This window comes from Sorangium sp. So ce406, assembly GCF_051474675.1.
GTDB classification, from domain to species: domain Bacteria; phylum Myxococcota_A; class Polyangia; order Polyangiales; family Polyangiaceae; genus Sorangium; species Sorangium cellulosum_G.
The window spans coordinates 1557130-1614800 of the sequence record NZ_CP150340.1 but is presented as its reverse complement, the minus strand read 5'-3'; the positions used below and the strand labels follow the sequence as shown (position 1 = coordinate 1614800).

At 72.2% G+C, this 57671-nt stretch carries 44 protein-coding genes (1 of these 44 running past the window's edge); 18 read left to right on the top strand and 26 right to left on the bottom strand.

What is annotated here, in order from left to right; genetic code table 11:
* Positions 1 to 1095: the 5' portion of a DUF4215 domain-containing protein gene (locus tag WME96_RS05905; RefSeq protein WP_437289191.1), read on the bottom strand. Its footprint begins 1011 nt before the window's first position; 1095 of the gene's 2106 nt are visible here — the first part of the coding sequence; it begins with the start codon at positions 1093 to 1095; the stop codon falls past the left edge of the window.
* Between the two features lie 535 nt (positions 1096 to 1630).
* Here WME96_RS05905 and WME96_RS05900 point away from each other — a divergent pair.
* Positions 1631 to 2293 carry a hypothetical protein gene (locus WME96_RS05900; protein ID WP_437289190.1) on the top strand — a complete coding sequence of 221 codons (663 nt, stop codon included), beginning with the start codon at positions 1631 to 1633 and terminating at the stop codon, positions 2291 to 2293.
* Between the two features lie 119 nt (positions 2294 to 2412).
* Here WME96_RS05900 and WME96_RS05895 read toward each other — a convergent pair whose 3' ends face one another.
* The 3 genes from WME96_RS05895 to WME96_RS05885 all read right to left on the bottom strand — a co-directional run bounded on the left by WME96_RS05895 (position 2413) and on the right by WME96_RS05885 (position 6771).
* The gene (locus WME96_RS05895) at positions 2413 to 4311 is read right to left on the bottom strand and encodes a hypothetical protein (RefSeq protein ID WP_437289189.1); all 1899 of its coding nucleotides are present in this window, start codon (positions 4309 to 4311) and stop codon (positions 2413 to 2415) included.
* A 92-nt stretch (positions 4312 to 4403) separates the two neighbouring features.
* Positions 4404 to 4562: a hypothetical protein gene (locus WME96_RS05890; RefSeq protein ID WP_437289188.1), complete on the bottom strand. Its 159-nt coding sequence runs from the start codon at positions 4560 to 4562 to the stop codon at positions 4404 to 4406.
* A gap of 403 nt (positions 4563 to 4965) precedes the next feature.
* On the bottom strand, positions 4966 to 6771 hold the full coding sequence (locus WME96_RS05885; RefSeq protein WP_437289187.1) for a carbohydrate binding domain-containing protein: 1806 nt from the start codon (positions 6769 to 6771) through the stop codon (positions 4966 to 4968).
* Positions 6772 to 7536: 765 nt separating this feature from the next.
* On the opposite strand from WME96_RS05885, the gene WME96_RS05880 reads away from it, so the two are divergent.
* Positions 7537 to 8133: a hypothetical protein gene (locus tag WME96_RS05880; protein ID WP_437289186.1), complete on the top strand. Its 597-nt coding sequence runs from the start codon at positions 7537 to 7539 to the stop codon at positions 8131 to 8133.
* A 347-nt stretch (positions 8134 to 8480) separates the two neighbouring features.
* Here WME96_RS05880 and WME96_RS05875 read toward each other — a convergent pair whose 3' ends face one another.
* Positions 8481 to 8915, bottom strand: a complete 435-nt coding sequence (locus tag WME96_RS05875) for a hypothetical protein (protein ID WP_437289185.1) — start codon at positions 8913 to 8915, stop codon at positions 8481 to 8483.
* A 400-nt stretch (positions 8916 to 9315) separates the two neighbouring features.
* Here WME96_RS05875 and WME96_RS05870 point away from each other — a divergent pair, with 400 nt between their 5' ends.
* Positions 9316 to 9783 (top strand): hypothetical protein, encoded by a 468-nt coding sequence (locus WME96_RS05870; RefSeq protein WP_437289184.1) that lies wholly within the window; start codon positions 9316 to 9318, stop codon positions 9781 to 9783.
* Between the two features lie 126 nt (positions 9784 to 9909).
* On the opposite strand, the gene WME96_RS05865 is transcribed toward WME96_RS05870, so the two are convergent.
* From WME96_RS05865 to WME96_RS05835, 7 genes are all read right to left on the bottom strand, one after another.
* Positions 9910 to 10548 carry a lysophospholipid acyltransferase family protein gene (locus tag WME96_RS05865; RefSeq protein WP_061618836.1) on the bottom strand — a complete coding sequence of 213 codons (639 nt, stop codon included), beginning with the start codon at positions 10546 to 10548 and terminating at the stop codon, positions 9910 to 9912.
* A 122-nt stretch (positions 10549 to 10670) separates the two neighbouring features.
* A complete protein-coding gene (locus WME96_RS05860; protein WP_437289183.1) occupies positions 10671 to 12119 on the bottom strand; it encodes a GuaB1 family IMP dehydrogenase-related protein in 1449 nt (482 codons plus the stop codon).
* Positions 12120 to 12131: 12 nt separating this feature from the next.
* Entirely contained in the window at positions 12132 to 13343 is a 1212-nt protein-coding gene (locus WME96_RS05855; protein ID WP_437289182.1) for a glycosyltransferase, read from the bottom strand.
* Positions 13340 to 15964 carry an efflux RND transporter permease subunit gene (locus tag WME96_RS05850; protein WP_437289181.1) on the bottom strand — a complete coding sequence of 875 codons (2625 nt, stop codon included), beginning with the start codon at positions 15962 to 15964 and terminating at the stop codon, positions 13340 to 13342. Before WME96_RS05850 ends, WME96_RS05855 begins: the two co-directional genes overlap by 4 nt.
* 152 nt (positions 15965 to 16116) lie before the next feature.
* Positions 16117 to 17700: a glycosyltransferase gene (locus WME96_RS05845; protein ID WP_437289180.1), complete on the bottom strand. Its 1584-nt coding sequence runs from the start codon at positions 17698 to 17700 to the stop codon at positions 16117 to 16119.
* 294 nt (positions 17701 to 17994) lie between these two features.
* Positions 17995 to 18996: a glycosyltransferase family protein gene (locus tag WME96_RS05840; RefSeq protein ID WP_437289179.1), complete on the bottom strand. Its 1002-nt coding sequence runs from the start codon at positions 18994 to 18996 to the stop codon at positions 17995 to 17997.
* A 4-nt stretch (positions 18997 to 19000) separates the two neighbouring features.
* Positions 19001 to 19597 (bottom strand): DNA-3-methyladenine glycosylase I, encoded by a 597-nt coding sequence (locus tag WME96_RS05835; RefSeq protein WP_437289178.1) that lies wholly within the window; start codon positions 19595 to 19597, stop codon positions 19001 to 19003.
* 156 nt (positions 19598 to 19753) lie between these two features.
* On the opposite strand from WME96_RS05835, the gene WME96_RS05830 reads away from it, so the two are divergent.
* Positions 19754 to 21340 (top strand): serine/threonine-protein kinase, encoded by a 1587-nt coding sequence (locus WME96_RS05830; RefSeq protein WP_437289177.1) that lies wholly within the window; start codon positions 19754 to 19756, stop codon positions 21338 to 21340.
* Between the two features lie 59 nt (positions 21341 to 21399).
* Here the strand turns inward: WME96_RS05830 and WME96_RS05825 are convergent, their stop codons facing one another.
* The 3 genes from WME96_RS05825 to WME96_RS05815 all read right to left on the bottom strand — a co-directional run bounded on the left by WME96_RS05825 (position 21400) and on the right by WME96_RS05815 (position 25880).
* Entirely contained in the window at positions 21400 to 22701 is a 1302-nt protein-coding gene (locus WME96_RS05825; protein ID WP_437289176.1) for a glycosyltransferase family 4 protein, read from the bottom strand.
* Between the two features lie 283 nt (positions 22702 to 22984).
* Positions 22985 to 25009: a nucleotide-binding protein gene (locus tag WME96_RS05820; protein ID WP_437289175.1), complete on the bottom strand. Its 2025-nt coding sequence runs from the start codon at positions 25007 to 25009 to the stop codon at positions 22985 to 22987.
* Positions 24999 to 25880 (bottom strand): hypothetical protein, encoded by an 882-nt coding sequence (locus WME96_RS05815; RefSeq protein ID WP_437289174.1) that lies wholly within the window; start codon positions 25878 to 25880, stop codon positions 24999 to 25001. Before WME96_RS05815 ends, WME96_RS05820 begins: the two co-directional genes overlap by 11 nt.
* A 322-nt stretch (positions 25881 to 26202) precedes the next feature.
* On the opposite strand from WME96_RS05815, the gene WME96_RS05810 reads away from it, so the two are divergent.
* The 3 genes from WME96_RS05810 (at position 26203) to WME96_RS05800 (ending at position 31995) form a co-directional block, all read left to right on the top strand.
* Positions 26203 to 27909 (top strand): DUF1592 domain-containing protein, encoded by a 1707-nt coding sequence (locus WME96_RS05810; RefSeq protein ID WP_437289173.1) that lies wholly within the window; start codon positions 26203 to 26205, stop codon positions 27907 to 27909.
* Entirely contained in the window at positions 27909 to 29291 is a 1383-nt protein-coding gene (locus tag WME96_RS05805) for a DUF1552 domain-containing protein (RefSeq protein WP_437289172.1), read from the top strand. Before WME96_RS05810 ends, WME96_RS05805 begins: the two co-directional genes overlap by 1 nt.
* Positions 29292 to 29502: 211 nt before the next feature.
* Positions 29503 to 31995 carry a kelch repeat-containing protein gene (locus WME96_RS05800; protein ID WP_437289171.1) on the top strand — a complete coding sequence of 831 codons (2493 nt, stop codon included), beginning with the start codon at positions 29503 to 29505 and terminating at the stop codon, positions 31993 to 31995.
* Here the strand turns inward: WME96_RS05800 and WME96_RS05795 are convergent.
* From WME96_RS05795 to WME96_RS05785, 3 genes are read right to left on the bottom strand one after another with little or no spacing between them, the layout of a single operon-like run.
* On the bottom strand, positions 31946 to 33814 hold the full coding sequence (locus WME96_RS05795) for a hypothetical protein (protein ID WP_437289170.1): 1869 nt from the start codon (positions 33812 to 33814) through the stop codon (positions 31946 to 31948). The genes WME96_RS05800 and WME96_RS05795 overlap by 50 nt on opposite strands.
* Positions 33811 to 34968, bottom strand: coding sequence for a PEGA domain-containing protein (locus WME96_RS05790; RefSeq protein WP_437289169.1), 1158 nt, complete (start codon positions 34966 to 34968; stop codon positions 33811 to 33813). The genes WME96_RS05795 and WME96_RS05790 overlap by 4 nt, the downstream gene beginning before the upstream one ends.
* Before the next feature lie 55 nt (positions 34969 to 35023).
* The gene (locus tag WME96_RS05785; protein ID WP_437289168.1) at positions 35024 to 36520 is read right to left on the bottom strand and encodes a protein kinase domain-containing protein; all 1497 of its coding nucleotides are present in this window, start codon (positions 36518 to 36520) and stop codon (positions 35024 to 35026) included.
* Between the two features lie 197 nt (positions 36521 to 36717).
* Between WME96_RS05785 and WME96_RS05780 the strand changes: the two genes are divergently transcribed.
* Positions 36718 to 37365: a hypothetical protein gene (locus WME96_RS05780; protein ID WP_437289167.1), complete on the top strand. Its 648-nt coding sequence runs from the start codon at positions 36718 to 36720 to the stop codon at positions 37363 to 37365.
* Between the two features lie 138 nt (positions 37366 to 37503).
* Here WME96_RS05780 and WME96_RS05775 read toward each other — a convergent pair whose 3' ends face one another.
* On the bottom strand, positions 37504 to 38235 hold the full coding sequence (locus WME96_RS05775; RefSeq protein ID WP_437289166.1) for an alpha/beta fold hydrolase: 732 nt from the start codon (positions 38233 to 38235) through the stop codon (positions 37504 to 37506).
* A gap of 318 nt (positions 38236 to 38553) precedes the next feature.
* Positions 38554 to 39237, bottom strand: coding sequence for a YqiA/YcfP family alpha/beta fold hydrolase (locus tag WME96_RS05770; RefSeq protein WP_437289165.1), 684 nt, complete (start codon positions 39235 to 39237; stop codon positions 38554 to 38556).
* A gap of 89 nt (positions 39238 to 39326) precedes the next feature.
* Between WME96_RS05770 and WME96_RS05765 the strand changes: the two genes are divergently transcribed.
* The 3 genes from WME96_RS05765 (at position 39327) to WME96_RS05755 (ending at position 41847) form a co-directional block, all read left to right on the top strand.
* Entirely contained in the window at positions 39327 to 39797 is a 471-nt protein-coding gene (locus tag WME96_RS05765; RefSeq protein WP_433933933.1) for an N-acetyltransferase family protein, read from the top strand.
* Between the two features lie 122 nt (positions 39798 to 39919).
* Positions 39920 to 40315: a PAS domain-containing protein gene (locus WME96_RS05760; RefSeq protein ID WP_437289164.1), complete on the top strand. Its 396-nt coding sequence runs from the start codon at positions 39920 to 39922 to the stop codon at positions 40313 to 40315.
* Between the two features lie 245 nt (positions 40316 to 40560).
* Positions 40561 to 41847 carry an MFS transporter gene (locus WME96_RS05755; RefSeq protein ID WP_437289163.1) on the top strand — a complete coding sequence of 429 codons (1287 nt, stop codon included), beginning with the start codon at positions 40561 to 40563 and terminating at the stop codon, positions 41845 to 41847.
* A 40-nt stretch (positions 41848 to 41887) separates the two neighbouring features.
* Here the strand turns inward: WME96_RS05755 and WME96_RS05750 are convergent, their stop codons facing one another.
* From WME96_RS05750 to WME96_RS05725, 6 genes are all read right to left on the bottom strand, one after another.
* The gene (locus tag WME96_RS05750; RefSeq protein WP_437289162.1) at positions 41888 to 43135 is read right to left on the bottom strand and encodes an ABC transporter permease; all 1248 of its coding nucleotides are present in this window, start codon (positions 43133 to 43135) and stop codon (positions 41888 to 41890) included.
* On the bottom strand, positions 43132 to 44358 hold the full coding sequence (locus WME96_RS05745; protein WP_437289161.1) for an ABC transporter permease: 1227 nt from the start codon (positions 44356 to 44358) through the stop codon (positions 43132 to 43134). Before WME96_RS05745 ends, WME96_RS05750 begins: the two co-directional genes overlap by 4 nt.
* Positions 44355 to 45479, bottom strand: a complete 1125-nt coding sequence (locus WME96_RS05740) for an efflux RND transporter periplasmic adaptor subunit (RefSeq protein WP_437289160.1) — start codon at positions 45477 to 45479, stop codon at positions 44355 to 44357. Before WME96_RS05740 ends, WME96_RS05745 begins: the two co-directional genes overlap by 4 nt.
* Positions 45476 to 46261, bottom strand: coding sequence for an ABC transporter ATP-binding protein (locus WME96_RS05735; RefSeq protein ID WP_437289159.1), 786 nt, complete (start codon positions 46259 to 46261; stop codon positions 45476 to 45478). Before WME96_RS05735 ends, WME96_RS05740 begins: the two co-directional genes overlap by 4 nt.
* A gap of 245 nt (positions 46262 to 46506) precedes the next feature.
* Entirely contained in the window at positions 46507 to 47718 is a 1212-nt protein-coding gene (locus WME96_RS05730) for a glycoside hydrolase family 88/105 protein (protein WP_437289158.1), read from the bottom strand.
* Position 47719: 1 nt separating this feature from the next.
* Positions 47720 to 50002 carry a heparinase II/III domain-containing protein gene (locus tag WME96_RS05725; protein WP_437289157.1) on the bottom strand — a complete coding sequence of 761 codons (2283 nt, stop codon included), beginning with the start codon at positions 50000 to 50002 and terminating at the stop codon, positions 47720 to 47722.
* Positions 50003 to 50418: 416 nt separating this feature from the next.
* On the opposite strand from WME96_RS05725, the gene WME96_RS05720 reads away from it, so the two are divergent.
* The 7 genes from WME96_RS05720 (at position 50419) to WME96_RS05690 (ending at position 57552) form a co-directional block, all read left to right on the top strand.
* Positions 50419 to 50715: a hypothetical protein gene (locus WME96_RS05720; RefSeq protein ID WP_437289156.1), complete on the top strand. Its 297-nt coding sequence runs from the start codon at positions 50419 to 50421 to the stop codon at positions 50713 to 50715.
* A gap of 133 nt (positions 50716 to 50848) precedes the next feature.
* Positions 50849 to 51655 (top strand): SDR family NAD(P)-dependent oxidoreductase, encoded by an 807-nt coding sequence (locus tag WME96_RS05715; RefSeq protein WP_433933921.1) that lies wholly within the window; start codon positions 50849 to 50851, stop codon positions 51653 to 51655.
* A 114-nt stretch (positions 51656 to 51769) separates the two neighbouring features.
* Positions 51770 to 52618, top strand: a complete 849-nt coding sequence (locus tag WME96_RS05710; RefSeq protein WP_437289155.1) for an SDR family oxidoreductase — start codon at positions 51770 to 51772, stop codon at positions 52616 to 52618.
* 11 nt (positions 52619 to 52629) lie between these two features.
* Complete coding sequence (locus WME96_RS05705) at positions 52630 to 54963, top strand: tetratricopeptide repeat protein (RefSeq protein WP_437289154.1); 2334 nt, start codon at positions 52630 to 52632, stop codon at positions 54961 to 54963.
* A 5-nt stretch (positions 54964 to 54968) separates the two neighbouring features.
* Positions 54969 to 55331, top strand: a complete 363-nt coding sequence (locus tag WME96_RS05700; RefSeq protein ID WP_437289153.1) for a GIY-YIG nuclease family protein — start codon at positions 54969 to 54971, stop codon at positions 55329 to 55331.
* Between the two features lie 740 nt (positions 55332 to 56071).
* The gene (locus WME96_RS05695; protein WP_437292279.1) at positions 56072 to 56146 is read left to right on the top strand and encodes a hypothetical protein; all 75 of its coding nucleotides are present in this window, start codon (positions 56072 to 56074) and stop codon (positions 56144 to 56146) included.
* A gap of 134 nt (positions 56147 to 56280) precedes the next feature.
* Positions 56281 to 57552: a pectate lyase family protein gene (locus tag WME96_RS05690; protein ID WP_437289152.1), complete on the top strand. Its 1272-nt coding sequence runs from the start codon at positions 56281 to 56283 to the stop codon at positions 57550 to 57552.
* The last annotated feature ends 119 nt before the right edge of the window (positions 57553 to 57671 follow it).

The following is a 57671-nucleotide window of genomic DNA, read 5'->3' as shown; positions in this document are numbered from 1 at the left end:
CGCGTTGCCGTCGTCGCACGCCTCGGCGGCGGCGTTGACGACGCCGTCGCCGCACGCGGGCGCCGCGCACGTCCCCGCCGCGCTGCACACGCCGCTCAGGCAGTCGCGCCTGGCCGCGCAGCGCATGCCGGCGGCGCAGCCGACGCACGCCGGGCCGCCGCAGTCGACGTCCGTCTCGGCCCCGTTCCGGGCGACGTCGGTGCACGACGGGAGGCACGTCGTCCCCGAGCACCGCTCGCCCAGGCAATCGCCGTCCACGGCGCACCCCTCGCCGGTGGCGCACGGCGAGCACGCCGGCCCGCCGCAGTCGACGTCCGTCTCGGCGCCGTTCTTCGCGCCGTCGCTGCACGAGGACGCCGCGCACCGTCCGTCCCTGCATATCCCGCTCTGGCAGTCCGTATCGGCGAGACAGGCCGAGAGATCCGCGCACGGCACGCAGGCGGAGCCTCCGCAGTCGACGTCCGTCTCGGCCCCGTTCATCACGCCGTCGCCGCAGCCGGGCGCCACGCACCGGTTCGCGACACAGACGTTGCTCAGGCAATCGCCCGCGGCGAGACACTCGACGCAGGCGCCGCTGCCGTCGCAATAGCGCCCTCCAGGCGCGTCGGCCCCTCCGCACACCGTGGTCGCCGGCGCCGGCGGGTTCTCCGGCGCGCCGGCGACGCAGACGTCGGCGGAGCACGGGTCCCCGTCGGAGAAGGCGTCTCGCTCGTCCTCGAGCTCGATCACGGCGCCTTGCCCGTCACAGACGCGCTGCTTGCAGTCGCCCGGGACCTGCTCGGCCGCGGACCTCCCCCGCGGCGCGGGGTCGAGCCCACACAGGCCGCCCTCGCAGGTGCGCCGCTGACACTCGCTGTCGGCCCCGGGACAGTCCGCCGCCACGCCGCAAGGCACGCCGCCTCCGCCGCTGCCCCCGCCGCCGCCGCTGGCGACGTCCCCGCCGCCACCGCCGCTGGCGACGTCCCCGCCGCCGACGGCCTCCGGGCTCGACGATCTACCGGGGCGGCCGCAGCCGTGCGCCGTCACGACAGCGGCGATGACGAGCGGCGACAGGCCCCTCGTGAACGGAGCGCTTCTCAGGAGGTCCGCTGGCACTGGCACCTCATCTCTCCGCGTTTCGCGGGAACGGCGATGTCCCTCCAAGGCGCGTTTCGAGCCTGACGGACACGCAGGCGGTCGATGTTCAGCGCACTAGACTGATATGGAATCGAGAGGACGCCAGCCGCCAGCGGCTCAGGAGAGTCCTTATCGTCGCCAGCGCCCCGGACGGCGCTTCGACAGGCTCGCACGGCGCCCACGCAGGACGGACGGACGGTGGGTGCTCGCATCTGCGGGCCCCTGGCGCCGGCACATCGGACCGCCCCCTGCGAAGCCGCAACAGCCCGCGGAGGCGGACGACGCGCCCGCTCCCGAACGCGAGCGGGGCGGCCTTGTTTGACGGGGTTTCGCCAGAACGAGCGGTCGTGATGGTCTTCGCCACGCCGACGCTGGTCTCCGTGGTCACGAGTCCGCTGGCTTCCGCGAACGACGGCAGCCTGTCCCGTCGAGCTCCGGTGTCGCCTGGAGCTCGGCGTCCCGCGAACAGGCGGTATCCTCGCCGTCGCCCCGAGGAATCGTATACGCTGCACGCATGAGTCAGGTCGTGATGCAGGCAGCGGAGTTCTCGACGATCGCCGCGGCGGAGCAGGCTGCCGCGGAGCTGCGGCGGCTCGTCGCGGACTACGTCACCTACGAGAAGACCGCCGACGCGCCGTGGAGCGAGGGCGCGGTGCCCGCGCCGCTGGTCGAGTTCGGGCGGCGGCACGGCGTGCCGTGGCCGGGCGACGCAGCGTCGCGGTTCCTGCTCAAGGGCCTGTTCAACGACGAGGCGAACGTGCTCACCGTCGATCGCCTGGTGTTCTTCTGGGGCGGCGGCTTCGATCTCGGCGGCGCGTGGCTGCGTGCGGTGCTGCTGCGCGGGCTCGGCGCGGTGCACTGCACCGACGTGCCCCGGCTGGTGGTGCGCGTGGACGATCCGCAGGCTCGCGCGGCGGCGTCGGCCGAGTTCCTCGTCGAGGAGGACCACGAGGAGCCGTTCACGACGTCGGACGACGCCGTGCTCGACCGGGCGCTGTTCACCATCACGTTCGAGCGCGACGGCGACCGCGTTCACCTGACGTTCGAGGACTCGGGCGGGCAGGACTGGGCGTTCGTCGCGATGCTGCCCCAGCTCTCGGGCGATGATCCCACGCTGCGCGCCCCCGCGAGGGGCCCGCACGCGAGCGTGGTCGATGGCGGAGGGGCGGTCGGCTGAGGGCTTGAGCTCGGCGAAGGAGCGAGCGCACCACGAGGTCGGCTGTGTCCCCACCGTCGCTTCGCTCGCCGCCCCGCTGCTGGGCCCTTGGATGCGCGGCCGCCTGTTTCAGGATCGCGCTATTGCAGCGTCACGGTGTAGGAACCGTTGGCTCGGAGGCCGAGCAACTGGATGACCCGGACGACGTACTCGCCAGGTTGGTCGAAGAGCGCCGACACGTCATTGTCACCTTCCATGAGATATTCCTCGAGGGGGAGCTCTTCGGCCGGCGCGTCGCGCCGGCTCACTTCGACGAGGCCAGTGTCCGTATCCCGCAGCACGATGTGGAGGTTGGTCGATGCGCCTGCGCTCAGCAAGAACCAATCCTCGTCTTCTCCCTTGGCCAGCTCCCACTTGCCCTCCATGTCCTTGCCGGCCTCCAGCGTGGTCGCCGTCTCCAGGGACGCACCGTGATCGTCCGTGTAGAAGGAGATGTAACGATCGATATCGTCGGGGCTCGGGAACAGCGGCGACGAGATCATCTTTTCCCCCAGCGAGGCCCGGAGGTAGTATGTGCCCGTCTGGCTCGGCTTGAACGAGACGGTCCGCTCCGAGGCCGACGCCACGAGGTTCTGCTGGGCATCGAAGAGCTCGAGGGGCACGCGGCCACCGAAGGAGTAAAGCGTGTTCGCCTGCAGATCCACGGCGAACATGTCCGCGTCACCGGGCGGCTCGATGCGCGCGCTCCACTCGCCGGGCTCGACCGCGCTGGCCGAATCGGGGCGATCGCCGTGGTCGTCTTCCACGTGACACAGGGGCCGCGACGGGTCGTCCGTGTGCCCCTCGCACGCGCGAAAATCCTGGAGGAGGCCCAGGTAAAGCGAGAGCCAGCGGGAGAAGACCTCACGGTTCTCCTCGTTCAGGGTCGACTGATCGACGGCGCGTTGCATCTGGTCGGCTCGAGCCAGCATCAACTCGATCTGGTCGAACAGCGTGGGGCTCTGGTTGCGCCGCAGCCAGTCCGCGAACGCGTCGCGGTTCTGTTCGAGCGTGCGCCCCTTGTTGGCCACGTAATCTGGCCGGGACACGCCCACCAGGTCAAAATCGTAGGGAGCGTAACGTATCGCGTTACGCTCGACGTCGACCATGGTGACCAGGTTCTTCCCTTCGATCCCGTCGTACTGGATCACGAAATCGTGCAGCAGGTTCAGCAGCAATAGACCATTCTGGTCCACCTTGAGCTGCGAGGTATCGACCCCGGACAGCTCTTCCATTTCCACCATGCCGCAGCGCTCGGCCATCTCGTCCTCGGGCTCGCGCACGAACGCGAGGTGCGTCTCCTCCTTGCCTGTCGGCGCGTCGTGGTAGGTGAGCCGTACGAGCCGCGTCTTGAGCGAGGGCACCTGCAGCTGATCGAGCACCTGATAAACAGTGTCCTCCATCAGCAAGCGCTGCTCGTAGGTCTCGAGGGAATCCGCTTTGAGCGTGGGGGACAAGCCCTCCCTGTCTCCGCAATGCGTGACGAACTTCACCGACTTGCCGAGGTGCGCGAAGAGGTTGTCTTTCTGCTTTTCCTCGAACTTGAGCGAGAACGGGCGAAAACCGCAATTGAAGCGCGAGACTCCCCGGGCGATGATGTTCGCGGTGATCGGCGCCGCGCCGCTCTGGTCGCTCAGCTCGATCACGGCCTGTGAGCCCGATTCCTCTTTCGTGGGTGCACCGTTCAGCTTCGTGAAATCGGCAGAGATCCGCATGTTCAACACGTCGCGGCTCTGGAACATGGGCGACTTCGAAGCCTGACAGGTGAACATCTGCCAGTCCGGCGACGTGTCGGCGGGCGTCTCCCCGCCATCGTCGGCGGGCGTCTCCTCGCCATCGTCGGCGTTCGCCTCCTCGCCATCGTCGGCGGGCGCCTCCTCGCCACCGGGATCCAGAATGGATTCCTTCGGGTCATCGGACGGTTCACTGGAGCATGCCCCGCTCAACGCGAGTCCAGGCAAGAGCAGGGCCGCAAGGGTAATCAAGCGCGCTTGGTTCATAAATTGCTCAACCATTACGAAGGGGTGGTACCGCGAGAGGAAGCATCGGCGCTGCCGATGGAATATTCAAACCGCAACAAACGACGATGCGTTCACTCCTGTGCCACCACGTCGTCGATGGCCGGCCCCTGATGCCCATCCGGATCCTCTCCCAGGGCTGCCGCAGGGGGGCTCGAGCACCCCATGATCGCGCTCGTGGCCATCGCCATGGCGAGGAAGACCTCTGCACGCCGCTCGCAAATAACGACCATGACGCTCCTTTCGCCGCGCATCAGCACACGGACAGTCGCGCGCCGCCCGGATGTGGGCCGCACACAGGGGTTGATGCCGCCAGGGGGCGTGAGCCTTCAGATGATCTGTCGTGGCGTCCTCGACTCGCTCGCCCGGGCACCTGGAGGGGTGTCGTCGCGAACATTTCGATCCATCGAGGTGCGATGTTTGTTATCGCACTGAAACCCTCGGTCGCGTTCTGCTGCTGGGGGCCGCATTGCGCCGCGGGCGCGCGGCACGCTCCCGCGGACCATCCATCACCGCCTCCCCCGGCGGCGATGTCCCGCAGGTCCTGTCAGCTACAGCATGGCTGTACGAGACGCCAGGAGCACGCCCGGGGTGCGCGAGTTTCCGTGGCCCCTGCGCCGAGGCCGCGCGGCGTGGTTACTGCGTCAGACGGACGAGCTTCACGCTGTCCACGGTGACAGCCGCGGTTCCTGCGTTGCCGACGTTGAAGTCGAGCAGCGCCGCGGGATCCTGCGGGACGTTCGGAAGCTCGAACGAGTAGATGACCCACTCGGGGCCCGCCGCCGCGGTCACGCGACCGTAGCTCGCCCAGTTGTTGTCGCTGTTGCCGTTGCGCCCCAGGTTCACCACGAACGTGCGCACGTCGTCCGCCTTGGCGCGGAACGTCAGCAGATAGCGCCCCGCCTGCGGCAAGTTGACCGTGGTGCGAGCCTGGATGTGCCACATGTCGGATCCGGGCTGCTGCACGTTGATGCGCATCTGGCGGCCGCTGAAGTCCGCCCATGACGAGGCGCCGTTCCAGTTGAGGACCTGCCAGCCGCTGCTGCTCTGGTTCCCCCCGAGCGCGGTGTTGGTCACATTGTCGAAAGAGCAATTGCTCACGAGGTTGAGAGGGTCTCGGCAAGCGTCGATCAGGCTGGCCTTCTCGTGGATCACGCCGCCCAGCAGGCCCGAAAAGGCGCGCCAGCCGAGCGCCAGGTCGTCACCTACGAGGCCGATGGGATCGATCCCGCCGTACCCGAGGTTGGAGCTGTTGACGCTCTTGTAGAAGTCGCGAATCAGACCGGCCTCGTAGGCCCACTGCCCCGACGCGGCAGCGCGCTTGTAGATCGAGAGGCCCTCGGAGCCATCGCTGACCGTGCTGGCCAACGTGTCGCCGTCGAGCGCCAGGTGCACGTGAGGGTAGGCCGTCTCCAGCGTCTGGCGCGCAGAGATCGTGCCGTCGGACGCCACCCGGTAAAACGAGAGGTGCTGCTGCGGGGTAACGCCGTTGACGGGGAACGTCGCGCCGGACGTGACGGCCAGGTTCCCGGAATCCAGGGCGAGGCTCCGCCCGAAGGCGCCGGTCGAGAAATAGCCGCTCGTGATGGCCACGGAGCTCCAGGTGCTGGAGACGGCGTTCCTGCGGAAGATGCGGACCGAGCCGAGCTCGACCCCGGCGGTGCCCCCCTCGGACCACGGCGACGCGACCGCGACCAGGTCGCCGTCGATCGCGACCGCAGCGCCGGTGAAGCGCTCGTCCGGCTCGTCGAGCGAGAGCTCGAGGAGCCACGTGTCGTTCGAGCTGTTGTAGCGGTAGATCTCGAGCACGCTCTGTCGCTTGTAGCCGATCACGAGGTAGTCGTCGGACAGGGCGAGCGTGATGTCCTTGAAGCTGATGTCCGCGGGGTGCGTGAGCGGGATCCGGGTGAGCGCGCGGCTGATGTTCTGTCCGTTCTCGCGCACAGCCCCGTTGCAGTTGCGCTGACCGCTGACCAGGGGGCACTCCCCCCATGAGCCGTTGCTGTTCCGGGCGATGAACACGGAGTTCGCCAGCGGAGAGGTGGAGGAGCTCGTGCCTCGCGTCGCGAACGCGAGGAAGCGACTCGAGATGGCGAGCTGGCTCCCGGCCTGGAGGTTGAAGTGGGCGACCCCCGGGAACTGGTAGACGCGCTGGGGCGTGGCGCTCGTCCCGTTCATCAAGTAGACGGCGCCCTGCATCGTGCTGGGGAACGTGGGCTCTGCCTCGCCGCTGATCTTCACGTGCTCTTGAAGCGCGCCGACCAGCGTGAAGGTCCCTGCCCGCGCCATGGTTGTCCCGGCTTCGGGGTACGCGGTGTTGCCGTGCGGGGTGGGCTTACCCACGACCACGCCTGCCGACGCCTGAGCGGCGACCAGACCGACAGCACCAGCGAGCACGCCAGCGAGGCTTCTGAACTTCATCTTCCTGGAAACCAGCATCATGAACCAACCTTCTTCTTTGAAACGAGGAGATCGCCGGCTCAGGGCTCGCGCACGCGGGAAGCGTGCGCTCACCCCGCGGGCGGAGCCTCGGCCTCCGCCGCCGAGCGGCCGGCGCTTCTGGGGCGAAGTCGACATGTAACGCGGCTGCATCGGGCCACGAGTTGACGATCGTGGACGCGATGGACGGCTACAGCCGCAGGTACTCCTGCTCTTCCTGGCAGCGTCGAGCGAGAGCGCCTCCTGAGCGCTCTTCCCGCCAGACACGGCCCCTATCGAGCAGCGCTATCGAAGCCGGCGGCGAGCGTTCCAAGCAGCGCCAGCCTCGATGTGAGCGGAACAGTGTTCGATGCGAGCGCGACCGTCAAGCTCCGGTGAACAAAAACCCATCGACTGAATCTGGCGTTCGATTGTGGAGGGAGGCCGTCTGGGCCGAGCGTGTGACAGGCTCGCCGGGGACGCTGGGAGCACGTCGATGGGACGGCCGTCGACTCGCGTTCACGGCCCGCGCGGGGCGATGAACGGAGGCGTGCGCCGATCGAGGCGAGCTCGCCTGCCGTGGGAGCGGCGACGCGTCGGCCGAGCGCCGCACGCGCTGCGCTTGCGCTCCGCAGGCCGTGTCAGAGGGCCTCTGCTGCGAAGCGCCTTCGGGCGGCTGAGCAAATCTCCGTCGCCTGGAGCGGATTGCCTGTGACAGCGACCTCCACGTAGCTTCCTCGGATCCGCGCGCGCCGCGCTCGGCGCGCGCCCAACCAAGGAGGTCAGTTCATGCCCAAGCAACCTGCACAAGACCCCACGGACGTCGACCAGCTATCCTCTGCCCAGATCGAGCAGCGCGTCGAGAAGACGCTCGATCACATCGAGGCCATCCGCTTGCTCTGGCCTGGTCTCGAGCGGCTCGAGGAGGGCCGGCGCAAGCGCAGCGTCGGACGCAGTCTCGGCGTGCTGGGGCCTCCGCTGGCCAAGCTGTTTGCGCTCCTGCGCCCCAGGGACGGCAAGGACGGCGCGCTCGCGCGGTCGTTCCACGTGCTCGGGGACCAGGACGACGGCGATGACCCGGAGCGGTTCGAGGTGGAGCTGCTCGAGCGGCGCCTGAAGCGCGCCGTGGCCGAGCAGAAGGTCGCCGACGCGCTCGAGGATCTGGCGCGCCACCTCGACGACGACGCCCTCGCCACCGGCGAGATGGTCATCGGTCCAGGCCTCGCCGCGCTCGATCTGGCGCGTACGATCGCCCGCCAGAACGCGACATTCCGCGCCATCCTGGCGCCGGTCCTCGACGACTTCCGGGCGATGACCAAGCAAGCGCGCAAGGGGAAGAGGCCCGAGGCGCCGAAGCCTGAGCCGACGACGCCCGAGCCGATCTGACGGCGCCGCGGGCTCCGCCGGGCAACCCCACCGTCCAGGCCTGGCACCGGCGGCGGCTGGCCAGGCATCCTCCCTCCCGGCGCCGCCGTCCGATCACCCCGGACCGAGGTTCATGCACCGCCGCGCGGAGCATCCGGCGATGCCTCGCCAGGCATCCGCCGGCACCTCGCCAGGCATCCGCCGGCACCTCGGCAGGCATCTGCCGGTGCCTCGCCAGGTATCCGCCGGTGCCTCGCCAGGCATCCGCCGGTGCCTCGCCAGGTATCCGGCGATGCCTCGCCAGGCATCCGCCGGTGCCTCGCCAGGTATCCGCCGAGCCCCGCCCGTCCGGCGGATACGCAGCCTTGTCAGTACTCGACGTCCTGCTTGAAGACGAGCTCCGAGGAAGGCGACCCGGGATTGCTGGCCTTCTCGAGGCTGATGACGAGCTCGAACCGGGTGAGCGGCACGCTCACGTCCTTGAGCTTGCCGGTGCGGTCGTCGGCGTCGAAGTTGAGCGCGCCGACCCGCTGCCAGGGCGAATCGCTGTCCGGGCGCGCCCAGACGACGTAGGCGGAGCCGCTCGGATCGAGGCGATCCGGCGGCGGGAGGTTCTTCGCGGTGATGTCGAGGCGGGTCATGGCCGCGTCGAAGTTGACGTCGGCCACGATCACGGCGTCGGCGCCCGGCGCCTTCCCAATGCCCTGCGGCGTGTAGCGCAGCGGGCCGCCGCAGCCCGCCATCATCGCGCACGCGAACGCCACGACAGCGAGCCGCAGCACCTTCGATACATGTCCTCTCATCTCGGTAGATCCTCCTTCGTCGCTCTGCTGCGGGCGAGGACGCCTCGCGAGCCGCCGGCACCGGCCGGCGGCGAATCAGCGGCGGCATCATAGCCGCTTTCGGCCGCGCCGACGGCGCTCGCCGACGCGGGACCGCAACCGGGCGCGCCGGCCGCCCCGCCCCGCCCCGCGGCCCCCGCCCGCCGCCTCGCCGGCGCGCTCGCCCACCGGCGCGGCGCGCTCGCCCACCTGCGCGGCGCGCTCTCCCCCCCGGGCGTCGCCGCCGCGCGGGCGCGGCCGCCGGGCGGCGCGCCCTCGGCGAGGGCTACGCGGGCGGTCGGATCCCGGAATCGGCGGACGGCGCGGAGCCCAAGGATCGCATGGCGAAGCGCCGCCCATCGACTAAGGTCTCGAATTCGAGATGGATTTGGCACACACACGGCTCGGAGCGCGGGGCGATCGCTGGTCGACGTCGCGGGGGGTCCTGGATGTTCGCACGCCCGCGTCCGACGTCGTGACGCGGCGCTTCGAGGGGTACGCGACGCTCGAGCTCGTCGAGCCGGCGGTCAGGCACCTGGAGACGCTCATCGAGTCGGGCATGCGCCCGATCGTGTTCGACGATTTCGAGCTCGGCACCGGCTATGACAGCGACGTCCGCGCCAAGCTCACGTCGTGGCACCTGCGGAATCCCGGCAAGCTGAAGGAGGTCCATATCCTCGTCCGGCCGGGGCTCGTCGCCATGGGCGTCACGGTCGCCAACCTCGCCACGGGCGGCCGCTTCGTCGTCTACACGGATCGCTCGACGTACGAGTGGGCGCTCGCGGGCGCCCTGACGGAGCGGATCACGGCGGGGCCCGCCTCGTCGCTGCGCGCGCCCTCCCTGCGCTGACGTCGTCGCCAGGCGCTGTCCGCGCCGCGACCGGCCCGACCCGCGCCGCGAGCGGCGGGCCCGATCTCAGGGCTCGGGCCCCTCAGCAGCGCGCTCGACAGCGCCGCGGCGCCGCCGGCCCCGACCTCACGGGTGCTGCGCTACCCCGTTCGCCTGGGGGCTCCGGGCGCCGAGCGTGATCTCGCTCATCCGGCCCGGATGCTTTCCTTCGATGCCCTCGTAGAGACGGCGGATCGTCGCCATGTCGGCCTCGATATCGCCCGTCGGGTAGAAGACGTGGAGGATCCCGCCTCGCTTCCGGGGGAAATCGAGATAACCGAGGATGATCGGGACGCCGGCGCCGAGCGCCACGTAATAAAAGCCCGTCTTCCATCGCTTCGTGCGCGAGCGCGTGCCCTCGGGCGCGACGACGAGAATGAGCTCGTCGCGCTGCTTCAGGATGTCGACCACCGCCGCAACGAGGTTGTTCCGGTCGCGGCGATCGACGGGGATGCCGTCCAGCCACCGGAAGAACCAGCCGAACGGCGGCTCGAAGAGGGTGTGCTTGCCGAGCCAGGAGAACTCGAGGTCGAGCACGTAGCTCACCGCGAGCGTGAACGGGAAATCCCAGTTCGAGGTGTGAGGCGCCGCGATCAGCACCGCCTTCGGCGGGAGATCCGTCACGCCCTCGACACGCCAGCCGAACACGGAGAGCCAGGTCTGGCCGATGAACCGGCGAATCGCGCGGCGGGGGGCGGAAAAACGCGGGGCAGGATCGCTCGGCATGGATGACCTCGACGGTAAGCAGCCGGAGATTTGTCGCTGCCCGGGTGGATGTCACGTCACCTTTCCGTCATCGCCGCGCTGCCCGTCGCGTTCAACGCCGCGTCAACGGCGTCAACGCCGCGTCAACGCCGTTCCAGCCCGTGCGGCTTGCCCTCGCCGTAGCCGGCCAGCGTCTGCACCCCGATGACGGCCTTCTCGTGGAGCTCGTCGAGGTTCGCCGCGCCGGCGTAGGTGCACGCCGACTGCACCCCCGTGATCATCTCGATGAGGATGGCGCCGACGCTCTCGCGCCCCTCCTGGATGTAGATGCGCGACGTCGAGATGCCCTCGCGGAAGAAGACCTTCTTGGCGCGCTCGAACGGGTCGAGATCGGCGGTGCGCTCGCTGACGGCGCGGGCGCTCGCCATGCCGTAGTTCTCCTTGTAGAGCAGCCCCTCGCGGTCCTCCATCACGTCGCCCGGGCTCTCGTAGGTGCCGGCGAGCGTCGTCCCGACCATGACGCGCGAGGCGCCGGCGGCGAGGTAGAGCGCCACGTCGCGCGGGTGCCGGACGCCGCCGTCGGCCCAGACGCGCTTGCCGTGACGGGCGGCCTCGCGGGCGCACGCGAGCACCGACGTGAACGTCGGCCGGCCGGCGCCGGTCTGCATGCGCGTCGTGCACATCGCGCCGGGGCCGACGTTCACCTTCACGATGTCCGCGCCCGCCTCGATGAGCTCCCGCGTGCCCTCCGCCGTGCAGACGTTGCCGGCCACGAGCGGCGCGGCGCCGCCGACCGCGCCCCGCACCGCGCGGATCGCCTCGAGCATCCGGCGCTGGTGGCCGTGCGCCGTGTCGAGCACGATCGCGGAGACGCCGATCTCGAGCAGCCTGGCGGCGCTCTGGGCCGCCTGCGCCGAGATGCCGATCGCCGCGGCGACCATGAGCTCGCCGCCGTCGTCGAGCGTCGGCCTGAGGAGCTCCAGGCGCACGGCGTCGTCGCGCGTGAGCACGCCGTGGAGCCGCCCGTCGCCGTCGAGCACGGGCACCGCCTTCACGCGCGCGTCCTCCATCAGCAGGAACGCCGTCCGGTTCGGCGTGCCGGCCGGGATGGTGATGAGGCGCGACGACATGAGCGCGGACGCGGGCGTGTACTGGTCGCGGTTGCGCAGGTCGGCGTGCGTGACGATGCCGATGGGGCGGCGCTCGTCGTCGACCACGACGACCATGTCGTGCGACCGCTTCCGGATGATGCCGTGCACGTCGCGGAGCGTCGCCCGCGGGGAGACCGAGAGCGGCGTGTCGTACCGCGGATCGGCGCGCTTGATGTGCCGGACGATGCGCTCGACCGTGTCGAGATCCATGTCCTGCGGCAGCACGCCGAGCCCGCCGAACCGGGCCATCGTCTCGGCCATCCGCTTGCCGGTGACCGCGTTCATGTTCGCCGAGACGATCGGGTGCGAGCCGCCGGGGAAGTCCGTCGGGCGCAGGTCGGTGTCGAGGCGCGAGCCGCCGGCAAAGTACCCGGGGGTCAGGAACACGTCTTCGAGGGCGAGCTCCAGGCTCTCGTCACGCTCGGGGTGGAGAAAGCGCATGCGCGGCTCCGATCAGGGGTGGTGGGGCGGTCGTGAGCGTCCCGCCACGCCGCCGGCGGCCTGGCCGCGCGCGAGCAGGTCCGCGTAGAGGGCGAAGAGGGCGTCGAAGTGGTCGTCGCTGGCGGGCAGCCGCTCGCCCGCGGCGCGGGCCGCGGCGGCGCGCTCGCCCCGGGGGCGCTGCAGCACCCGCTCGATCGCGGCGGCGACCTCGGCGGCCGGGGCGCGCGCCGGGTAGGTCTCGGCGGCGCCGGGGCTCACGAAGTCCATCGCCGCGCCGGCCGCGGGGACGACGAGCGGCAGGCCCGAGCAGAGCGCCTCGCCCAGCACGAAGCCGAACGTCTCGGCGGCGCCCCCGTGGACGAAGACGTCGGCGCTGGCGAGCAGCGCCGCGTAGGTGGCGCGGTCCTTCGCGAAGCCGAGGAAGCTCACCTGCGGCAGCGCCGCGGCGCGCCGCTCGAGCCGCGCCCGCTCGGGCCCGTCGCCGAGGATCGCCAGCGCGACCGGGCGCCGCGCCGCGAGCTCCCGCGCCGCGTCGATCACGAGCGCGACCCGCTTCTCGACGGCGAGCCGGCACGCGACGAGGAGCAGCGCGGCCGACGGATCGTCCGCGAACCGGCCGAGCAGGCTCCGCCGCAGCGCCGGGTCCGCGCGGGAAGGGTCGAACGACTCGCGCCGCACGCCGAACGTGACGCGGTGGACGCGCTCGCAGCCGTGCGCTCGGAGCTGCTCCGCGATGAACGTGCCCGGGGCGATCGTCGCGTCGAACCGCCGCGACAGCGCCCGCGGCCAGGCGAACAGCGCGCCCTCCAGCGCGCGGGCGACAGCGCGCGGGCGCAGCCGGTCGAGCAGCGGCGCGGCGTACGTGCTGATCTGGTCGGAGTGGTACACGAAGGTGCGGAGCGGGACGGACCGCTCGCGCGCGACCACGAGCGCGGCCGTGTACGGCGCGCTCGCCTGCAGCACGTCGGGCGCCTCGCGGCGGATGATCGCGCGCACCGCGCCGAGCCGGAGGAGGGCGTGGTAGGTCGGGTCGTACGGCATCGGCGGGCCGGCCACCCGCACGATGCGCCCCCGCTCGAGCTCGACCTCCTCGTCGCGCGGCCCGGGCGCCACGACGACCACCTCGTGGCCGCGCCGGCTGCCCTGGCGCACGAGCTCCTCGAGGTACGACCGCACGCCGCCCCCGCGCGACGAGAAGAACTCCGCGACGTCGAGGATCTTCATGAGTGCTCGCTCCCGCGCCAGAGGAGGCCGCTCTTCCACGCGCCCCGCAGCATGCCCGAGCGGTTCATCACGTGCAGCAACGCGGGGAGGAACAGGAGGGCGCTCGCCACGCACGCGATCTCGCCGCTCACCGCGACCCAGCCGAACGAGTTCAGCGCCTGGTTGTCGGCGAACACGAGCGACCCGTAGCCCAGCACGGTCGTGTAGCTGCAGAGCGCCACCGGCCCGGCCGAGCGCTTCAGCGCGAGCGACACGTCGCCGCCGAGCAGCCGCGCGCGGTCGAAGACGTTGAACGGGTACTCGCAGCCGATGCCGAACGTGATCGGCAGCGCGATGAAGTTCAGGAAGTTGATCTTCACGTCGAGCATGGCCATCGCGACCGCCGTCGCGAGGACGCCGAGCACGAGGGACGACAGCACCGTGAACGAGCCGAGCAGGCTGCCGGTCGCGAGCACCACCACGATCGTGACGGCCAGGAAGGACGCCGCCGTCGCGAGCGGGCCGTCGCGCTCCATCGACCGGATCATCTCGGCGAACACCGTCGGCCTGCTCGCCGTGACGACGTGCGTGCCGTCGGGGAGGACGATGTTGCCGGTCGTGTTCGCCATCCGGAGGAGGTTCTTGCCGTTCGAGAACGAGACGTCGTTCTTGTACTTCACGTAGAACACCGTGCCCACGACGCCGTTGTTCTCCTCGAACCTGCGCCGGATGAGGTCCGGCAGGTCCTGGGGGGTGATCACGCGCAGGGTCTCCGGGGGCTTCATGAGCCGGACGCGCTCCTGCTCCTCCGGGGACAGCGCGCGCATCACGCGCGGGGTCAAGCGGCTCCGGATCCGCTCCAGGACCTCGATCTTCCGGCGCTGCTCCTCGGGCGTGCCGGGGAGCAGGTCGGCGATGGTCGCGACGTCGGCCACGAGCCTCCCCTGCGGGTCCGCCGCGTCGTTCGCCAGGATCTGCGCCTTGATGGCCGGCACCTGCTCGGGCGTGTCCGCGAGCATCATCGCGCCCGCGACGTTCATCTTGCCGCCGAAGACCTCGGACGCCTTGAGCGACCAGCTCCCCGCGCCCTTCTGCTGCGAGCTCTTCGAGCCGAGCCGCGCGAAGTTGTACTCCCACGGGTCCCTCAGGTACGCGGGGAGCTTCCACGCCGCGAGGATCAGGACGATCGGCGCGATGGCCAGGATCACGACCGGCCACCGCTTCGTCGCGCGCGCGAGCAGCCGCGCCGCGGGCCCGGAGGTGCCCTCCTCCGAGACGCGCGGCGGCGGATCGCGCAGCCACCGCGGGAGCCTCGCCTGGACGCGCTCGATCGCGACGAGCGTCGCGGGCACGAGCGGCACGATGGAGGCCCACACCGCGAGCATCCCGACGAAGCCGATCGTGCCGAACTGGCTGAACCCGCGGAAGTGCGTGATCGTGAGCGACCCGTAGGCGATCGCCGCCACGCAGGCGCCGACGAGCTCGGCCCGGAACGCATTGACGACCGCCTCGCGCCGCGCCTCGTCCGCCGCCATGCCGCGCGCGCGGAAGTCGCGGTACCGCGACAGGAGCACGATCGGGTAGTTGACCCCGTTGCCGACGATGATCGCGCCGAGGAACGCGCCGACCGTGTTGACGTAGCCGTACGTCGCGGTCGCGAACGCGTAGCCGGCGCTCGCGCCGAAGGCCGTGGGCAGGGCGATCACGACCAGCGACCAGGGCGAGCGGTAGTAGGCGACCACGCCCGCGAGGATCAGCACCAGCGCGATGGCGGTCGCCCACACCGCCTCGCTGACGAGCGACTTCTGCTCGGCGATCGCGTTCGGGATGTCGCCCGCGTACCCGACCTGCATGTCCGGGTGGAACTGCGCGGGCCCGAGGCGATCGACGAGCGCGGTCACGTCGTCGAGGAGCTGGGCCGCGCTGCGATCGCCCATCCCGGCGCTGCGCGAGACGATGCGGATCGCGACCATGCGCCCGTCGGGCGTCGAGAAGTAGCCGCTCGGGAACTCGTCGATCTTCTTCAGCCGCCGCTGGAGCTCCGCCCACGTGTCGTCGAGCGACAGGCCCTTCTTGGCCGGCGCGCCCGCCGCCTGGCCCCCGCTCGCGCCGCCGGCCTCGCCGGCGTCGAGGTCCTCGATGAGGCCGCTCCTCAGCGCGAGCTCGAGCTCGATCGCCTCGTCCGCCTGCTCGAGCTCGCGGACGCTCGCGTAGAGCCACTTGTTCTCGTCGAAGAAGCGGCGCGCCTCCTTCGTGCCGGACTCCACGTAGCGGATGAGCGACTCCGGCCCGCACGCGGCGCGGCACGCGTCGTCGGCGCACGCGGCGAGGCACGCCGCGCGGCGCCGGAGCGGCTCCTCGAGCTGCTCGGAGAGCGCGTCGATGAACCGCTCGTTCGCGCCGCGATCGGGCGACTCCGCGATCACGATGAGCTGCGCGCCGCCGTCGACGCGCCTCGCCTGGCGCTCGTAGGCCATGAACGCCGGGCTGTCGCTCGGCAGGAGCTCCCGGAGCTCCGTGCGCAGCTCGAGCCGCGACGCGTAGGTCCACAGCCCTGCCATGGCGGCGATCGCCAGGCCGATCACGAGCCAGGGACGCCGCCCGCTGAAGTCGACGAGCGTCCCGATCATCCTGAGGAGCATGCGAAGAACACCTCGAGCCGGCGCCGGGAATTGGCCCGGCGCGGGGCAGGTCTTACCACGCGCGCGGCGCGCGGAACGACGGCGAGCAGCCTCTCACGCGCGAATCACGCGAGCGCGCGCGAGCGCGCGCAATCACGGCAAATCATGCGAATTCAAGCGCAGAACGACGGCTGGATCCCCTTCGGCCGCGGCGCCGCGGCCGGGCGCAGGTGGCCGAAGGCGAACAGGCCGCCGGTGAAGCCCACCCAGGAGCGGAAGTGCCGGAAAGTCTCCAGCCACTGGAGCGCCTTCGGCCCCTCGACGAGCGGGCGGATGCCGGACTGCGCCGCGTGCTCGCGCGCGTTCACGAAGGCGTTCGCGAGCATCCGCTGCACGACGATCGGCGAGGAGCGCTCGCGCGCGCGCTGCGCGGCCGCGGCCCCGAGGCGCGCGGCCGCCGCCGGGTCCCGCGCGAGCGCGAGCGCGGCGTTGGCGAACGCGGCGTTCGCCTTGTCCTCCGCGAGGGCGCCGCGGCCCGGCTCGAGCAGCAGGCCGTTGTGGCCGCTCTGGATCTGCGAGCTCACGCCCATGCCGTCCGCGAACGCGACCGTCGGGGAGCCGCACCAGAGCGCCTCGCTGAGGACGTTGCCGAACGTCTCGCTCAGCGACACGTGCAGGAAGGCGGTCGCGTGGCGGTAGTAGTCCGAGATGCGGCTGTACGGCACCTCGCCCGTGAAGATCACCCGCCGGGCGACGCCGAGCTCCCGCGCCAGCGCCGCGTACGCCGCGCTGTCCGGCCCGTCGCCGACGAGCGTGAGCGTCGCCTGCGGGTGGTTCGGCGCGATGTGCTCGGCGAAGATGCGGATGAGGCGGTGCTGCGACTTCTCGCGGGTGTGCCGCCCGGCGCAGACGAAGCGCGGGCCGCGCACGTCGAGCCCGCGCTCCTCGAGCAGCGGCGCGTACGGGTCGGGGCCGAGCGAGCGATCGAACACGTCCTCCGGCACCATCCGCGGGATGACGTGGATCGGCACCTTCACGCCCCGGTCGCGCCAGTAGTCGCGCAGGCCCTCGCTCAGCACGACGAGCCCGTCGCCCTGGTTGTAGAGGTCGACGAAGAGCCGCTCCATCGGCGCGCGGAGCGTCTTGTGGAGCACCGTGTGGACCGCGCCGATCCGCGAGATGCGCTCCGGCAGCAGCACGTCGTACGCGGCCGCGAGGTGCGTCGTGTTCACGCAGAGCAGCGGGGTGCCGCGCATCTTGCGCAGCCAGATGCCGAACTCGACGAGGAGCGTCGTGGTCTGGGCGAAGCAGATGTCGAAATCCCACCGCATCGGATCGAAAACGTAGGACTCCAGGGGCATCGGCAGGTGCACCCCGGGGTAGGTGCGCAGCGGCACGCTGGGCAGGGCGATGGTGCCGGGGGGCATCTCGTCGGCCGAGGCGTCCGGATCCCGGGGTCCGATCAGTGTTGCCTGATGACCACAGGTGTTGAGCGCCCGATACAGGGCCCGCGTCTGGAAGACCGCGCCGTTCGCGTAAGGAATGCGCGTGAAGTCGCTGAGGATGGCGACCTTGAGCGGCCGCCCGTTGGCTCCGGAGAGGGCAGCGAAGGGATTCTCGGGAACCGCCGCGTGCGGCCGGGCGAAGGAGTGCCCTCCCCGCGCCGATCCCGCCGATGGAATGTGGCGCGTCGACGCGATCGCCTCGTGCTGTGCGCGATCGCTCCGGGGGTCACCGAGCGGCCGAATTGCATCCATGGTCATCTTCGTTGCTCCTTCGAGAAGCGGCGCAGACCGTCGTCAAGCACCGGTGCGCGCGGCGCGATGGGCGATATGACGTTCGTGTCGCGCCTCGTGCGGCCGTGTCTCTCCGCGCCCCTCGAGCGCGGCCTGCTGCTGGCCCACAGCAGCCATTCCTCGCCTCTTCAGTCCGAATCGTCAGGTCGCCGGGTCGCCGCACCGCCGGGTCGCGGGTTCGCGGGACGTTTAGCAAACCTTGTGCCCGGGACGCCACACGCAACCGCGGCGCGAGGTGCGAACGCGGCGATGCACCTAGGCGACCCGGCGCGCCTCGTCGAGCATGGCGAGCGCGGCCGACGGCACATCAGGGAGCGCGCCCGCGAGGTCGACGCGCGCGAAGTCGCCTGCGCGCACGCGATCGAAGAAGCGCGCCACGGTGGCCGGCGTGAACGCGGAGAACGAGCTCGCGACCGCGACGCCGGCGCGCTCGGCGAGGAGCGCGTTGAGCGTCTGCTCGTGATGACGCTCGTCGTGGAGCGCCAGCACCGGCTTGCCGGCGAGCACGCACTCGGCGAGGACGTTGCTGCCGGCGGTGGTCACGACCGCGGATGCGGCCTCGAGGTGGGCGAGGAACGCGCCGGGATCGAACGGCCGCGCCTGCACGCCGGGCACGTCGAGGCCGGGGGCGCCGAACGCGATGACGCGCCGACCGGCGCGCGCGACGCGCTCGAGCATGCCGCGCGCGTCGTACTCGCTGAAGTAGCAGACGACGGCCCCGGCCTCGACGTCGGCCGCGGCGCCCGCGGGCGGCGGCCGGCGCTCCGGGCGCGCGACGAGGGTACCCGGCGTCCCGGGCTCGATGGGCAGGAAGTGGACGGCGACCGCGTGGCGCGCCCGGCTCGAGGCCCACGTCGTCTGGCGGCACGCGAGCACCCGCAGGCGCGGCAGCCCCTCGGGCAGGCGGCAGCGCGAGAAGACGAGGTCGTGGCCGATCGCGATCGCGGGGATCGCGAGCGCGCGCGCAGCGAGCAGCGAGGGGAGATCGCCGTCGCTCACGATGACGTCGGGCCGGAAGCGCGCCTGCTCGACGAGGTCCTTCGCCACGCGGCGGGGGACCTCGAGGGCGCCGCCGAGGCCTCGAGCGATGTACCGCACGGGGCGGTGCTCCGGCAGCGCGCCGAGCTGCTCCGCCGCCTGGCCGCCGCCGTAGATCCTGAGCTCGTGGCCGCGCTCGCGGAGGGCCCGCGTGACCGCGAGCGCGCGGCTCGCGTGCCCGCGCCCCCGCCCGTGGACGTAGTAGCCGATCCTCGCCACGAGCCTACCTCCCCGCGGCGCCCCGGCCGCGCGCGCCCGAGAGCACCTGCCCGTGGCGAAAGCAGCTCACGAGGTGATCGTTGACCATCCCGGTCGCCTGCATGAGCGCATAGCAGATCGTCGAGCCGACGAACTTGAAGCCGCGGCGCACGAGGTCCTTGCTGAGCGCGTCCGAGATCGCCGTCTTCGCGGGGACCTCCGCGGGCGACCGGAAGGCGTTCACGACGGGCGCCCCGCCGACGAAACCCCAGAGGTACGCGTCGAAGCTGCCGTGCTCGCGCTGCACCTCCAGGTAGCGGCGCGCGTTGTTGACCGCCGACTCGACCTTGAGCCGGTTGCGCACGATCCCGGGGTTCGCGAGGAGCTTCTCGACGCGCGCCGGCGTGAAGCGGGCGACGCGGGACGGGTCGAAGTCCGCGAACGCCTCGCGGTAGGCCGCCCGCTTGCGCAGCACGGTGAGCCAGCTCAGCCCCGCCTGCGCGCCCTCGAGGATCAGCATCTCGAAGAGCGCCCGGTCGTCGTGCAGCGGCACGCCCCACTGCTCGTCATGGTAGGCGACGTAGTCGGGATCGGCGGTCACCCACGCGCATCGCTCCGGCATCGGGCGCCACTGTAGCAGCCCGCCCCTGCGCGTGACCTCCCGTCGTTCCCCGTCGTTCCCCGTCGTTCCCCATCGTTCCCGCTCGCACCATCGCGCGACGTGCGCTTTGACTCCCCGCCAGCGCAGCGCTCCAATGCCCCCTGGGCCGCGCCGCACATGACCGCCTCGAGCAGCTTCCATCCGTCGGGATCGCAGGGGTTTCGCGGCGCCGAGGCGATCGAGGAGCGCCGCGCGATGGCCCGGGGCCTGCCCACGGCGCTCGTGACCTGGCCCACATTCGCGGCGCTCGACGTGTTCGTGGTGGTGGCGGTGTTCCCGAGCGCCTCGATCGCGCGGCTCTTGCTCTACCGGCTGCTCGGCGAGGTGATCCTGCTCTGGCTCTACCTCCTCGCCCGTCGCGAGCAGACCTCGGCCGAGCTGCTCGACGCGGCGCACGTCTTCGCGGTCTGGAGCACGGGGGGGCTGATCTCGGTGATGGCCCTGGAGTTCGGGGATCTCACCTGGAACTACATGCACGGGCTCTCGATCGTGATGCTCGTCGACGCGACGATCCTGCCCACGCACTTCACCCGCTCGCTCCGGATGACGCTCCCGGTGGCGCTCAGCTTCCCGATCATCATGGGCGCGGGGGCGTCGCTCGACCCGGCGCTCGCGGAGCAGTGGTCGTCGCAGCGGTCGCTCGTGGTCTTCGTCTGCAACTACATCTTCGTGCTCGCCACCGCGATCCTCGTGTCGGCGGCGAGCCACGGCCTCTGGTCGGCGCGCCAGCAGGTCTACGAGGCCCGCAAGCTCGGGCGCTACCGGCTCGTGGCGCCGGTCGGCCGGGGCGGGCAGAACGAGGTGTGGCTCGCCTGGGACGAGTCGCTCCGCCGCGACGTGGCGCTGAAGCTGCTCCGCAGCGAGAGCAAGTCGGAGGGCGAGGTGCGCAGCTTCGAGCGCGAGGCGCGCGCGACGAGCCGCCTCACGTCGCCGCACACGATCCGGATCTTCGATTTCGGGGCGAGCAGCGACGGCATCTTCTACATCGCGATGGAGCACCTGGCCGGCGCGGATCTCGCCACCCTCGTGCGCGATCACGGCCCGATGCCCCCCGCCCGCGTCGTGCACTTCGCGCGGCAGGCCTGCTTCTCGCTGGCGGAGGCGCACGACGCGGGCGTCATCCACCGCGACATCAAGCCGCACAACCTCTACATCACGCGCGTCGGCGACGAGCACGACGTGCTCAAGGTGCTCGACTTCGGGATCGCCAAGCAGGTGACCCTCGAGGGAGACGCGACCATGACGGACGTCGGCGTGATCAAGGGGACGCCGACCTACATGTCCCCGGAGATGATCTCCGCGGGCCCCATCGACGCGCGCAGCGACATCTACTCGCTCGGGGTGACGCTCTATTTCCTGCTGACCGGGGTGGCCCCCTTCGACGGGCGGAGCTTCGGCAAGCTCGTCTATTCGCACCTGACGATGCCGCCGATCCCGCCGTCGCTCCGCGCGCCGTGGCCGCTCTCGTCGGAGCTGGAAGAGGTCGTGATGCGGTGCCTCGCCAAGAAGCCCGGCGACCGCTACCAGAGCGCGCGCGAGCTCCTGGCGGCGCTCGACGCGTCCGCGCCGACGCCGCCGTGGACGGCGGAGGACGCGCGGAGCTTCTGGGCGGCGCGCGCCGCGATGCCGCGCGGCGAGCCGCCGCCCCCGGACCCTGGACCCACCGTGCGCCTGCGGCCGGACAAGGCCGCGTCGGCGGCGTGAGAAGAGGCCTGGAGGAGCGCGCGGCGCCGCGCTCCCCCCCAGGCCCGGTTCGAGCCTGATCAGGCCTGGCCGACGCCGAGCTGCGCGGCCTCGGGGAACCGCCGCGACGCGGGCGGAGGCGCCCACCGCCTGGACGAGGGGGGCGCGCCGTCGAGCTGGAGCACCGGCCGCATCTCCGTCGCCGGGACCTGCACGGGGCGCTCGCCCCGCGCCGCGAGGATCGAGCTGTAGAACGCGCGCGCGCTCTCGTCCCACCCCCTGCACCCGGCGAGCGAGACGATCCGCTCGGGATCGTACGGCGCGTGGGCCGCGCGCGACATGGCCTCGACCAGGGCGGGCAGGTCGCCGGGCGCGACGAGCTCGCCGAGCGCGGGGCTGCTCAGCACGTCGGGGATGCCGCCGACGTTCGTCGCGACGACGCGGCGGCCGGACGCGAGCGACTCGATGACGACGTTGGGCGTCCCCTCGTGGTGGCTCGGCAGGACCAGCGCGTCGCAGGCGGCGACCCAGCGCGCCACCTGGTCGTGCGGCAGGCGCCCCGTGAGCAGCACGCGATGGCCGAGCCGCTCCGCCGCCGCCTTGCAGGCCTGCTCGTCGGCGCCGCTCCCGACCAGGACGAGGTCGACGTCCGGGTGCGCCGGGGCGAGCCGCTCGAACGCGGCGATCGCGTCGAGCGCGCCCTTGTCGCGGAGCAGGTGACCGACGTAGAGCAGCAGGCGGCGGTCCGGTGAGCGGCCGAGGGCAGCGCGGGCCTCGCCCCGGTCGCGCGGACGGAACATGGTGCGATCGACGCCGTTCATCACCACGTCGATGCGATCGCGCGGCACGCCGAGCGCGTGGACGCCCTCCTTGAGCTGCTTGCTCACGGCGACGACGCGCGTCGCGCGCCGGAGCCCCCACTCCAGCGCCGGCCTCACCGCCGGCTGCTGCGAGAGCACGTCGATGTCCGAGCCGTGCACCTTGACGACCGCGGGGACGCCGAGCAGCTCCGCCAGGCATACCGCGGCGAAGCCGTCCGGGTAGGCGAACGAGCCGACGATGACGTCCGGCGCCGGGTGGTGCCGCGCGAGCTCGAAGAGCATCGAGGCCGCATAGAGCGGGCCGTTCAGGTAGGGCGCCACCTTCGGCAGGTAGAGGAAGCGCGGGTGTCGCACCGGCAGCCCCTCGATGATCTCCTCGCGAGGCGCGTCGTTCGAGACTGACCACTTGGAGAACCTGGAGGCCCCGGGGAACCAGGGGATCGTCGCGAAGACGTCGATATCGCAATAACGCGACAGCGCCGCGAACTGCCGCCGGTTGAACGGCGCCTGGCCAGGGTTCATCGCGTTCGGGAAGATCTTGGTGATAAGCAGGATGCGCATACCTCTGCTCCTCCGGACTCGCCCGCTTGGCTCGACAGGCCTTCTCCGATAGGGGGTGCGCGGCGTTCGCCGCGCGGTCGCACCTCACCGAGCAGAGAGCGTGCCACCGCGGAGAAGCTGGAAACCCAGCGAGAAGGGGAGCAATCGAGGCGATATGGACAGCAAGCGAAGGCCACGCTGCCTCACGCGAGGCATATTGGCACAAGGAGGACGGGCTCTGCCGTTGCGCCGATTCCGTGGACAACGCTTTTGTACAACAAAGCGCCAAATTTACAATGGGGCGCTACAGAGAAAGTTTCGCGACGAAGGCGTCGCCCTGCCCCGCGCCCGAGAGCTGCCCCTGGCCGAAGCTGATGCTGCCGTAGAAGCGGCCGGCGAGCAGCACGCTCGCGCCTGAGCCTGCCGCGACGTCGAGGCCGACCTGCGTCTGGGCGTCGCCGAAGAGCGAGCTGAACAGGTGGTCGCCCGAGGGGCCGAGCTTGACCAGGTACACGTCGGTCTTGCCGCGGCTCGTCAGCGCGCCGCCGCCGAAGTCGGCCGAGCCGAAGAGCGGCCCCGCGAGCAGGATGTTGCCGGCCTCGTCCACGGCGGCGCTCGCGCGCGCGCCGGTCTCGAAGTCGGTGAGGAGCTGATCCTCCTCGTCGCCGAAGCGCCGGCCGAGGAGGTGCTCTCCGGCGCCGGAGAGCCTGGCGACGAAGAGGTCCCGCCCGCCGGCGCTCTCGAGCGGTCCGCCGCCGAGGTCGATGGTCGACGCGAACGTGCCCGTGAGCACCACGTCGCCCGTGGCCTGGTGCACCGCGACGTCGTGGGCCTCGTCGGCCTCGACGCCGCCGAACCGCGCGCTCCAGATGGCGTCGCCGGAAGGGCCGAGCCTGGCGAGGAAGACGTCGGAGAGCCCCGCGCTCTCGAGCTGCCCGACGCCGAGGTCGATGGCGCCGGAGAAATGGCCCGCGACGACGATATCGCCGGTCGCGTCCGCCGCGATCGCGTGGGCGTAGTCGTCGCCCGGGCCGCCGGCGCGCACGGCGAAGCGCGTGCGGCCGTCGTCGGGGTCGAGCCCGACGACGAAGGCGTCGCGCATGCCGGCGCTCTCGAGCGCGCCGGCGCCGAAGTCGACGTCGCCGTGGAAGCCGCCGGCCACGAGGACGTCGCCCGACGGGCCGATGGCGATGCGGTCGCAGCGATCCGCGCCGGTCCCGCCGATGATCCTGCTCCAGAGGTGCTCGCCGTCACGGTCGAGCCTGGCGACGAACACGTCGTCGCTCCCGCGCGACGCGAGCTCGCCGCCGCCGAAGTCGACGCTGCCGAAGGCGCGCCCCGCCACGACGACGTCGCCGCTCGGGTCGGCCTCGATCGCCATCGCGAACTGGTTGCCCTCGCCCGGGAACCGCTTGCTCCAGAGGTGCGTGCCGAACCTGTCGAACTTCGCCACGAACGCGTCGGCGCCCGAGCCCGTCGCGACGAGCGGGCCCCCGCCGAAGTCGACCGTGCCCTCGATCTGGCCGGCGACGAGCACGTTGCCGTCGGCGTCGAACGCGACGGACCGGGCATACTGGCCGTTCGGGTCGCCGAAGCCGCGGCTCCACACGTCCTCGCAGGCGGGCATGACGCCGTCGCAGTCCTCGTCGTCGGGCGTGTCGCACGCGTCGAAGGCGGGCAGGACCTCCCCGGCGCAGGGGCCCCAGGACGTGCCCTCCGCGTTGCAGGTGCGCGCGCCGGCCGCGCAGCGCCCGACGCCGCGCGTCCCGTCCGGGCCCGTGTAACACGCCTCCTGCGCGCCCGGCGCGCACACGCAGCCGGGGCAGGCGCAGTCGGGGCCGCTGCACGCGACCGGCGTGAGCTCCGCGATCCAGGCGGCCACGCACGCGAGCTCGGCGGGCGAGTACGGCGCCGCGCCGAGCGGCATGCGCGCGCCGCACGACGGCGCCTCCGTGAGCTTCACGTAGAGCACGCTCTCCTCGGGTCGATCGGGGTCGGCGAGCACCCCGGCGCAGCTCTGGGCCGGGCGGCCGGCGACGCGGGCGTCCACGCCGAGCGTGACGAGGTCGAGGGCGGCCGCGGGCTCGCCCGGCCCGTGGCAGCTCGCGCCCCCGCACCGCTCGGCGAACACCGTGGGCACGTCGGCGCACGCGACGTCCTCCGGGCCGCCGTCGCGCGACCTGAACCGCTCCTTGTCCTCGATCGTCCCCGGACAGGCCGCGAGCAGCAGCGGCAGCGCCGGCGCCGCGAGCGCGGCCGCCGTCCAGAGGCCGCGGCGGAGCCGGAGCGCGGCGCGCGCCGGGCGCCGCTCGCGAACGTCAGTACCCATGATAAGCGACCCCCAGGTGAACACCGAAGAGCTGGTCGAGCGCCCCGCCCGCGACGTACGGGTCGCCAGGCTCGGAGTCGAAATCGTAGAAGAAGCGCGTGTAGGACGCGCCGGCGCGCGCCTCGAGCCCCGGCGCGAACGGGACCGCGACAGCGAGGCGGAGGTCGACGCCGCCGGCGCTCGGCGCGCGGAAATACGACGCGAGCGCGCCCGTCGAGAGCGGCGCCTGGTAGCCCGCCCCCGCCTCGAGCGCGACAGGACCGACGGGCACGCGTCCGTCGAGGCCGAGGCGCAACGTGACGTAAGAGACCGAGGCGGCGTCGCGCGACGGGTCGTCCGCCGACTCCACATCGAAGTCGATCCAGCAGAGTCCGCCGGTCGCGGACAGGACCGGGCCGCGCTGCCCCACTGGACGGAATCGGCCCTTGAGGCCGGCGTGCAGCCGGCTCCAGGACGTCGACAGGCTCGCTCCTCCGGCGCCCGTCGAGTCGAGGCCGACGGCACGGGCGTACGAGAGCGCGACGCCGAGATCGCGCAGCACCGGGAGCGCGCTGCGCGCGAGCGGGTACAGCTCGCCGTGGACAGAGGGCATGAACGCGCCGAGCACGCTGTAGGTGCGTAGGTTCTCGGAGAGCAGATCGCTATACGACAGCGTGCGACCGGCGATCTCGAGATCGACACCCGCGCTGAAGAGCTCGGTGCCGACGGACGGCGGACGACCGTCGCCCTCCTTCCGCTCCGAGTGTTCATCGAGGGGCGCGGCGGCGCTCTGGGCGAGCGCGGGCGCCGGGACCGCGAGCGCAGCGACGGCCAGCGCGGCCGCCGAGCGACGCCGCGCGCGGCGCGCGGCGCGCAGAGCACCAGCGCGCAAGACAGGACAGGCGAGCGTTCGCCTTTGCATTGGGCGCGAGCATAAGCGCTCTTTGCGTCCGCGGTCGAGCGCCGCTTTGGAGGGACGGAGTCCGGAGTCGGCGGTAAGACCCGGGCATACGGGATGAACCCATCGGCCCCGAGCTCCCACTCGATTCGACATCTTTTCGACGTCTTTTCCCCCGAGGCGCCTATCCCGGAGCAGCGGATTGCAATACGCTCGCTGCATGATGGCGAGGGGGCGCGCTCCACGCGCCGCGCGCTGCATGACGCGGGTGAACCGCCCGCGCTCGGCCCCAGCGCGCGCTCGCCGACGAGGCATCATGGCTGAACCACGAGCTCTCCGCTGGCCCATCGGCCTGCTCCTCCTCGCGTCCTGCTCAGGTCAGTTCGGCGATCTGCCCGCGCACGACGGAGACGGCGAGGCCACGGCCCCGCTGTGCACCGCGATCGAGCCCGGCGAGTCGCCGCTCCGACGGATGACGCGCGTGGAGTACGACAACACGATCGCCGATCTGCTCGGCGACGACAGCCGCCCCGCGCGGGGCTTCGTGCCGGAAGAGGAGTCGCTCGGCTTCAACAACCAGGCGGCGGCGCTCGTGGTGAGCCCGCTGCTCGCCGAGCAGTACATGACCGCGGCCGAGGGCATCGCGGAGCGCGCGGCCGGCAAGCTGCTCGGCGAGGCGCCCGCGTGCCGCGAGGCCCCGGGGGGCGCCGCCTGCCGCGGGGAGATCGCGGCGCTCGTCGCCTCGCTGGGCAAGCGGGCGTTCCGCCGGCCGCTCGCCGAGGACGAGGTCGACGACTTCGTGGCGCTCTTCCAGCGCGGGATCGCGCTCGGTGACGCGCCCGACGACGCGTCGACCGGGCTCTCGCTCGTCGTCCAGGCGATGCTCCAGTCGCCGCACTTCCTGTACCGCGTCGAGCTCGGCATGCCCGATCCGGTCGAGGGCGACGTCGTGCCGCTCACGTCGTACGAGGTCGCCTCGCGGCTCTCGTACCTGCTCTGGGGCACGATGCCCGACGACGCGCTCTTCACCGCCGCCGAGCGGGGCGCGCTCGGCACCGCCGCGGAGATCGAGGCGCAGGCGCGGCGCATGCTGGAGGACCCGCGGGCGCGCGAGGCCGTGAAGAACTTCCACCGCCAGTGGCTCGGGCTCGCGAAGATCGACGAGGTCGCCGCGGGCGGGAAGGATCCGGAGCTCTACCCCGAGTACCGGGACGAGCTCTTGTCGCTGTTCCAGGCCGAGACCGAGGCGTTCCTGGACCACGCGATCTTCGAGGAGGACGCGAGCGTGACCGCGCTGTTCACGGCGCCTTACTCGATGATGAACCGGGAGCTCGCCGAGTTCTACGGCGTCGAGGGCGGGCCGCGGGGCGAGGCGTTCGAGCGGGTCGCGCTCGATCCGTCGCAGCGCGCCGGCTTCGTGACGCACGCCGGGCTGCTGTCGCTCTACGCGAAGCCGAACCGGTCGTCGCCGGTGCACCGCGGCCGGTGGGTGCGCCAGAGCCTGCTCTGCCAGATCCCGCCGCCGCCGCCGGACGTGGTGCCGGAGCCGCCCATGGTCGACCCGACGAAGACGACGCGCGAGCAGTTCTCGCAGCACGTCTCGGATCCGGGCTGCAGGAGCTGCCACGCGCTGCTCGATCCGATCGGGTTCGGCTTCGAGCACTACGACGCGCTCGGCCGCTGGCGGGACGCCGAGAACGGCATCCCGGTCGACGCGAGCGGCGAGCTGACGCAGACCGACGTCGACGGCCCGTTCGACGGGGCGGTCGAGCTCGCGCACCGGCTCGCGGAGAGCGAGCAGGTGCGGGCGTGCGTGGTGAAGCAGTGGTTCCGCTTCGGCCACGGCCGCGCCGAGCAGGGCGAGGACGCCTGCAGCCTGTCGCAGGCGACGCAGGCGTTCGAGGCGTCGGGGTACAACATCAAGGCGCTGCTGGTCGCGCTCACCCAGACCGACGCGTTCCGCTACCGCCGCGTGATCGTCGCACCGGGCGCCGAGGGCGGCGCCGCAGAAGGAGAGCCGTGATGAAGCCGTTCCGACTCAGCCGCCGCGCCGCGCTCCGGGGCCTCGGCGGCGCGGCGCTCGCGCTGCCGTTCCTCGAGGTGATGGGCTGCTCGAAACGGTTCGCCCCGTCGGAGGAGACGGGGCGCGCCTCGCTCGGGGCCGAGTTCCCGAAGCGCTTCGTCGTCCTCTACACGCCGAACGGCACCGTCCCGCCGGACTTCTGGCCGTCGTCGACGCAGTTCCAGAACGGCGAGGAGCTGTCGCCGATCCTCGCGCCGCTCAAGGACCACAACGAGGACCTCCTCGTCCTCGGCAACGTGAGCGCGCTCTCGGCGCTGGTGGGGCCGGGCGACGCGCACCAGAAGGGCACGGGGCAGTGCCTGACCGCGCGCGCGATGCAGGAGGGCGACTTCCCCGGCGACGCCGGGCTGTCGTGCGGCTGGGCCGACGGCATCTCGGTCGACCAGGAGATCGCGAACCACATCGGCACGAGGACGAAGTTCCTCTCGCTGGAGCTCGGCGTGCTCGTCTACGGGGCGAACGTGGGCGCGCGCATCTCGTACCGCGGCCCGGCGCAGCCGCTGCCGCCGGAGAACAGCCCGTACGCCGCGTTCGACCGGCTCTTCTCGGACTTCTCCGTCGCGCCGGAGGCGACGACGCGGAAGACGGAGCAGCGCCGGGCGGTGCTCGACAAGGTGGCCGCCGACTACAAGCGGCTGCAGCGGCGGCTCGGCGCCGCGGATCAGGAGAAGCTCGCGGGGCACCTCGCGTCGGTAGAGGACATCGCGTCGCGCCTCGACCGCGGCGTGGCCCCGACCTCCGCGGCGTGCGCGGAGCCGGCGCTGACGCCGGACGTCGACCCCGACAAGGTCGCGAACATGCCCGAGATCACGCGGCTCCAGCTCGATCTCATGGCGATGGCGCTCGCGTGCGATCTGACGCGGGTCGCGAGCCTCCAGTTCACGAACTCGGCGACGACCAAGGTGCTGAGCTTCCTCGGCCCCGACATCACCGAGGGCCACCACCCGATGGCGCACAACGGCTACGCCGACCCGGCGAACCGGCAGCGGCTCATGAAGATCAGCCGCTTCTACGCCGAGCAGCTCGCCTACCTGATCGCGAAGCTGAAGAGCATGCCGGAGGGGAACGGCTCGGTCTTCGACAACACGGTGATCTTCTGGACGAACGAGCACGCCGACGGCAATCACCTGCGCCAGAACATCCCCTACGTGCTCGCCGGGAGCGGCGGCGGCCATTTCAAGACGGGCCGCTTCGTCTCGCAGCCAAAGCAAGTCGGACATAACGACCTGCTCGTCTCGCTGCTCCAGGCGATGGGCGTCGACGCCGCGTCGTTCGGCGACCCGAACTACTGCACCGGGCCGCTCACGGGGCTGACGAGCTGACGAGGCGGATCGGGGGCGCGCCATGAGGCGCGCGCGGTGAGCCGACGGGGCGGATGCGGTGGGGCCGCCCGGGGCTCCGTCGGGCCGCCGGCGTCGATCCGGTGGCCACCGTGGAACGGTGAAATCCGCGCTTCAGGGGCGATCGCGCGGATTTCGGGCGTGGCTCTAGGCGGCGGCGAGTGGGCTCGCATACGATGTTTGCCCATCCGCCATGATAGCCCCGCACCGTAACCTACATTCCCTGTTCGCCGCCTCCGCGCTCCTCGCCTCGCTGCAACTGCTCGCCGGATGCGCGGCGTCGGATCGGCCGCCGGACGAGGCGCTGCGCAGTGCCTTTCCAGATCATGCCGCTGCTGTCCTGAGCCTCGGCCCGGGGTTCGTGCGGAGCGGCGGTGGGCTCGAGCGAGCCGCCGCGGGCCGCGGCGGCGTCGCGGCGCGGCTGCCGAGCGAGGGGAGCGACGCGATCGTCTTCGCGCTCGACGGCGGCGCGACGCTCCGCGTCCGCGAGGTGGGGGCCGAAGGCGAGGCGATGCTCGCGGATCGCGCGGTGGCTTACCGGCGCGCGGGCGGGTCTTCGTTCTGGAGCGCGACGCCGGCGGGCGTCGAGGAGTGGCTGCTGCTCGAGGCGGCGGCGGTGCAGCGCGGGGCCCCCGTGGCGGCATGGGAGGTCGAGGGCGGCGCGCTGGCGGAGCGGGACGGGGCGATCGAGATCGCCGACGCGTCGGGGGCGGTGCGGCTCCGGGTGACGGCGCCGGCGGCGTACGCGGCCGGCGGGCGCGAGGTCGGCTTGCGACTCGCGGCGCGCGGGGGGCAGATCGAGCTGTTCGTCGACGCGGAGGGCGAGCAGGTGCTCGTCGACCCGGCCTGGCAGTCGCCGCTGCCGCCCACCATGGCGACCCGCCGTAGCCACCACGCGGCGGCGCTGCTGGGGACGCGCGTGCTCGTCACGGGAGGGGTCAACCCTTACGGCGTCCTCCTCGACAGCACCGAGCTCTACGATCCCGCGGAGAACGCGTGGTCCACCGCTCCCACGCCAGGCCCCATGGAGCGGGCGCGCACCGACCATGCGGCGATCGCGCTCGACGGCGACCGCGTCCTCATGATCGGCGGGGACAGAGACGGGGCGGACTCCACGTACGAGGTGTACGACGCGCGCACCATGAGCTGGGAGGTCGAGGGCACGATCCCCCTGGATCACCCGCTGAATGCGGCGCGGCCCGCCCCTCTCCACCGCCACACCGCGACCAGGCTCGGGAGAGAGTCAGGAGATGTGCTGATCGTCGGCGGCACGGCCGATCTCGACAGCGTCGCGATCTACGACAACGTCTTCCGCTACGACCCGAGCACTGGCGCGATCGAGGAGGTGGCGTCCCTCCTCGAGCCGCGAGCGCTGCACACCGCCACGCTGCTCCAGACGGGGAAGGTCCTCGTCGTGGGCGGCTATCGCGGCGGCGCAGGGCTGAGGACAACCGAGCTGTACGATCCGGCGACTGACACGTGGACCGCGGGTCCGTCGACGATGGAGGGAGCCGAGCGGTACATGCACACGGCGACGCTGCTCCCGGACGGGCGCGTCCTCGTGCTCGGGTATTCCTCTCTGACGGAGATCTACGATCCATCGACGAACAGCTTCTCGCTCGGCGCGCCGATGCCGACGCACGGGAAGCGGCACGCGCACTCGGCGACGCTGCTTCCGAACGGCTGCGTGCTCGTCGCCGGCGGGCGGCTCAACAGCAGCTCGGCCACGGCGGACGCAGAGCTCTACGACCCGGACGACGACCGATGGTTCACGATCGAGCCGCTCAGCGCGGCCCGCGGGTTCCACGAGGCGACGTACCTCGATCAGGACGGGTCGGTGCTGATCACGGGAGGAGAGTACGTTGGCGAGGAGTCCAACGCCGTGGACCGGTTCACCCTGGGCCGGCCTGGCGAGCCGTGCGAGGACCGGTGCGAGTGCCAGAGCGGGTTCTGCGTCGACGACGTCTGTTGCGACACCGCCTGTGATGGAGGCGCCTGCGACGCGTGCTCGGTGAAGGCCGGCGCGAGCGCCGACGGCGCGTGCTCGCTCCTCACCGGAAATGACTGCGACGACGGCAACGACTGCACGAGCGGCGACGCCTGCGACGCGGGCACCTGCGCCGGCACCAACGACGACATGGCGACCTGCGGCGACGACACGCCGTGCACGCGCCACGCCTGCGTCGGGGGGAGCTGTGTCGCGACGGACGACGACGGCGCGACCTGCGACGACGGCGATCCGTGCACCACGGAAGACGTCTGCGGAGCAGGGACCTGCGCCGGCGAGGCGATCACCTGCCCCGCGACGGACGCCTGCCACGAGGAAGGCACCTGCGATCCGGAGACCAGCCGCTGCGTGTGGCCGAGCAAGGCGGACAACGTGCCGTGCGAGGACGGCGGGGTGTGCATCGCCGGAGCCTGCATTCACAGGCCGGAGGCATCGTCGTCGTCGCAGGGCGGCGCGGGCGCCGGGGAGCCCACGGGCCCCGCGGAGCACGCGGGCGGCGGGGGTTCCGGCGGAAGCTCAGGCCCCGGTTCCGGCGGGGGCTCAGGCCCCACGACGGACGACGACGGAGGCTGCGGCTGCAGGGCGGCCGGCGCGCCGGCGCCAGCCGGCAACGCGGCCGCCGCGCTGCTCATGGCGGCGGCGGCTTGGCGAGCCTCACGACGGCGCCGTCGGCCTTGACCGGCGACCCCACGACCGGCGACCCCTCGTTGATCCAGTAGATCGCGTCGCCGTGGACCGCGATCGCCCCCGGGTCCAGCTGCCCCGTGGCCAGCGTGCACGCGCCAGGGCGGCACGCGCTGCCGGGCGGGGCGTCGCGGGGCAGCACGTTCACCGTGCGCTCCAGCCGGTTGGTCCAGTAAACCCGGCGTTCGTCGAGCGCGATGCCGTACGGCCCGCGCGCGCCCTGGAAGATCACGTCGCGCCTGGCGCCGTCCAGCGAGGCCCGCACGACCTCGCCCTCGAAGTTCACCCAGAACACCTCGGCCGGGTTCTCCGCGTCGAGCGCGATCCCGTACGGCGTCCGTTCCCCGGCGCCCACGATCACGACCTCGGATGAGCCTGTCTTGCACTGGACCGAGCCGTTCGCGGCGCCGTCCTGGCCGAGATCGGTCCAGCAAACGACGTCGTTTGCCGCGGCCAACCGGTTGGCGCGGTGGGCATCGGCGAGCGTCCCGGGCGTCGGCTCGTCCCGCGTGTCCAGCATCGCGAAGCCCACGCGCCCGAGCGCACCGCCGTCGGGGAGCTGCGTCCAGAACAGGCTCTTACCGTTCATCGCGAGCGCCTCCAGGCTGCCCGAATGGCCCAGCTGCTCCACGTTCAGCCAGGGCTTGGCGCTGCCGCCGCGAGGGATCCACCGCATCAGCGCCGTCGCGGCCGCGCCGACGACACCACGGTTCGTCCAGAAGACCTCGTCGTTGCCGCCGAGCGCGAGGTGGCGTGGCACGGCCTGCTTCGACGCGATCGTCTCCGGCGGGCCGCCTTCGCGTGCGACCCGCTTCACGGCGCCGTCGACGTTGGGCACCGGCCCCTGGCGTTCATCGCGGAACGTGCCTTGCTCGGTCCAGAACACGCCGTCCTCGCTCACCGCCAGGGCGATCGGGCTCCGCTGCCGCGCGGCCAGGACGACCGGCCGGCCCTCTTCCGCCGCGCAGAGCGGCTGGGCGATCTGCTTCGGGGGGCACAGCGGCCTCACCGGTGAGACGACCACGCCGAGCCGGGCCAGCCGCCCGGGCGAGCAGAGCGCCTTCGGGAGCGCGATCCGCCCGTCGTCGCGCGTGCGCCAGCCGAACTCGCTCTCCGCGTCGAGCGGCACGAAGCACCCCGCAGCGCCGCAGGCGCCGTCTCCCTCGGTCGCGATAGCGATGTTCACGCCGTCGCGCGCCGCGATCGTGCAGTCCTCCGGATCGAGGTCGCCGTCCTCCACCGGAGATGCGCCCTCGAAGCACGTCGCCGCGTGGAAGCAATCGTGGTGCAGGACGTCCTGCTCCGCGTAGTCGGGCAGGCTCGCCGAGTCCACGCGGCGCTCCCCGCACGCCGCGGCGGCGCACGCGGGGTCGTCCGGACATGCGCCCGCAGGGTCGGGCTCGGGCGCCTCGCCCTCTTCCGCGTCCACGCCGCACAGGAAATGCAGCGGCACCCAGAGCGTCGCCACGCGGTCCTCGGGGACGGTCGTGAGCACCGTGTGCTCCACGCGGATCCGGTCGCCCAGCAGCGCGCGCACGCGAATGCGGATCTCCCGGCTCGGGTCCTTGGAGACGGTGAACCCCCGTGTCCCGGGGAGCTGGAAGCGGTCCCGGCCGAGCTCCTTGCGATCATCGAGGAGGACGGGGTTGCCGTCGGACAGGACCTCCATCTCGATGTGATCGATGTCCTTGGGCACGGCCATGTCCGTCTGGATGGCCACCATGAGCTCCCCCGTGGGCGGCGCCGTGCACCCCGCCGAGGCGACCGCGAGCGCCGCCGTCGACCCGATGGACGACCAGGAGCAACGCCTCACCAGCGGCCTCCGAACGCGGTCGGACGCGTGTCGCCGAGGGTGCCCTCGATCGGCGGCGCCGCCTCGGGCTTGATCAGGAGGCCGCCCGCCACGGCCGCCGCGACGAGCAGCGTGGCGCCGGTGAGCCACGCCCACACCGGCACGCCGCCGGTCCGCTCGACCGGCGTCAGGGCGACGCGCACGCTGCTCAGCGCCTCGTCCTGGATCACGATCTCCGACTCGTACGGCACCATCCCCGGCGCCGTCACCCGCAGCACGTGGCGGCCGCTCGGCACGGCGCCGTCCCACCGCCCCTGGCCCACGGGCTTGCCGTCGAGCGCGATCCGGTCGCCCGGCGACGCGAGCACAGACAGCCTTCCGGCGTGGACGTGCGGCTCCAGACGGACATCGAGGCGCAGCTCGTCTCCAGGGCTCACCCGCTCCACGCGGACGTGCTCCTTGAAGCCGGGCTTGACGACACGGATGCGCCTGGTCCCGGAATCGACGGTCACCTTGCCCGAGAGCGGCGTCTTCCCGATCAGCTCGCCGTCGATCGTCACCGCCGCATCGCGCTCGCTCACCGCGAACTCCAGGCTGCCGACAGCGCTCCTGGCGCTCCGCTCGAGGTCGGCGATCCTCGCCCAGTCGTCCGGGAGCAGGACGCCGCGGTCCTCCTGCTTCAGCTTCTCCACGAGCGTGAGGACCTGGCGGTACCGGTGCATCCTGGAGGTGCAGACGACCATGTTCCAGAGGAGACGCACGTCCTTCGAGCTCTCGTAGGCATGCTGGAACTTGATGAACGCGTTGCCGAAGTCGCCATTGCCAAAGAGCCTCTTGCCGAGCTCGTAATCGCCCTTCGCCTTCCCGGTCAGCGTATCGGCGAGCGGCGCCGGAGGCGCCTCGACCGCCGGCGAGGCCTGGGCCGGCGCAGGAGCCGCCGGCGAGGCCTGGGCCGGCGCAGGAGCCGCCGGCGAGGCCTGGGCCGGCGCAGGAGCCGCCGGCGAGGCCTGGGCCGGCGCAGGAGCCGCCGGCGAGGCCTGGGCCGGTGCAGGAGCCGCCGGCGAGGCCTGGGCCGGCCCAGACGCGGCCGGCTGCGCAGCCGCGCCGGCGGCCGGCGCCAGCGCCGAGAGGGCGACCGCGGACGCGAGCCGCGTCGCCAGCCTACGTGAACGCATGGATGCTTCGTCCGGTGAGAAAGGTGCCATCGGTCGGAGACCGGTGATCCCTATCTCATTTGAGCGGGAGCTCGAAGGGATTCGAGCCTTCGGGCGGCGGCGGCGCCTTCTCGGGCGCCGGCGCCGGCGCCGCGCTCGGCGCGCTCGAGCTCGCGGGCGCGCGCCGGCGCAGCTGGGGTGCTGGCGCCGGCGCGGGTCGCGCCGCCGCGCCGGTGGGCGCGAGGTCCGGAGAGACCGACGGCAGCGGCGCGACCGCCTGGACCGTGGGCTGCGGCTCCGGCGCGATGGGCAGGTGCGCCTCGCCCCCTGTCGCCTGCTGCCCCGCGCGCCGCGAGGCCGCGCTGTCCTGCGGGACCGGCCCCGGCGGGGCGACCCCGGCCGCCTGCAGCGCCGAGCGGTCTTCCGGCGCGCGCGCGCCGTCGCGCAGCGCGACCGCCGCCCAGATCGCGAGCGCGGACGAGGCCATCGCGGCCGCGCCGAGCGCCACCCGGACGGTCGTCCGGCGCGGCGCCGGCTGCGCGGGCGTGCGCGCGATCACGCGCGTCGTGGGCAGGAGGCTCGCCATCGGACCGGGCGTGTCGCTCCGGTTGCTGTCCGCCCCGGGCCCCGATGTCGACGCGGCGGCGCCGGGCTGGGACGGCTCCGGCGGCGCCGCGAGGATCCGCGCAGCGCGCTCCGCGCGCTCCTGCCCGCCCGCCGACGCGAAGGGCACGAGCGCGAGCGCCAGGTCGGCCACGGTCTGCGGCCGCTGCGCCGGATCCTTCTGCAAGCAGTGGAGGATCACCCGCTCGAACTCCCGCGGGATGTCGCTCCTGAGCGCGCTGGGCGGGACCGGCTCCGCGCTCGCGACCAGGAGGATGAGCTCGGCGAGCGCCGGCGCCTCGAACGGCGGCCTGCCGACGAGCAACCGGTACAGGATCGCCCCGAGCGCCCAGATGTCCGAGCGCGCGTCGACCGAGCGCGACGACCGCATCTGCTCCGGCGGCATGTACACGGGCGAGCCGAGCATCTCCCGCGTCTGCGTCAGCGCGGCGGCGCCGCCCTCGCTGCCCGGCAGCTCCTTCGAGATCCCGAAATCGAGCACCTTGATGAGCTTCGCCCCGCCGGGCGCCGCCGTGAGGAACAGGTTCGCGGGCTTGAGATCGCGGTGCACGATGCCGGCGGCGTGCGCCTCGGCCATGGCCACGCAGGCCTGAAGGACGTAGTCGGCCGCCTCCGTGACGCCGAGCGGGCCGCGGGCGCGGAGCACCTCGGCGAGATCGTCGCCCTCCAGGTACTCCATCACGATGTACGGGACGCCCGACCCGAGCTCGCCGACGTCGAGCACCCGCACGACGTGCTCGCCCTTGAGGCGCGCCGCCGCGCGCGCCTCGCGCAGGAACCGCTGCATCAGCGCCGGGCTGTCGTCGCAGATGAGGAGCTTGATCGCGACGCGATGCGGGAGAAACAGGTGGCTGGCCGCGACCACCATCCCCATGCCGCCCCGGCCCAGGACGCGATCGACCCGGTACTTGCCCGCGATCACATCTCCTTCGACGACGGGTGCGTTCATCCGTGCTCCGCGCTGCGCGCGCCGGCCTGCGGGCGGCCTTCACCCGCGCCTGCGGTGGTCGATGGTAGCACACCCGCGCGCCGCCCGGTCCAGAGGCGGCCCCCGCGGCGCGTGGAGCGCCGCGCCGGGGCCGGTCACGACGCGGGCGGGCGCTCGCACCGCACACAACCGACGCGGGCGGGCGGTACACTGCCGCCATGATGTTCTCCCCTCGACACACCTCGACGGCGGCAGGCGCGCTCGCGCTGCTCGTCCAGGCCGCGTGCGGCGCCGCGGTGATCATGGACGGCGGCGGGGACGGCGCCGGCGGCGCGGGCAGCACGAGCGGCCCTGACGCGACGACAACCTCGGTCGGACCCTGGCCCCCGACGTCGGCCGACCCTGCGACCACGACGTCGGCCGGACCTGCGCCCACGACGTCGGCCGGCCCTGCGCCCACGACCTCCGGCGGCGCCACGCCGGGGGCGAACGCGATCGTCTTCGGCGACTCGACCGTGACCTTCCGTATCTCCAGCCTGGCCCTGTCCTGCAGCGATCCCGACGCGAACCCCCCGCACTCGACCTGCAGCGACTGGTGGGAACTGGAGCTCCGCATGCCCGAGTCGATGTTCGTCGTGGGCGAGGTGGACACGGCGAGCGGCGATCTCTCGGTCTACGGGACGTCGTTTCGCGCGGATTGCAGCACCGCGGGGGCGACCACCGGCGGCGGCGGCACGGGGTTCGGCAGGCTCACCATCACGGCGATCGACGCGACCTCGGTCACCTTCGAGCTCTCCGACGTGGGCTCCCTGCTCCTCGACGAGGACCCGAACGGCCGCTACGTGGCGACCCGCTGCGCCGAGTGATGGGCGCCCGCCGTCCGCCGCCGGGCGAGCCGCCCGCGGTCGCGGAGAGGCGATGGACGACTCGCTCGCTCGGGTGAGCATCACCGGGATCGAGGAGCTCCGATCCGCCTCGATCGAGCCTGACGCGTCACTCCCGGATCACCGCTGCTCTCCCTGCTCGCCGCGCAGGAACGCGAGCGCCGCGCGGGCGAACGGCTCCTTCCATGCGCCGAAGATGGGGGCGTGCCCGCTGTCCGGCAGGAGCCAGAGGCAGGACCGCGGGATGGCGCGGTGCATCTCGAGCGCGATCTCGGCCGGATAGAGGGGATCGCGATCGCCGTGCACGATCATGGTCCGCGCCGTGATGGTCGACAGGTGGGGGGGCGTGAAGCTCATGTCGTCGTGGCTCGCCGCGAAGAGCCGCGGCTGCCGCCACAGCGCCCGGATCTGCGCGTCGCCGAGCTTGTGGCGGCGCCTCATCTCCTCCCATTCTTCGGCCGACCGGCCCTCGTCGGTCACGTGGCGCATGATCGCCCTGGCCTGCTCGGGGAAGTACGGCGTCGCGGACACGAGGACCATCGACTCGACGCGATCCGGCTGCTGCGTGGCGAGGTGCAAGAGGCACTTGGCGCCGAAGCTGAGACCCACGGCCCGGAAGGTCTTCACGCCCAGCGAATCGAGGAGGGCGAAGACGTCGAGGGCGCACTGGCGAATGGTCAGGGAGCCGGCCGGGTTGGTCGACCGGCCGTGTCCGCGCAGGTCGGGGGCGATGACCGTGTGATCACGCGCGAGCGCCGCGAGGTCGAACGCGTGAGCCCAGTCGCCGCTCGCCCCGGTGAAGCCGTGGAGCAACACGAGCGGCGGCCCTTCGCCGCCAAGCTCGTAAGCCATCTCGATGCCGTTGATAGACGCGGTGCGCGCGGTGTGCTGATGAACCGACGCTGTCTCCATCGTCATTCGCTCCTCCGATCGATCGAGCCGCGGAAAACCCGCGGCCGGATGCGAACGAGCTGTAAGCGGAAACGTTTTGACTTGATAGCTTGGCCCTCCACGCCTAGAATGCGACTCGGCTGTTGAGGGGACAGCCGGTCCAGCCCGGCGCAGCGCAACGAGGCCAGGGGAGACGCGCTGCGCTGAACAGCGGTTCAGCGTCTGTCGGCGTGGCCGTCACGGCGGGCGCCGGGAGGTGAGCCGCGCTGCGCGCGCATGTCAGCCCCCGAGGAGGGGGCGCAGGAAGTCGTCCGCTTCGCGGAGGATGCACGGAATCGAGGCCACGAGCTCGTGGCCGTCGTCCACCTCGACGAGCCGGACATGCCGCTTCCCCGCCGCGAACTCGCGCGACAGCGCGATGTCCACGACCTCGTCGTGCACGCCGTGGACGATGAGCGTGGGCACCCGCACGTCGGGCCAGCCCCCCGAGCGATCATCCACCTCGGCTGCGTCGACGGCGAAGCCGAAATCCACCCGGGATCGGCGCTTCTCTGCGTGGTCGTCGACCTCGAGCCAGCCCCGCTCCTCCCACGCCCGGAAGCCCTCCTCGCCGAGCCGCTGCCGCCATCGCTCCATGATCCGGAACGCCGGCGCGAGCAGCACGAGCGCGCACACGCGCGCGTCCTCCGCGGCGACGCGGGACGCGGTGAGCCCCCCGAGGCTCGATCCCATCAGCACGGCGCGGTCGCGCTCGCCGCCGATCGCCCGCTTCACGGCGTCGATCATCGCGCTCAGGCGCAGGCGCTCGAACGAGGGCACGCGCAGGTCAAGCCGCTCGACGGCGACGCCGCGCCGCTCGAGGTGCGCGGCGATCTGGACGCCCTTGGTCGAGCTCGGGCCCGACGCGAAGCCGTGCAGGTAGAGCCAGCGCGGGCCGGCGGCGGAGGGCGTGGTCGTCGTCATGCGGTTACGGGAGCCTAGGACGATCCCGCCCCCGCGTACGCGCCTTCCGCTCGGGGAGGGCGGCGAGGTATGAAGCGCCAGGAAACCCCATGATACGCCCCGCCACCGCCGCCGACATCCCGACCATCGCCCGCCTCATCCGGATGCTCGCCGAGTACGAGCGGCTCGCGCACGAGGCCGTCTTCGACGAGAGAGAGCTCGAGGCGAACCTCTTCGGTCCGAGGCCGGCCGCCGAGGTCGTCCTCGCCGAGGCGGAGGGGACCGCGGTGGGCTTCGCGCTCTTCTTCCAGAGCTTCTCCACCTTCCTCGGCAAGCCCGGGATCTACCTCGAAGACCTCTTCGTGCTGCCCGAGCACCGCGGAGCAGGCCACGGCAAGGCCCTCCTCGTGCACCTGGCGAAGCTCGCGGTGGAGCGCGGCTGCGGGCGGTTCGAGTGGTCCGTGCTCGACTGGAACGAGCCCGCCATCGGCTTCTACCGGAGCCTCGGCGCGAAGCCGATGGACGAGTGGACCGTCCACCGCCTCACCGGCGAGGCGCTCGCCCGGCTCGCGCAGGGCTGAAGAGCTCGCTCGCGAGGTCCCATCCCCCGACAGCACGATGCGGTCACGCCGGATAGGAGCGCCGGCGGACGCCCCCTACGATGGCGAACAGCCGTCGGGCAGGCGCGGTCGGAGGGTTTCTGATGGATGCGCAGGAGCAGTGCAGGACCAGCGAGTTCGAGTTCGATATCGGCGTCTTCAACCTCGACGAGAGCGGCCTCGACGCGCAGCCCTTCGGGATCATCCGGCTGAACCGGGAAGGCACGGTGCTCTCCTACAACCTGTACGAGGAGCGACACGCGCGCCGGAATCGACAGGACGTCGTCGGAAAGAATTTCTTCACCGACATCGCGCCCTGTAGCCGGGTGAAGAAGTTCTACGGTCGCTTCCTTGTCGGGGTCGAGCAACGCGAGCTCAACGCCACCTTCGGCTTCGTGTTTCACTTCCCTCACAAGACAAGGCACGTGGACGTCTCGCTGTTCTACAAGCCGGCCGCGCTCCAGCAAGACGACACGGTCTGGGTGATCATCCGCGGGTGAGGCGACAGATGGGTTGAGCCGCCAGCAGGCCAACCCCTCCCCTCGGCCCTGCTCGTGGCGGCGCAGCGGAGCAGCACGGGGTGCTGCTGCAGCAGCAGCGACCGCCGGCCGTGCCTCCCCCCGCGCGCGGTCCGCCGGTGCTCCTCCACGAACGCGCGGAACGCGCGTCCAGCGCCGCCAGCGCGGCCCCGCGCTCCGCGGGTCGTGGCACGACGGTTGCGTGAACCGTCGCCCCAGGCCTCCAGATGTCCTCCAACAACCTCACCGGGCTCGGCGTGCTGCGCCACCGGAGCTTCGCGTTCTACCTCGCGGCCAGGCTGCTCTCCGCGATCGCGGTCCAGGTGCAGAGCGTCGCGATCGGCTGGCAGGTCTACGCGCTCACCGGCGACGTGTTCGACCTCGGCCTCATCGGGCTCGCCCAGTTCGCGCCCTTCTTTGCCCTCATCCTCTTCGCCGGCCAGGTGGCGGACCGGTTCGACCGGCGCCACATCATCTCGGTCGGCCTCGCCGCCGAGCTGCTCTGCTCCGCGCTGCTGCTCGCGTTCACGCTGTCGGGGCTGCGCGTCGTGTGGCCCGTGTTCGCGGTGCTCGTGCTGTTCGGGAGCGCGCGCGCCTTCATGATGCCGGCGCAGCAGGCGATCCTCATGAACCTCGTGCCGACGGACAGCTTCGGCAAGGCGGTCGCGATCAGCTCGTCGAGCTTCCACGTCGCCGTCATCGTCGGGCCGACGCTGGGCGGGCTCCTCTACCTCGCCGGGACGACCGTCGTTTACGCGGTCGTCGCGGCGCTGCTCCTCGCCTCCCTCGTGCTCATGGGGCTCACGCGCACGACCCGGCAGGAGCGGCGCTCCGAGCCGTCGTCGTGGAGCACGGTGCTGGAGGGGCTGCGCTTCGTGTGGTCGAGGCCCGCGGTGCTCGGCGCGATCTCGCTCGACCTGTTCGCCGTGCTGTTCGGCGGCGCGGTCGCGCTCCTGCCCGCGTACGCGCGCGACGTGCTCCACGCCGGCCCGACCGGACTCGGCATGCTCCGCACGGCGCCGGCCGTGGGCGCCGCGCTCACCGCGGCGGTGCTCGCCTTCCGGCCGATCACGCGGCACGTGGGCCGCTGGATGTTCGGCGGCGTCGCGGTGTTCGGGCTCGCCACCATCGGCCTCGGGCAGACCCGGAGCGTCCCCGTCGCGCTCCTCGCCCTCGCCCTCATCGGCGCCGGCGACATGGTGAGCGTCTATATCCGCCACATCCTCGTGCAGTTCGAGACGCCGGACTCCATCCGAGGGCGCGTGAGCGCGGTCAACGCCGTGTTCATCGGCGCGTCCAACGAGCTCGGCGAGTTCGAGTCCGGGCTCAGCGCCCGCTGGCTCGGCCTGCTCCCCGCCATCTTCCTCGGCGGCAGCGCCACCCTCGTCGTCGCGGCGCTGTGGGCCCTCGGCTTCCCCGTGCTCAGCCGCATGGACCGCTTCCCGCACGCGAAGCGCGACGTCGACGAGACCGTGGACAGGCCCGCGACGCCGGAGGCCGCCGCCGCGACGTGAGCGGCCGACGGGCGCCCCCGCTCCCTCCGCAGGACCGGCGCTACTCCGTGCGGAGCGCCTCGATCGGGTCGAGCCGCGCGGCGCGCCAGGCCGGGTAGAAGCCGAACACGACGCCGATCGTGGCCGAGAGGCCGAGGCCGAGGACGATCGACCAGACCTCGACCTGGAAGGCCCAGCGGCCGACCAGCTTCGCGAGCAGCGCGCCGGCGAGCCAGGAGAGGCCCACGCCGGCGAGCACGCCGAGCACGCCGCCGAGCAGCGAGACGGCCGCCGCCTCGAACAGGAACTGGAGCAGGATCGCGCGGGGCGAGGCGCCGACAGCGCGGCGAATGCCGATCTCCCGCGTCCGCTCGGTCACGGTCACCAGCATGATGTTCATGATGTTGATGCCCCCGACGATCAGCGCGACGACGCCGGTGCTGAGCAGCAGCATCTTGATGATGTCGAGGACGAGCTGCTCCTGGCCGTGGCTGTCCTTGTCCTCGATCTTGAAGTTCTTGACCCCGTGGTGGCGTCGCTGGAGCGTCGCGTCGATGATGCCGCGGAGCGCGGCGAGCGGCGCGCGCACCGAGACGACCGGATCCTGCCGCACGTAGATGCGGTCGGTCTTGTGCGACGGCGAGAACAGCGCATCGTAGGTGGTCTCGGGGACGAGGACCTTGCGGTTCCAGATGTCGGTGCTGTCCGTGGAGCCGAGGATGGGCCGGTCCTTCAGCACGCCGACGACGGTCCAGACGTGCCCGTCGGCCGTCATGTGGAGGGCCTCGCCGCCGACGGCGCGCGAGGGAGGGCCGCCGAAGAGGTCGGCCCAGACCTCGTGGCCGACGACGCACACGCGCCGGCGATCCGCGAGATCGTCCTCCGTGAGGAACCGGCCCGCCGCGAGCTCGAGGTCGTAGAGCGAGGGGGCCGCGGGCGCGGCGCTCACCAGCGAGATCCGCTTCTTCTTGTCGCCGGCGCGGGCCTCGGTCGAGCGCAGCGACTCGCTCATGGACGAGGCGCCGCCGAGGGCGCGCGACGCGTCGAGCGCGCGCGCGTCCGCCCGCGAGAGGTCGCGCCGGGTGCGGCGCCGGTCCTGGATGCTCACCTCGGCGGGGTGGATCTGGATGAGATCGGCCTCGACGGCCTGCTGGCTCGCCCGGAGGAGCGCCTCCTCGCCGCCCGCGAGGAGCGAGGCGAGGAGCACGATCGAGCTGGTGCCGATGATGATGCCGAGCAGCGTGAGCGCGGCGCGGGTGCGGTCGGCCACGACGGCGCGCGCCGAGTGGAGGAGATCGCCGAGCCTCATCGCCGCATCGCCGCCACCGGGTCGAGCCGGCCCGCGCGCCGCGCCGGCAGCCACCCGAAGACGACCCCCACGCCGGAGGAGACGACGAGCGCCGCGACGACGGCCGAGATCGAGACCGCGCCGACCCAGCTCGGGGTGAAGCGGCGGATGACCGCCGAGGCGAGCTCGGCCGTGAGCCCGCCGCCGAGGACGCCCAGCAGGCCGCCGAAGCCGGAGAGCAGCGCCGCCTCGCACAGGAACTGCGCGCTGATGTCGCGCGGCGCCGCGCCGAGCGCCTTGCGGATGCCGATCTCGCGCACGCGCTCGGACACGCTGACGAGCATCATGTTCATCACGCCGACGCCGCCGATGAGCAGCGCGACGCCCGCGATGAGGCCGACGATCGCCTTCATGATCGCGAACATGGACTCGAACTGCCGCATGATGCTGCTGAAATCGAGGAGGGTGAAGTCGTCGACGCCGTGGTGGCGCTCGACCAGGAGCGCGTTGAGGATGCGCTTCACCGGGTCGTTGTTGCGGGGGTCGTCGGTCTTGATGACGACGACCGCCGAGGTGCTCACGGTCGGCTCGACGTCGGCGGCGGTGTCGAGCGGCGTGACGAGGAGATCGACCCAGTTGAAGCCGAAGTTGACGCCCAGGCGATCGCTCTCGGCCAGCACGCCGATGACGCGGCAGCGCAGGGAGCCGACCGTGACCCAGCGGCCGATCGGGTCGCCGCGCCAGAGCCGCGACGCGAGCTTGGGGCCGGCGACGCAGACCCGGGCGCGGCGCCGGTCCTCGTCGTCGGTGAACGCGCGGCCGCGGCCGACGCGCATCCGGAAGGCGTGGAGGAAGCTGCTGTCGGCGGCGACGAGGTCGGTGCGGTCCTCCTTGCCCTCGTCGGAGGTCACGTCGCGCGAGCCGAGCATGGCGTACATGGTGTGCTCGGCGACGTGCGGGACGCCGAGCGCGAGCCGGTCGCGGTCCCTGCGGGTGAAGCCGGTGACGTACATCGACTTCTTGCGCTCGGCGCGCTCCGGCACCTTCGGGACGATGAGGATGAGCCGCGCCCCGCCGAGGTCCTCGATGCCGCGGCTCAGCGTGAGCAGGCCGCCCTCGGCGAGCGAGGTCATGAGCACGATGGCGAAGGCGCCGAGGGTGATGCTGAGGACGGTGAGCAGCGACCGCAGCTTGTGCGCCGTGAGCGCCTTCGCGGCGATCGCGAGGTAGACGGCCCACCTCACATCTTGGTCTCGTTCTCGGCCGCCGAGGGCGGGTTGATGAGCACGCGGGCCCCCTCCTCGACGCCGCTCTTCACCTCGACCTCGCGGTCGTTGCGCGCGCCGAGCGCGACCTCGACCTTCTCGGTGGTCTGCTTGCCGTCGGGCCCGTCGACGACGCGCGTGACCGTCTGCTTGCCGCTCTCGTCGCTGACGGCCTCGATCGGCAGGGAGACGACGCCCGGCCGGCTGTCGAGCCGGATGCGCACGTCGGCGGTCATGCCGGGCTTGATGAGCTCGTCGACCTGGAGGAGCTCGGCCTCGACGGGGAAGACGTCGACCTGGCGGTCCTCGAGCTTCACCGAGGCGGGCGCGATCTTGGTGACCTTGGCCGTGTACGTCTTGCCGGGCAGGGCGTCGAGCGTCAGCGTCGCCGGCTGGCCGAGCGCGACCTTGGCGACGTCGATCTGGTTGAGGTCGACCTTCACGATGAGCGTCGAGAGGTCGGCCACGGTGAGCAGCGCCTTGCCGTCGAAGGTCGACTCGACGCCCGGGGTCACGACCTCGCCGGGCTCGATGTTGCGCTGGATCACGGTGCCGTCGAGGGGCGAGGAGATCTTCGTGTACCGGAGCCGGTCCTTCGCGGCGTTCAGGGAGACCTCGGCGAGCCGGACGGCGATCTGCTTCGCGGCGAGCTCGTGCTTCGCGAGGTCGAGCTCCTCCGACGGGATGACGCTGGCCTCGACGCCGGCGGACCGCCGCGTGACGACGCGCTGGGCGTAGCCCGCGGCGGCCCTGGCCTGGGCGAGCTCGGCCTCGGCGCGGGCGACCTCGCGCTCGTAGTCGGTCGGGTCGAGCACGAGCAGGAGCTGGTCCTTCGCGACCCGGGCGCCCTCGTCGGCGAGCACCTCGGCGACCTGGCCGGCGACCTTGGACTTCAGCTCGACCTTCTCGCGGGCCTCGATGCGCCCTGTCTCGAGGATCTCGACGGCGAGGTCGCCGCGCCTGGCGCTCACGACGAGCGCGGGGTCGATGGGCGGGGGGCCGCCGCGGGTCAGCGCGACAGCGCCGGCGCCCACCCCGGCGAGCGCCAGGGCGCCGACGAGCCACGCCCAGAGCCGCCGCCGCCGCGGCCGGGCGCTCACGAGGCACCTCCGGACGGCGCCGGTGGGCCGGGCGGCGGCGGCGGGCCCGACGGCGTCGCGGTGTCAGGCGGCGGCGCCGGCACCTCGGCGCGCCGGCCGCGGGGGCCGGTGTCCTCGACGATGGCGCCGTCGCGGAAGGTGATGACGCGGGTGGCGTAGGCGGCGATGGACGGGTCGTGGGTGACGACGATGACCGTCATCCCCTGCGCGTGCAGGGCGCAGAAGAGCTCCATGACCTGCCGGGTGGTGGCGGAGTCGAGCGCGCCGGTCGGCTCGTCCGCGAGGAGGAGCGGCGGCTCGTTGACGATGGCGCGGGCGATGGCGACGCGCTGCTGCTGGCCGCCGGAGAGCTGGTTCGGGAGGTGGTGCGCGCGGTCGTCGAGCCCGACGCGGGCGAGGGCGCGCGCGGCCCGCTCCCGCCGCTCGGACGGGCGGACGCCGGCGTAGACCATGGGCAGCTCGACGTTGGCGAGGGCGCTGTCGCGCGGCAGCAGGTTGAACGACTGGAAGACGAACCCGATCTTCCGGTTGCGGAGCCGCGCGAGCTCGACCTCGTCGAGCTCCTCGACCGGCTCGTCGTCGAGGAGGTACCGGCCGCCGGTGGGCCTGTCGAGCGTGCCGATGACGTTGAGGGTCGTCGACTTGCCCGACCCCGAGGCGCCCATGATGGCGACCATCTCACCCCGGGAGAGCTCCAGGGAAACCCCGCGGAGCGCCTGCACCTCCACCTCGCCCATCCAGTAGGTCTTGGTGATCGCCTCGAGCTTCACGAGTGGAGCCATGGGGTTCTGGGGCGGTGGCCGTCGCGCTGCCCGCGACGGCGGCCAGCGTACGCATGATCCCGGTTCGCGCGACGCGCACCTGAACGTTCGGGGCGGGTCGTTGATGCCGCGCCGACAGCGCACCGCGGCAGCCGGCGGACGAGCCGAGGCGTAAGCGAAGCGCGGCAACGAAGCAACCGCAGCGCACGGGCGCCGCGACCGGGGGATCGGACGAGGCGCGGCGCGCCGGGTGACGAGGCGCGGCGTTACAGGCCCGACGTCTCGACGAGCGCCAGGATGACGGCCCCGACGCCGTACGAGATGTCGTCGCCGAGCTCGACCGCCGCGTAGTCCTCGAGCTTGCCGACCGACGTGGGCCCGGAGATGCCGTTGACGACGGGGCGGCCCGACCCATCCGTTACGATGCGCGAGCGCACGCCGGCCAGGGCGCTGTCGATCGCGGGGCGCACCGAGGCGTCGAGGAAGCCGTGGCGCATGCCGCGCGCGAGCCCGGCGGCGAACAGGGCCGTCGCGCTCGTCTCCAGGTAGATCTCGCCGGGGCGGTTCATGATCGTCCACCACAGGCCGGTGTCCGGGTCCTGCGCGTCGAGCACCGCCGCGACCTGCCGGTCGAGCGCCCCGGCCACCGCCTCGTCGCGCTCGCCGCGCGCCGCGCGCACGCGCAGGTACTCGTAGCCGGCCGCCGTGACCCAGGCGTTGCCGCGCGCCCAGTACACGTCCGGGTCCTGGGGCGCCGCCCAGTTGTACGCGTGCCGGAACAGCCCCGGCTCGTCCTGGAGGAGCGAGGCGAAAATCTGGAATTGATTCGAGAATTCGTCGAGCGGCCGCGCGTCGCCGGAGCGCTCGCCGGCGCGGATGAGCACGTTGCCGAACATGAACAGCGAGTCGACCCAGAGCGTGGGCTCGAACAGCGGCGACACGCCGAGGTGGCTGATGCCGCCCTGCTCGGTCCGGCGCGCCTCCTCGTCGAGGTAGCGGAGCGCGTCGTCGACGATCGCGCCGTAGGGCGCCGCGCACGTCTCCTCGTGGAGCGCGAGCGCGGCGACGGCGGGCGGGCAGCGGTCGCTGATCGTGATCTCGTAGCCGTACTCGAGGTGATGGTCGATGTAGCGCCGGTAGTAGTCGCGGTAGGGGGCGTGCTGCGTGACCCGGTAGAGGTCGACAAGCGCCAGCATGACCGTGCCCTCGCCCCAGTCCCACGGGAGCGACTCGGCGGGGTGCTCGGCGATCCAGCGGTCGGCGACGGCGCGCGCCAGCGCGACGCTCTCGGAGCCGGGGGCGCGCTCGAGCGCGAACGCGTCGCCCGCGGACGGCGGGGTCGGGGTGCACGCCCCGGAGCCGGCCGGGTCGCCCGAGCAGCCCACCGCCGCGAAGGCGCTCGCGGCGGCCGCGACGACGAGCAGCGCGCGGAGGCGCGACGACAGCGCGGGCGGGGCATGAGGGGCTGCGATCCGCATCTCACTCCTCCACGGCGACGCCTGTCGCGTCGGGCGCGGTGACCCGGGGGGTGCCGTCGACGAGCACCTGCGTGCCCCGGGCCATCAGCGCGAACGGCCGATCGCCCTCGATCCGCAGCACCACGAGCTCGGCGTCGGTCTCGAGGACCTGCCCGCCGGGCAGCGTCACCTCCCCCGGCGCGCCCTGGCTCCTCAGGACCGCGACGTCCGTCCAGCCGTCGCCCTCGATCTGCCACGCGACGACGCCGGGCGCCGCCTCGAGCGGCGCCGCCTCGAGGGGCGCGTCCGGACCGGCGTCCGCGCCGACCTTGTACGGCAGGAGCACCGCCAGGAACCCCGGCGCCTCGGCCTCGACGGCCGCGTCGATGACGGCGTGGTCGGCGGCCTTCCGGTCCTGCTCGAACTCGTGCACGTGCGGCGCGGCGAGGGGCGTGTACGGCGGCTCCACGACCTCGAGCCCGGGCGCCGTGGACTGCACGCGCACCTCGACCCCCGCCCGCGTCCGCTCCCAGCGCGCGCCGTCGGCGAGGAGCTCGAAGGTGCCGCCGGAGGTGAGCCCCGCATAGCCGTGCAGCCGCCACGCGTGCGCGCGGGCCGCCGGGTGCGTCGTCGCGAGGCGGTCGCCGACAACGAAGTAGCGGCCGTCGACGAAGGCGACGGAGCGCTCGACGTGCGTGTCCTGGTAGTCCTGGTGCGCCTCGGCGTACTCGACCGCGTCGCCGTCATGGGTGTTCCGGAGCCAGGCGTCCGCGTCGCCGAAGTTGTTGAAGAGCCCCTTGTCGGGCGCGGACCTGCCGTCGATGAGGACCACGTTGTGCGACGGCGACTGGCTGGTCTTCGCGTTGTCGAGCGCGTCGGGCTTGTAATAGCCGGGGTCGATCAGCAGGTATTCTCCGTAGGCGGCGAGCGAGAACGACGTGCCGTCCACGTGGTCGTGGACCGCCTTGCGCGCCGAGCCGTGCTCGGCGACGAGCAGGAGCCAGCGCGCCTCCTCGCCCCAGTCCGAGCGGAACACCGCGTTGCCCGCGTCGGGGAAGAAGCGCGTGAGGTGCGGCGGCTCCTCGGCGGCCACCGCGTCGTCGACGTAGACGAGGTGGTGGGCGATGAGGTCGATGCCGAACTCCATGCTGTGGGGGCTCTCGCGGTTCTGCTCCCAGTCCCAGCGATGAGCCCCGCTGCCGCCGAAGGAGGTGAGCAGCGAGCTCCCGTTGAACGGGGTGAACACGCCGTCGTCGAGCGGAGGGCGGTTGCCCCAGGGGAGCCGCAGCGTGAGCGACCAGTCGACCGCCTTCGTGAAGAGCCCGCCGCGCAGCGGGGGCTCGAACGTGGCCTGTTCGCCGTCGACGCAGCCGTGCCCCGTCCAGGGGTCCTCGTCGGAGCGGGTGCGGCAGTCGCGCGCGAACGACAGGGGCCCCTCCAGGGCGTTGTCCAGCGCGATGAAGAGCGCCGCTGTCGGCCCCCAGGCAAACCCGGAGTAGTACGGGCCCTCGGAGACGCCGCCGTCGGGCTGCACGTACTGGCCGTTCTCGCCCCAGAGGTAGTCGAGCTCGGAGATCGACCAGTTCCACCACGTCCCGGCCGCCGGGTGCTCGGGGAACGCGAGCGCCGCATAGGCGATCGCGTCGGCGGTCCGGATCGGGTGGTTGTTCTGCGCGGGGCGGAGCAGGAGATCTCGATAGAAGTCTTGCTCGACGTACCTGACGAAGAGCTGGCCGGTGATCTCGGTGATCTTGCGCTCGGCCTCCACCGACTCTTCCGCCGGGAGCCACGGGGTCGCGCTGAGGAGATCCCAGGCGTTCGTGTATCCCATCAAGGTCTTTGCCATCCGGATGTTGATATCGAGGACGGTGTTCGTGTCCCAGTCGGTCTCGAGGCGGCGCAGGAACTCGCGCGCCTTGTCGGCCGCCGCCCGATCGTCGAAGGCCCAGGCGAGGAGGGCGTTCGCCTGCGCGGTCGAGGCGTTGTCGCCGTTCGCCAGGTGGTCCCACGAGCCGGGGTCGGGCTCCTCTGCATACGCGCGCTCGGCGCGGCGCTTCAGGGTCTCGAGGATCGAGGCGTAGGGCTCGCGATCGACGCGCGAGCGCAGGAGCTCGCGGTGCTCCGGGCGCGCGAGCAGCCGCGGGTGGACGCCGGTGTCCCGCGGCTCGCTCGGCCCGGGGCCGTCCGCGCCGCAGGCGGAGGTCGCGAGCGCGAGCGCCGCGAGCGTCGCGAGCGTCGCGAGCGTCGCGAGCGTCGAGTCGAGAGAGGAGATCGGGAGAGGTGAGCGGTGAAGCCGTGAGCGCATGGAGGGACCGAGTCAGGGCGGCGAGGGAGGAGCCGACCCGCCGGGCAGCGTATCAGCTCGCGCCGACGTGGGTCTGCTCGACGTCTCTCGGGCGTGGGGGCGATCACCTCGCGCCCGTCCATCACACAGTCCCAGCGCCATCACGCCTCTGACGTCCGGAGCGGCGCTCCCGTTGCGTCGGGCGAGCTGAGCAAGAGATCGCGGGGCGCATCGACGCGGCGCGCTGGCGTCAGGGCCGAGGCCGCCTGAGCTGGTGCAATCCTGCGCGAGCGTCCGCCTGCTGGGGCAAATCGCGACGCGCGGCGCGGAGCGGCCGCGCCGCAAGCGTGGATTCGTCGGCGCGTTGGGCCGTTCCGTGGTGCGGCCTCCCCCTTGCAATGCACGGGCGCCGCTGGGGGGAATCGAGGAGGTTTGGAATGGCGAACGAGCAGAAGCAGGGAGCAAGCACGCAGGGACAGCAGGGCCGCAGCGAGAGCAGCGTTGTCCCTGACAAGGACTACAACCTGGTCAGCGTGCTCTACCATGCTCTCCAGGGCGCGGAGACCTACTCGCAGTACGTTCAGGACGCGCAGAAGCAGGGCGACCAGGAGCTCGCCACCTTCTTCAGCGAGGTGCGTCAGGAGGAGCTCCGGCTAGCGGAGCGCGCGAAGCACCTCCTCGGGCAGCGGCTGAGCGGCGGTCGCCAGCAGGGAGGCACGCGCGGGAGCGCCTAGCGCGAGCGCTGGTGGAACGGCCAAGGCGCCGAGTACGCCGGGGGATCTCGGGTTCCCCTGGCGTGCCTGGCGCCTTGCTGTTTTCCGCCGCCGGCCGGATCGAGGCGGCCGCCGCCGTGGTATGCGCGATCTCATGTCCCTCCCCAAGCAACCCCGCGCCGTCATCACCGGCGCCGCCTCGGGCCTCGGCCGCGCGCTCGCCCTCGAGCTCGCGGGCCGTCAGGCGAAGCTGCTCCTCGCCGACCTCGATGACGAGGGCTCCCGGGAGACAGCGCGCCTCGTCGCCGCCGCCGGGGGCGAGGCGCACACGGTCCGCTGCGACGTGAGCCGGAGCGACGACGTCGCGGCGCTCGTGGGCGAGGCCGATCGCGCGCTCGGCGGCGTCGATCTCGTCGTGAACAACGCGGGCGTCTGCGCCGGCGGGCAGGTCGGCGAGGCCTCCCTCGAGGACTGGTCGTGGGTCATGGGCGTCAACCTCTGGGGCGTCATCCACGGCTGCCACGCGTTCGCGCCGCGCTTCAAGGAGCAGAAGCGCGGGCATTTCCTGAACATCGCCTCCGCCGCCGGCTTCATCTCCGTGGCCGGGCTCGCCCCCTACTGCGTGACCAAGGCCGGCGTCGTCGCCCTCTCCGAGACGATGAAGCTGGAGCTCGCCCCGCACGGCGTCGGCGTCACGGTGCTGTGCCCGACCTTCTTCAGGACGCAGATCATCGAGAGCGCGCGCGGCGTCGACGCGAAGATGAGGGAGATCGCCGAGAAGCTGATGGGGCGCGAGGGGCTCCAGGCCGATTACGTGGCGCGGCGCGCGATCGAGGCGGTCGACGCCGGCCGCCTCTACGCCGTGCCGCACCGCGACGGGCGCTGGTTCTGGCGGGCGAAGCGGGCGATCCCCGAGCTGCTCCACGAGAGGGTTCTGCCCCGGCTGACGCGTCACCTCTGACCGGAGCGCGCCGCGCCGCCCCGGGGCGCGATCCCGTCGCGACGGCGCCGGGCGCGCCCCGGCCGGGCTCGCAGCTTGGTGGCGCCGCCACGTGACCCGTTGTAAACGCGGGGCGTGACCCAGGTGCGCTCGATCTTCGCCCGAGGACTCTTCGCAGATCAGGTCGCCATCGTCACCGGCGGGGGCAGCGGGATCGGCCTCGCGTGCGCCCGCGAGCTCGCTCACCTCGGCGCGAAGGTCGCTGTCTGCGGCCGCAAGCCCGACAAGCTCGAGGCCGCGGCGAAGGCGCTGGAGACGGACGGGATCCCCGGCGACCGCGTGCTCGCCGCGCCCTGCGATATCCGCGAGCCGGAGCAGATCGCCGCCTTCGTCGGCCAGGTCCTGGATCGCTTCGGCCGCGTCGACGTGCTCGTGAACAACGCCGGGGGCCAGTTCCCGAGCCCCGCCGCGGACATGACCCCGAAGGGCTGGGAGGCTGTCGTTCGCAACAACCTGAACGGCACCTTCTTCATGACCCGCGAGGTCGCGCGGCGGGCGATGATCCCGGCGCGGCGCGGCCGCGTCGTGAACGTCACCGCGTCCGTCGCCCGCGGGTTCCCGGGCATGGCGCACACGGGCGCCGCGCGCGCCGGGGTCGAGAACCTGACCCGATCGCTCGCCGTCGAGTGGGCGGCGCTCGGCATCCGCGTCAACGCGGTCGCGCCGGGCAACAACATCCGGTCGAGCGGCACCGCGCAGTACGGCGACGAGCTCCTGGAGCTCGCGCGGCGCGCCACCCCGCTCAAGCGCACCGGCACCCCGGAGGAGGTCTCGCGGCTCATCGTCTTCCTCGCGAGCGACCAGAACGACTTCATCACCGGCGCTGTCTATGGCATCGACGGCGGACAGCCGCTCTGGGGCGACATCTGGTCGATTCCGGAGCCGGAGGGCGCGCCGGGCGCCGCTCCGGAGAGCGCGAGCTGAAGGGGCCGGGCGTGAACTCCCCGCCCCCGTACGCCGGCGAGCAGGCCGGGCCGCAGTCCGCCTCGGGCGCGCTCGTCGACCCCATGGCGGCGCCGCCGTCCGCGCCGCCGATGTCCGCGCCGCCGTCCACGCAGCAGCCGGCGGGGCCGCCCATCGCGCCGTCGCTCCTCGGCAGGGCCGCGCAGCGCGTGCGCGGCTACTTCCTCGCGCTCGACCCGAGCTTCCTGTCCGCTGTCGCGCCGTTCGCGGTGCTCGCCGTCATCCTGTTCACGCGCCACCCGTCGACGAACTACATCTTCGACGAGCAGGAGGCGCTCCTCGCCAACCCGTACGTGAACGCGAAGGGCGGGCTCCGCTTCATCGACGCGATCCACCGCGATTTCTGGGGGCTGGCGCCCGACCGGAGCGTCGGATCGTACCGCCCGCTGCCGAACTTCCTCTGGCGCACGATCTGGGCTGTCACGAAGCAGCCGTTCTTCCATCACTTCTACAACGTCCTCTTCCACGCGGCGAACGCCGCGCTGCTCACGTGCGTCACGTTCTGGCTCACGCGCAAGCGGGGGGTGGCCTACCTGGCCGGGCTCATCTTCGTCGGCTGCGCGGTGCTCACCGAGGCGGTGAGCGGCATCGTGGGCATCGCCGACGTGCTCGGGGGCATGGGGGCGATCGCCGCCCTCGCCGCCCTGGCGCTGCCAGCGTGGGCGATGCCGTTCGCCGTGTTCGCGGCGGTGCTCTTCGGCCTCTTCTCCAAGGAGAGCGCGCTCGTCTGCGTGCCGCTGATCCCGTTCGCCGCGCTCATCGCGGCGCCGCTCACGCACCCCACGCGCCCGGCGCGGCTCGTCCGGGCGCTCGTCGCGCTGCTCGCCGCGGGGGCGGCGTTCGTGCTCTACGTCGAGCTCCGGCGGCGCTGGTTCCCGGCGCCGATGCCGGCCGAGCTCACGGCGCCGCTCCCGGAGGGGGCGCCGCTCGTGAAGCGCCTGCTGCACGACGCGCTCGTCTGGTTCCACCAGGCGCCGCTGCCGCGCGATCCGCTCAACAACCCGCTCAGCACCGCGGACACGCCGCACCGGATCGCCGGCGCGCTGCGCGTCTACTGGCGGGGCCTCACCCAGATCGTGTTCCCGTGGACGCTGAGCGGCGACTACTCGTACCCACAGGAGCCGGCGCCTGACCGGCTGGTCTTCTTCGAGAGCGTCGCCGGCGCCGCGATGATGGCGCTGCCCCCCCTCGGCTCGCTCGCGCTCTGGATCGCGGCGCTCCGCCGCGAGCACCTCGAGCGGCGCGAGCGGCGCTCGGTGCGCGCGGCGTTCCTCGTCGACGGCGGGCAGGCGACGTCGCGGCGGTGGTCGCTGCTCATCGCGGGGGCGCTGCTCGCTACGGCGGCGGTGGGGCTCGCGGCGTACGACTGGCACGCGCTCCGCCCGGCGGGGCGCGTGCCGTGGCTCCGGGCGCTGCCGCTCGTGCTGTGGCCGCTGCCGTTCCTGCCCGCGCTGCTGCTCGGCCTCGGGCTGCTCGTCGAGGGGACGCGCCCCCTGCCCTGCCCGGCGACGGCGGACCGGAGCGTCTGGGTGCCGCTGCGCCAGGGCTACGCGGGGCTGTGCATCGCGGCGATCGGGCTGACCTGGGTCGTGGTGAGCTACTTCCCGCACTCGAACATCCCCGTCGTCCTGCCCACGGTGCGCGCGGAGCGCTTCTGGTACTTCCCGGCGATCGGCTCGTCGCTGGTCCTCGCTGTCGCGTTCTCGTGGCTGCACGAGGCGCTCGCGGGCTCGACCCTGATGCCGCGGACGCGCTGGTCGTGGAGGGCGTGGGTGACGCCGGCGCTGTTCGTGCTCTTCTTCGGCTTCCAGTGCGTGCAGGCCTACCGGCACGCGATGGACTACCGGAACGACCTCGAGTTCTGGGCGGCGACGAAGGAGGCGGTGCCGAACAGCGCCAAGGCGCACCTCAACTACTCGGTGATGAAGGGCGCCCGGGGCGACCTGCCCGCGCGGCTCGCCGCGAGCGAGAAGGCGGTCGAGCTCGCGCCGAAGTGGCCGATGGCCCACGTGTACACGGGCGACACGCTGTGCCGCATGCACCGGGCGGACGAGGCGTTCCCGCACTACCAGCGCGGGATGGAGCTCGGCCCGAACGAGCTCAGCCTGGTCGCGCTCGCGCTGCAGTGCCTGCACGACGAGAAGCGGCTCGCGGCGTACGACGCGGAGCTCCGGCGGATGGCGGAGGAGCACCCGGGGACGTGGCTCGCGTACCTCGCGGTCGACACGCTCGACAACGGCGAGAAGCACGGCGGCGTGGACCCGAAGTACCGGCCGCGCGGCTACAACGAGGGCCCGAAGGAGTGACCGCGGTGGCCGCGGGCTGGCACGTGTACATCCTGCGCTGCGGCGACGGGTCGCTCTACACGGGCATCGCCCGCGACGTGGAGGCGCGCCTGGCGCAGCACGCGGCGGGGCGCGGGGCGCGGTACACGCGCGGGAGGGGGCCGCTGGCGGTGGTCCACGTGGAGGCGGCGGCCGACAAGGGGGAGGCGCTGCGGCGGGAGGCGGCGATCCGGCGGCTGGGGCGCGCGGGGAAAGAGGCGCTGGCGGCGGGGGTGAGCCGGGGGGACGCGGGCGCGAGGGGAGCGAGGGGAGCGAGGGGAGCGAGGGGAGCGAGGGGAGCGAGGGGAGCGAGGGGAGCGAGGGGAGCGAGGGAGGAGAGGGCCTCGTAGGGCGTCGCCGAGGGGCGTCTCTGGTCGGGGGGAGGTCGTCGCGAGCTGCCCGGACCTCGGACGGAGCCACTGTTTGCCGCGCGGCGCGGGGGCCCGGCCGCTGGTGCCCTGCGTGGAGAGGGTCGACGACCTCGCGAGATCCCGTCGAAGAACCCCCGCGAGAAAGCCCGAAGCCGTCCGGGCGCCCCCGTTCGGGGCGGGCGGGATGGCGCGAACCCATCCGGGTGAGTAGGTCGTCCACCCGGAGATGGGTGGCGCCCATCTCCCGGTGGACCTGCCTCCAACAAAAAGATGGGTCGCACCCATCTCCCGGTGGACGTGCCTCCACGAAAAGATGGGTCGCACCCATCTCCCGGTGGACGTGCCTCCAAGAAAAGATGGGTCCCACCCATCTCCCGGTGGACGTGCCTCCAAGAAAAGATGGGTCGGACCCATCTCCGCGGTGGAGAGGCCTCCGTTCTGCAAACCCCATCCTCGCGTGGTCCGCGCAGCCGCCCTGGATCGCGACGCGATGCGAGACCGAGAGCGACCTACGGAACAGCGTGGCGGTGACCGGCAGCGCGCGGCGGAAGGCGCCTGCGCGCGCGCTCCGCCCGTGAGCAGCAGCAAGGCGACGGCGAGCCTCGCGTTGCCCCCGTGGTCGCGAGGGCCGAGCGCGGCGTTCCAGGACTCGACGCGGATCGCGGTTCGGGGGCGTCCCGGCAATTTGTGACGGGTGGCAGGTGCGAAGCGCAACCTGACTGGCCGTCGAGGTCACGGATAAAGGCACGCCGCCGCTGACCAGCTACCAGCGAGTGTTCGTCACGATTCGCTGATATGGACGTCAACTCGCGGTTGACAGTGTAGATGGGAGCAGTTTACGCGGTCCGGAGCGCCATGGGTCTGTCGTATACGGAAGACGGATATCACCGGTGGTTCATAGATTGCACCACCGGTCTCGGAGGCCCTCATGAACAGGAAGACGACTCTTTTGTGGTTGTTTGGCGGTGTCTTTACTGCAGCAGTCTCGTGCAGTAGCAATGATGAGAGCGAGTCGAGCGAAGCGGGCGGCACGAGCTCGACCACCGGCGGTAGCAGCGGAAGCGGTGGCAGCCAGGTGGGCGTGGGTGTCTCGGGCTCGACCGCGAGCGGCTCGGGCGGGTCGGGTGGCAACATGATGAGCGGCTCGGGGGCCTCGGTCGGGTCGGGTGGCTCGGGGGCCTCGGTCGGCTCGGGCGGCTCCGGTGGTTCAGGGGGCGGCGATGGTGGTGCGGGCGCGGACCACTGCGAGCCCATCGGCTGGGCCACGCGCTCGGGTCGCGATGGTAACGCGTTCCATGTCACGGGCGGAGGCGACGCCGAGCCCATCGTCGTCGATAACTTCGCCGATCTCCTGGAGTACGCCAAGGATGGTCAGGCGCGGGTGATTCACATCGACGGCACGCTGGGCGGCGGTTGGTCGGGGACCTCCGGGGATCGACTGGAGATCAAGTCGAACAAAACCATCGTTGGCCTCCGCGCGGGCACGCAGCTCAAAGCAGCCATCCATATCAAGGACGCGAGCAACGTCATCCTGCGCAACATCGTCGTCCGTGGGCCGGGCTCCAACGGCGACCAGGCCTGGGACAACATCAACATCGAGGGTAACTCCAGGAACATCTGGGTCGACCACGCCGAGTTCTGGGACGGACAGGATGGCAATGCCGACGTCGTCAAGGGGGCCGACAACGTGACGTTCACGTGGAGCATCTTCGGCTACAGCAAAAGAGGTAGTCACAACCTGTCGAACCTGATCGCATCCTCGGACAACGAGCCCGCGAGCGAGGGCAAGCTCAACATCACCTTCATGTTCAATTGGTGGACAGGGGTCTCAGAACGCCAACCCCGCTGCCGGTACGGCAGGATCCACGTCGTCAACAACCTCTACACTGCGGACACCTCGGCAGGCCCCTCGAAGCTCGGCGTGACGAACGGCTTCAAGTGCAACGTGCTGACCGAGAACAACCATTTCATCGACCAGAGCCAGCCGATCGACCTGGGTAAGCAGGCGGGAGAGGGCTCCGTGCAAGAGGCGACGGGCAACCTGTTCGAGGGCTGCTCCGGAAATCAAGAGGGCAGCGGCGACGCCTTCGAGCCTCCGTACGAATACAAGTCGTTCATGGTGCCGGCCTCCGAAGTGAAGGAGCTGGTGCAAGCGCACGCGGGGGCCACCCTCTCCAGCCCGACAGCTTGCTCGCCGTAGAAGCGGCCTTGGAGACCTGCTGCGGGCCTGGTCGACGATGGGGGCCGGTGCCGACGAGCAACTTGTTCGACTTGATCGCGACCTTGCTGCCGCTCGAGCCGTTCGAGATCGTGCCCTCG

Coding starts and splice junctions, on each gene's coding strand:
- WME96_RS05900 (WP_437289190.1), top strand. CDS start 1,631: ATGAGTCAGGTCGTGATGCAGGCAGCGGAGTTCTCGACGATCGCCGCG.
- WME96_RS05895 (WP_437289189.1), bottom strand. CDS start 4,311: ATGAACCAAGCGCGCTTGATTACCCTTGCGGCCCTGCTCTTGCCTGGA.
- WME96_RS05890 (WP_437289188.1), bottom strand. CDS start 4,562: ATGGTCGTTATTTGCGAGCGGCGTGCAGAGGTCTTCCTCGCCATGGCG.
- WME96_RS05885 (WP_437289187.1), bottom strand. CDS start 6,771: ATGATGCTGGTTTCCAGGAAGATGAAGTTCAGAAGCCTCGCTGGCGTG.
- WME96_RS05880 (WP_437289186.1), top strand. CDS start 7,537: ATGCCCAAGCAACCTGCACAAGACCCCACGGACGTCGACCAGCTATCC.
- WME96_RS05875 (WP_437289185.1), bottom strand. CDS start 8,915: ATGAGAGGACATGTATCGAAGGTGCTGCGGCTCGCTGTCGTGGCGTTC.
- WME96_RS05870 (WP_437289184.1), top strand. CDS start 9,316: ATGGATTTGGCACACACACGGCTCGGAGCGCGGGGCGATCGCTGGTCG.
- WME96_RS05865 (WP_061618836.1), bottom strand. CDS start 10,548: ATGCCGAGCGATCCTGCCCCGCGTTTTTCCGCCCCCCGCCGCGCGATT.
- WME96_RS05860 (WP_437289183.1), bottom strand. CDS start 12,119: ATGCGCTTTCTCCACCCCGAGCGTGACGAGAGCCTGGAGCTCGCCCTC.
- WME96_RS05855 (WP_437289182.1), bottom strand. CDS start 13,343: ATGAAGATCCTCGACGTCGCGGAGTTCTTCTCGTCGCGCGGGGGCGGC.
- WME96_RS05850 (WP_437289181.1), bottom strand. CDS start 15,964: ATGCTCCTCAGGATGATCGGGACGCTCGTCGACTTCAGCGGGCGGCGT.
- WME96_RS05845 (WP_437289180.1), bottom strand. CDS start 17,700: ATGGATGCAATTCGGCCGCTCGGTGACCCCCGGAGCGATCGCGCACAG.
- WME96_RS05835 (WP_437289178.1), bottom strand. CDS start 19,597: ATGCCGGAGCGATGCGCGTGGGTGACCGCCGATCCCGACTACGTCGCC.
- WME96_RS05830 (WP_437289177.1), top strand. CDS start 19,754: ATGACCGCCTCGAGCAGCTTCCATCCGTCGGGATCGCAGGGGTTTCGC.
- WME96_RS05825 (WP_437289176.1), bottom strand. CDS start 22,701: ATGCGCATCCTGCTTATCACCAAGATCTTCCCGAACGCGATGAACCCT.
- WME96_RS05820 (WP_437289175.1), bottom strand. CDS start 25,009: ATGGGTACTGACGTTCGCGAGCGGCGCCCGGCGCGCGCCGCGCTCCGG.
- WME96_RS05810 (WP_437289173.1), top strand. CDS start 26,203: ATGGCTGAACCACGAGCTCTCCGCTGGCCCATCGGCCTGCTCCTCCTC.
- WME96_RS05805 (WP_437289172.1), top strand. CDS start 27,909: ATGAAGCCGTTCCGACTCAGCCGCCGCGCCGCGCTCCGGGGCCTCGGC.
- WME96_RS05800 (WP_437289171.1), top strand. CDS start 29,503: ATGATAGCCCCGCACCGTAACCTACATTCCCTGTTCGCCGCCTCCGCG.
- WME96_RS05790 (WP_437289169.1), bottom strand. CDS start 34,968: ATGCGTTCACGTAGGCTGGCGACGCGGCTCGCGTCCGCGGTCGCCCTC.
- WME96_RS05785 (WP_437289168.1), bottom strand. CDS start 36,520: ATGAACGCACCCGTCGTCGAAGGAGATGTGATCGCGGGCAAGTACCGG.
- WME96_RS05780 (WP_437289167.1), top strand. CDS start 36,718: ATGATGTTCTCCCCTCGACACACCTCGACGGCGGCAGGCGCGCTCGCG.
- WME96_RS05775 (WP_437289166.1), bottom strand. CDS start 38,235: ATGGCTTACGAGCTTGGCGGCGAAGGGCCGCCGCTCGTGTTGCTCCAC.
- WME96_RS05770 (WP_437289165.1), bottom strand. CDS start 39,237: ATGACGACGACCACGCCCTCCGCCGCCGGCCCGCGCTGGCTCTACCTG.
- WME96_RS05765 (WP_433933933.1), top strand. CDS start 39,327: ATGATACGCCCCGCCACCGCCGCCGACATCCCGACCATCGCCCGCCTC.
- WME96_RS05760 (WP_437289164.1), top strand. CDS start 39,920: ATGGATGCGCAGGAGCAGTGCAGGACCAGCGAGTTCGAGTTCGATATC.
- WME96_RS05755 (WP_437289163.1), top strand. CDS start 40,561: ATGTCCTCCAACAACCTCACCGGGCTCGGCGTGCTGCGCCACCGGAGC.
- WME96_RS05750 (WP_437289162.1), bottom strand. CDS start 43,135: ATGAGGCTCGGCGATCTCCTCCACTCGGCGCGCGCCGTCGTGGCCGAC.
- WME96_RS05735 (WP_437289159.1), bottom strand. CDS start 46,261: ATGGCTCCACTCGTGAAGCTCGAGGCGATCACCAAGACCTACTGGATG.
- WME96_RS05730 (WP_437289158.1), bottom strand. CDS start 47,718: ATGCGGATCGCAGCCCCTCATGCCCCGCCCGCGCTGTCGTCGCGCCTC.
- WME96_RS05725 (WP_437289157.1), bottom strand. CDS start 50,002: ATGCGCTCACGGCTTCACCGCTCACCTCTCCCGATCTCCTCTCTCGAC.
- WME96_RS05720 (WP_437289156.1), top strand. CDS start 50,419: ATGGCGAACGAGCAGAAGCAGGGAGCAAGCACGCAGGGACAGCAGGGC.
- WME96_RS05715 (WP_433933921.1), top strand. CDS start 50,849: ATGTCCCTCCCCAAGCAACCCCGCGCCGTCATCACCGGCGCCGCCTCG.
- WME96_RS05690 (WP_437289152.1), top strand. CDS start 56,281: ATGAACAGGAAGACGACTCTTTTGTGGTTGTTTGGCGGTGTCTTTACT.